This is a genomic window from Bordetella sputigena, from assembly GCF_965137885.1.
Classification (GTDB): domain Bacteria; phylum Pseudomonadota; class Gammaproteobacteria; order Burkholderiales; family Burkholderiaceae_B; genus Bordetella_C; species Bordetella_C sputigena.
The window spans coordinates 1-56,476 of record NZ_CBCSCA010000008.1 but is presented as its reverse complement, the minus strand read 5'-3'; the positions used below and the strand labels follow the sequence as shown (position 1 = coordinate 56,476).

The 56,476-nt window shown below is 66.8% G+C and carries 49 protein-coding genes and 2 pseudogenes (1 of these 51 cut by a window edge); 26 read left to right on the top strand and 25 right to left on the bottom strand.

All coding sequences use genetic code 11. The features are described 5' to 3' along the window. The 7 genes from ACNA0R_RS16450 to ACNA0R_RS16420 form a co-directional block, all read right to left on the bottom strand. Positions 1–748, bottom strand: the 5' end (the start) of a protein-coding gene (locus ACNA0R_RS16450; protein ID WP_415827112.1) for an ABC transporter substrate-binding protein. 836 nt of this gene lie to the left of the window's left edge; 748 of the gene's 1,584 nt are visible here — the first part of the coding sequence; it begins with the start codon at positions 746–748; its stop codon lies beyond the left edge, outside the window. 74 nt (positions 749–822) lie between these two features. Continuing rightward, positions 823–2,478: a hydantoinase B/oxoprolinase family protein gene (locus ACNA0R_RS16445; protein WP_415827111.1), complete on the bottom strand. Its 1,656-nt coding sequence runs from the start codon at positions 2,476–2,478 to the stop codon at positions 823–825. Beyond that, complete coding sequence (locus ACNA0R_RS16440; RefSeq protein ID WP_415827110.1) at positions 2,478–4,544, bottom strand: hydantoinase/oxoprolinase family protein; 2,067 nt, start codon at positions 4,542–4,544, stop codon at positions 2,478–2,480. Before ACNA0R_RS16440 ends, ACNA0R_RS16445 begins: the two co-directional genes overlap by 1 nt. Positions 4,545–4,638: 94 nt before the next feature. Further along, positions 4,639–5,397 (bottom strand): amino acid ABC transporter ATP-binding protein, encoded by a 759-nt coding sequence (locus ACNA0R_RS16435; protein WP_415827109.1) that lies wholly within the window; start codon positions 5,395–5,397, stop codon positions 4,639–4,641. 8 nt (positions 5,398–5,405) lie between these two features. After that, entirely contained in the window at positions 5,406–6,062 is a 657-nt protein-coding gene (locus tag ACNA0R_RS16430; RefSeq protein ID WP_415827108.1) for an amino acid ABC transporter permease, read from the bottom strand. 109 nt (positions 6,063–6,171) lie between these two features. Continuing rightward, complete coding sequence (locus tag ACNA0R_RS16425) at positions 6,172–6,975, bottom strand: ABC transporter substrate-binding protein (protein ID WP_415827107.1); 804 nt, start codon at positions 6,973–6,975, stop codon at positions 6,172–6,174. 73 nt (positions 6,976–7,048) lie between these two features. Then, complete coding sequence (locus tag ACNA0R_RS16420; protein ID WP_415827325.1) at positions 7,049–7,852, bottom strand: GNAT family N-acetyltransferase; 804 nt, start codon at positions 7,850–7,852, stop codon at positions 7,049–7,051. A 647-nt stretch (positions 7,853–8,499) separates the two neighbouring features. Here ACNA0R_RS16420 and ACNA0R_RS16415 point away from each other — a divergent pair. The 3 genes from ACNA0R_RS16415 to ACNA0R_RS16405 are packed head-to-tail and all read left to right on the top strand — an operon-like array spanning position 8,500 to position 12,991. After that, positions 8,500–8,943 carry a GNAT family N-acetyltransferase gene (locus tag ACNA0R_RS16415; protein WP_415827106.1) on the top strand — a complete coding sequence of 148 codons (444 nt, stop codon included), beginning with the start codon at positions 8,500–8,502 and terminating at the stop codon, positions 8,941–8,943. Positions 8,944–8,947: 4 nt separating this feature from the next. Then, positions 8,948–10,993: a hydantoinase/oxoprolinase family protein gene (locus ACNA0R_RS16410; RefSeq protein WP_415827105.1), complete on the top strand. Its 2,046-nt coding sequence runs from the start codon at positions 8,948–8,950 to the stop codon at positions 10,991–10,993. 9 nt (positions 10,994–11,002) lie between these two features. Continuing rightward, positions 11,003–12,991, top strand: coding sequence for a hydantoinase B/oxoprolinase family protein (locus tag ACNA0R_RS16405; protein WP_415827104.1), 1,989 nt, complete (start codon positions 11,003–11,005; stop codon positions 12,989–12,991). A 79-nt stretch (positions 12,992–13,070) separates the two neighbouring features. Here ACNA0R_RS16405 and ACNA0R_RS16400 read toward each other — a convergent pair whose 3' ends face one another. Next, positions 13,071–13,655, bottom strand: coding sequence for a cupin domain-containing protein (locus ACNA0R_RS16400; RefSeq protein ID WP_415827103.1), 585 nt, complete (start codon positions 13,653–13,655; stop codon positions 13,071–13,073). 371 nt (positions 13,656–14,026) lie between these two features. Here ACNA0R_RS16400 and ACNA0R_RS16395 point away from each other — a divergent pair, with 371 nt between their 5' ends. The 10 genes from ACNA0R_RS16395 to ACNA0R_RS16350 all read left to right on the top strand — a co-directional run bounded on the left by ACNA0R_RS16395 (position 14,027) and on the right by ACNA0R_RS16350 (position 27,158). Beyond that, the gene (locus ACNA0R_RS16395; RefSeq protein WP_415827102.1) at positions 14,027–14,380 is read left to right on the top strand and encodes a cupin domain-containing protein; all 354 of its coding nucleotides are present in this window, start codon (positions 14,027–14,029) and stop codon (positions 14,378–14,380) included. A 5-nt stretch (positions 14,381–14,385) separates the two neighbouring features. Beyond that, positions 14,386–15,882, top strand: a complete 1,497-nt coding sequence (locus tag ACNA0R_RS16390) for an aldehyde dehydrogenase family protein (RefSeq protein WP_415827101.1) — start codon at positions 14,386–14,388, stop codon at positions 15,880–15,882. 49 nt (positions 15,883–15,931) lie between these two features. Beyond that, the gene (locus ACNA0R_RS16385) at positions 15,932–17,266 is read left to right on the top strand and encodes an NAD(P)/FAD-dependent oxidoreductase (protein ID WP_415827100.1); all 1,335 of its coding nucleotides are present in this window, start codon (positions 15,932–15,934) and stop codon (positions 17,264–17,266) included. A gap of 200 nt (positions 17,267–17,466) precedes the next feature. Continuing rightward, positions 17,467–19,044 (top strand): ABC transporter substrate-binding protein, encoded by a 1,578-nt coding sequence (locus ACNA0R_RS16380; protein ID WP_415827099.1) that lies wholly within the window; start codon positions 17,467–17,469, stop codon positions 19,042–19,044. Between the two features lie 15 nt (positions 19,045–19,059). Beyond that, positions 19,060–20,040: an ABC transporter permease gene (locus ACNA0R_RS16375; protein WP_415827098.1), complete on the top strand. Its 981-nt coding sequence runs from the start codon at positions 19,060–19,062 to the stop codon at positions 20,038–20,040. Then, complete coding sequence (locus ACNA0R_RS16370) at positions 20,037–20,933, top strand: ABC transporter permease (protein WP_415827097.1); 897 nt, start codon at positions 20,037–20,039, stop codon at positions 20,931–20,933. Before ACNA0R_RS16375 ends, ACNA0R_RS16370 begins: the two co-directional genes overlap by 4 nt. Before the next feature lie 23 nt (positions 20,934–20,956). Further along, the gene (locus tag ACNA0R_RS16365; protein ID WP_415827096.1) at positions 20,957–21,943 is read left to right on the top strand and encodes an ABC transporter ATP-binding protein; all 987 of its coding nucleotides are present in this window, start codon (positions 20,957–20,959) and stop codon (positions 21,941–21,943) included. 1 nt (position 21,944) lies between these two features. Beyond that, positions 21,945–22,889 (top strand): ABC transporter ATP-binding protein, encoded by a 945-nt coding sequence (locus tag ACNA0R_RS16360; RefSeq protein ID WP_415827095.1) that lies wholly within the window; start codon positions 21,945–21,947, stop codon positions 22,887–22,889. Further along, positions 22,876–24,306: an NAD(P)/FAD-dependent oxidoreductase gene (locus ACNA0R_RS16355; RefSeq protein WP_415827094.1), complete on the top strand. Its 1,431-nt coding sequence runs from the start codon at positions 22,876–22,878 to the stop codon at positions 24,304–24,306. Before ACNA0R_RS16360 ends, ACNA0R_RS16355 begins: the two co-directional genes overlap by 14 nt. Positions 24,307–24,425: 119 nt before the next feature. Continuing rightward, on the top strand, positions 24,426–27,158 hold the full coding sequence (locus ACNA0R_RS16350) for an excinuclease ABC subunit UvrA (protein WP_415827093.1): 2,733 nt from the start codon (positions 24,426–24,428) through the stop codon (positions 27,156–27,158). On the opposite strand, the gene ACNA0R_RS16345 is transcribed toward ACNA0R_RS16350, so the two are convergent. From ACNA0R_RS16345 to ACNA0R_RS16310, 8 genes are read right to left on the bottom strand one after another with little or no spacing between them, the layout of a single operon-like run. Further along, the gene (locus ACNA0R_RS16345) at positions 27,120–27,638 is read right to left on the bottom strand and encodes a MarR family winged helix-turn-helix transcriptional regulator (protein ID WP_415827092.1); all 519 of its coding nucleotides are present in this window, start codon (positions 27,636–27,638) and stop codon (positions 27,120–27,122) included. The genes ACNA0R_RS16350 and ACNA0R_RS16345 overlap by 39 nt on opposite strands. Positions 27,639–27,681: 43 nt before the next feature. Continuing rightward, the gene (locus ACNA0R_RS16340; protein WP_415827091.1) at positions 27,682–28,692 is read right to left on the bottom strand and encodes a hydroxymethylglutaryl-CoA lyase; all 1,011 of its coding nucleotides are present in this window, start codon (positions 28,690–28,692) and stop codon (positions 27,682–27,684) included. After that, complete coding sequence (locus tag ACNA0R_RS16335) at positions 28,689–30,395, bottom strand: AMP-binding protein (protein WP_415827090.1); 1,707 nt, start codon at positions 30,393–30,395, stop codon at positions 28,689–28,691. Before ACNA0R_RS16335 ends, ACNA0R_RS16340 begins: the two co-directional genes overlap by 4 nt. Further along, positions 30,382–31,182 carry an enoyl-CoA hydratase/isomerase family protein gene (locus ACNA0R_RS16330; RefSeq protein ID WP_415827089.1) on the bottom strand — a complete coding sequence of 267 codons (801 nt, stop codon included), beginning with the start codon at positions 31,180–31,182 and terminating at the stop codon, positions 30,382–30,384. Before ACNA0R_RS16330 ends, ACNA0R_RS16335 begins: the two co-directional genes overlap by 14 nt. 9 nt (positions 31,183–31,191) lie before the next feature. Further along, the gene (locus ACNA0R_RS16325) at positions 31,192–32,274 is read right to left on the bottom strand and encodes a Bug family tripartite tricarboxylate transporter substrate binding protein (RefSeq protein ID WP_415827088.1); all 1,083 of its coding nucleotides are present in this window, start codon (positions 32,272–32,274) and stop codon (positions 31,192–31,194) included. A 58-nt stretch (positions 32,275–32,332) separates the two neighbouring features. Beyond that, on the bottom strand, positions 32,333–33,529 hold the full coding sequence (locus ACNA0R_RS16320) for a CaiB/BaiF CoA transferase family protein (protein WP_415827087.1): 1,197 nt from the start codon (positions 33,527–33,529) through the stop codon (positions 32,333–32,335). After that, positions 33,526–34,257 carry an enoyl-CoA hydratase/isomerase family protein gene (locus ACNA0R_RS16315; protein ID WP_415827086.1) on the bottom strand — a complete coding sequence of 244 codons (732 nt, stop codon included), beginning with the start codon at positions 34,255–34,257 and terminating at the stop codon, positions 33,526–33,528. The genes ACNA0R_RS16320 and ACNA0R_RS16315 overlap by 4 nt, the downstream gene beginning before the upstream one ends. A 20-nt stretch (positions 34,258–34,277) precedes the next feature. Further along, positions 34,278–35,249, bottom strand: a complete 972-nt coding sequence (locus tag ACNA0R_RS16310) for an NAD(P)H-dependent flavin oxidoreductase (protein WP_415827085.1) — start codon at positions 35,247–35,249, stop codon at positions 34,278–34,280. Between the two features lie 76 nt (positions 35,250–35,325). Between ACNA0R_RS16310 and ACNA0R_RS16305 the strand changes: the two genes are divergently transcribed. Together ACNA0R_RS16305 and ACNA0R_RS16300 are read left to right on the top strand one after the other, a co-directional pair. After that, complete coding sequence (locus ACNA0R_RS16305; RefSeq protein WP_415827084.1) at positions 35,326–36,576, top strand: CaiB/BaiF CoA transferase family protein; 1,251 nt, start codon at positions 35,326–35,328, stop codon at positions 36,574–36,576. Positions 36,577–36,589: 13 nt separating this feature from the next. Further along, positions 36,590–37,567 carry a Bug family tripartite tricarboxylate transporter substrate binding protein gene (locus tag ACNA0R_RS16300; protein ID WP_415827083.1) on the top strand — a complete coding sequence of 326 codons (978 nt, stop codon included), beginning with the start codon at positions 36,590–36,592 and terminating at the stop codon, positions 37,565–37,567. 72 nt (positions 37,568–37,639) lie between these two features. Here ACNA0R_RS16300 and ACNA0R_RS16295 read toward each other — a convergent pair whose 3' ends face one another. Both ACNA0R_RS16295 and ACNA0R_RS16290 read right to left on the bottom strand, forming a co-directional pair. Next, entirely contained in the window at positions 37,640–38,317 is a 678-nt protein-coding gene (locus ACNA0R_RS16295; protein WP_415827082.1) for a DUF3313 domain-containing protein, read from the bottom strand. 136 nt (positions 38,318–38,453) lie between these two features. Beyond that, positions 38,454–38,708, bottom strand: a complete 255-nt coding sequence (locus ACNA0R_RS16290) for a hypothetical protein (RefSeq protein ID WP_415827081.1) — start codon at positions 38,706–38,708, stop codon at positions 38,454–38,456. A 244-nt stretch (positions 38,709–38,952) separates the two neighbouring features. Here ACNA0R_RS16290 and ACNA0R_RS16285 point away from each other — a divergent pair, with 244 nt between their 5' ends. Continuing rightward, on the top strand, positions 38,953–39,660 hold the full coding sequence (locus ACNA0R_RS16285; protein ID WP_415827080.1) for an HAD family hydrolase: 708 nt from the start codon (positions 38,953–38,955) through the stop codon (positions 39,658–39,660). Between the two features lie 111 nt (positions 39,661–39,771). Next, positions 39,772–39,984 carry a hypothetical protein gene (locus ACNA0R_RS16280; protein ID WP_415827079.1) on the top strand — a complete coding sequence of 71 codons (213 nt, stop codon included), beginning with the start codon at positions 39,772–39,774 and terminating at the stop codon, positions 39,982–39,984. Here ACNA0R_RS16280 and ACNA0R_RS16275 read toward each other — a convergent pair. Next, a complete protein-coding gene (locus tag ACNA0R_RS16275; RefSeq protein WP_415827078.1) occupies positions 39,971–42,709 on the bottom strand; it encodes a cation-translocating P-type ATPase in 2,739 nt (912 codons plus the stop codon). The two genes, ACNA0R_RS16280 and ACNA0R_RS16275, sit on opposite strands and share 14 nt — an antisense overlap. Positions 42,710–43,067: 358 nt before the next feature. Between ACNA0R_RS16275 and ACNA0R_RS16270 the strand changes: the two genes are divergently transcribed. After that, positions 43,068–43,808: a hypothetical protein gene (locus tag ACNA0R_RS16270; protein WP_415827077.1), complete on the top strand. Its 741-nt coding sequence runs from the start codon at positions 43,068–43,070 to the stop codon at positions 43,806–43,808. On the opposite strand, the pseudogene ACNA0R_RS16265 reads toward ACNA0R_RS16270, so the two are convergent. Continuing rightward, positions 43,760–44,176 (bottom strand): annotated as a pseudogene (locus ACNA0R_RS16265) (SDR family oxidoreductase); the annotation flags it as partial. The gene ACNA0R_RS16270 and the pseudogene ACNA0R_RS16265 overlap by 49 nt on opposite strands. Positions 44,177–44,270: 94 nt before the next feature. Between ACNA0R_RS16265 and ACNA0R_RS16260 the strand changes: the two are divergent. From ACNA0R_RS16260 to ACNA0R_RS16245, 4 genes are all read left to right on the top strand, one after another. Beyond that, positions 44,271–46,085, top strand: coding sequence for a PHA/PHB synthase family protein (locus ACNA0R_RS16260; protein ID WP_415827076.1), 1,815 nt, complete (start codon positions 44,271–44,273; stop codon positions 46,083–46,085). 98 nt (positions 46,086–46,183) lie between these two features. After that, entirely contained in the window at positions 46,184–46,372 is a 189-nt protein-coding gene (locus ACNA0R_RS16255; RefSeq protein ID WP_415827075.1) for a hypothetical protein, read from the top strand. 52 nt (positions 46,373–46,424) lie between these two features. Next, a complete protein-coding gene (locus tag ACNA0R_RS16250) occupies positions 46,425–46,850 on the top strand; it encodes a universal stress protein (protein ID WP_415827074.1) in 426 nt (141 codons plus the stop codon). 23 nt (positions 46,851–46,873) lie between these two features. After that, a complete protein-coding gene (locus ACNA0R_RS16245; RefSeq protein WP_415827073.1) occupies positions 46,874–47,866 on the top strand; it encodes a zinc-dependent alcohol dehydrogenase family protein in 993 nt (330 codons plus the stop codon). A gap of 2 nt (positions 47,867–47,868) precedes the next feature. On the opposite strand, the gene ACNA0R_RS16240 is transcribed toward ACNA0R_RS16245, so the two are convergent. Both ACNA0R_RS16240 and ACNA0R_RS16235 read right to left on the bottom strand, forming a co-directional pair. Next, complete coding sequence (locus tag ACNA0R_RS16240; RefSeq protein WP_415827072.1) at positions 47,869–48,342, bottom strand: universal stress protein; 474 nt, start codon at positions 48,340–48,342, stop codon at positions 47,869–47,871. A 75-nt stretch (positions 48,343–48,417) separates the two neighbouring features. Continuing rightward, entirely contained in the window at positions 48,418–49,368 is a 951-nt protein-coding gene (locus ACNA0R_RS16235) for a LysR family transcriptional regulator (RefSeq protein ID WP_415827071.1), read from the bottom strand. A gap of 188 nt (positions 49,369–49,556) precedes the next feature. Between ACNA0R_RS16235 and cuyA the strand changes: the two genes are divergently transcribed. Continuing rightward, positions 49,557–50,570: a D-cysteate sulfo-lyase gene (gene cuyA / locus ACNA0R_RS16230; protein WP_462935917.1), complete on the top strand. Its 1,014-nt coding sequence runs from the start codon at positions 49,557–49,559 to the stop codon at positions 50,568–50,570. A gap of 103 nt (positions 50,571–50,673) precedes the next feature. Here cuyA and ACNA0R_RS16225 read toward each other — a convergent pair whose 3' ends face one another. Continuing rightward, positions 50,674–51,147: a universal stress protein gene (locus ACNA0R_RS16225; RefSeq protein ID WP_415827069.1), complete on the bottom strand. Its 474-nt coding sequence runs from the start codon at positions 51,145–51,147 to the stop codon at positions 50,674–50,676. Positions 51,148–51,385: 238 nt separating this feature from the next. Between ACNA0R_RS16225 and ACNA0R_RS16220 the strand changes: the two genes are divergently transcribed. The 3 genes from ACNA0R_RS16220 (at position 51,386) to ACNA0R_RS16210 (ending at position 55,275) form a co-directional block, all read left to right on the top strand. Beyond that, positions 51,386–52,285, top strand: coding sequence for a LysR family transcriptional regulator (locus ACNA0R_RS16220; RefSeq protein WP_415827068.1), 900 nt, complete (start codon positions 51,386–51,388; stop codon positions 52,283–52,285). A 197-nt stretch (positions 52,286–52,482) separates the two neighbouring features. Continuing rightward, positions 52,483–53,094, top strand: coding sequence for a glutathione S-transferase family protein (locus tag ACNA0R_RS16215; RefSeq protein WP_415827067.1), 612 nt, complete (start codon positions 52,483–52,485; stop codon positions 53,092–53,094). A 105-nt stretch (positions 53,095–53,199) separates the two neighbouring features. Further along, entirely contained in the window at positions 53,200–55,275 is a 2,076-nt protein-coding gene (locus ACNA0R_RS16210) for a 2Fe-2S iron-sulfur cluster-binding protein (protein ID WP_415827066.1), read from the top strand. Positions 55,276–55,378: 103 nt separating this feature from the next. Here the strand turns inward: ACNA0R_RS16210 and ACNA0R_RS16205 are convergent, their stop codons facing one another. Continuing rightward, entirely contained in the window at positions 55,379–56,209 is an 831-nt protein-coding gene (locus ACNA0R_RS16205; protein WP_415827065.1) for an alpha/beta fold hydrolase, read from the bottom strand. A gap of 144 nt (positions 56,210–56,353) precedes the next feature. After that, a pseudogene (locus ACNA0R_RS16200) lies at positions 56,354–56,476 on the bottom strand (electron transfer flavoprotein subunit alpha/FixB family protein); the annotation flags it as partial.

Genomic DNA, 56,476 nt, shown 5'->3' with positions numbered 1-56,476 from the left:
CTTTCTTGATGCGTTCCACGTCGCCGGTGGGTATGCCGTCGGCCACATCGACATCGCCGGCGAGCAGCGCCGCGACACGCGCGGCATCGTCGGTGATGAAGCGGAAAGTCACCTTGTCCCAGCGCGCCTTCGGCCCGTAGTACTGGTCGTTGCGCGTTACCACGAGGCTTTCGCCGGGCTTGTAGCTGGCGAACTTGTATTGCGCGGCGCCGATATCCGCCTTGCCGGAGATGAAATCCGCCTGCGTCGCGGATTCCGCGACGGACTTGGGCAGCACGGCGATCTGCGTCATGGCGACGGGCAGCGTGGGATACGGCTTTTCCGTGACGAGCTGGACGGTGAGATCGTCCGGCGCCTTCATCTCCGTCACGCCGGAAAACAGTCCCGCATAGCTGCCTATCGCATTGGGCAGCGTGCGTGCCCGCTGGTACGACGCGATCACGTCGGCGGCCGTAACGGGCTTGCCGTCGTCGAAATGCATCCCCGGGCGCAGCTTGAATTCCCACACCGTATCCGATACGGGCGCGAACGACGCCGCCAGGCCGGGCAAGGCTTCGTTATGCGGCCCCTGCTTGACGAGGTAGCCCAGGTACTGCCAATAGAACTGCAGGTTGGAGGCCGACCATGCGTAATGCGGGTCCATGACGACTTCGTTCCTGGAGCCTATTTTCAGGTCGGCGCTATTGGCGGCGCCCATGCCGAGCGCCATGGCAAGCGCGAAGCCGCCGAGGGCGAATTTACGTAACATCCTGCTCTCCTTTCCGTCGAATACGGTGGGATTGATAGCTCGCGGCTTCGCCGTGGCGGCGAAGAAACCCGCCTTCAGATATAGCCTTGCTCGGCGTCCCGCGCCCGGTCATCCTCGCCGCGCCTGGCCGGATCGCCATAACCGCCCCCGCCCGCGCTGCGGATGACGATCACGTCGCCGCGCTTGTAAATCTGCGGCTTGGACCGCGCGGCGGTCGTCATCTGTTCGTCGGCCTTGCCCGGGTTATAGACAATCTCGCCTGCCGCCCCCGGCGCGCCGCCTTCGGCCCCCCAGGGCGCCGTCTCGACGCTCGACTGCTGCAACTTGGCGCTGCCCACCGCGCTGGTGCACAGGATTTCGTAGACGCGCTCGATGCCCAGGCCGCCGCGCCGCATACCGTCGCCGCCCGAGCCGGGAATCAGCGCCGATTTCAGCACGCGCACCGGACTGAAGGTTTCCATGACCTCGGCGGACAGGATGCTGCAATTGCCGCCATGCGTATCGACCGCGTTCAAGCCGTCCGCGACGCGGGAACCGCCCATGCCGCCGCCGATGATGTCCAGGATCGCGAAGGGCTTGGGCGTCGTCAGCTGCGGCCGGTCGTCCATGCCGCCGGCGCGGAAGATCGGGAAGGAAATATGGGCGCCCGCGGCGCTATGGGCCGGCACGACGGGCGCCAGCGCTTTCAGGACGGCATCCGCGACCGCCTGCGCGATGTAGTGGCGGCTGCCCACCGCGGCGGCCCGGCGGGGGTTCAGGATGCAGCCTTCCGGGGCGCTGATCGAAACCGGACGATTGCATCCGCCGTTCTGCGGGATGTCCGGCGTCAACAGGCATTTCAGCGCATAGGTGGTCAGCGACACGGTCGACGACCACGGGACGTTCAACGCGCAGCCGACCTGGTCGCTGGAACCGGCGAAATCCACGGAAATCGTGTCGCCCTGGATGGTGATCCCGGCGCGGACACGTATCAGCTCGTCCGACGAGATATTGTTTTCCACCCGCGTTTCGGCTTCGTACCTGCCGTCGGGCAGTTCGGCGATGACGGCCCGGGTGTAGCGTTCGCCGTAGTCCAGGGTGGCCGCCGCGAGCCGCCTGAATCCGGCGTTGCCATGCTGCTGGGCCAGCTCGGCCAGGCGGCGCTCCGCGGTGCGGCAGCCGGCGACCTGGGCGCGCAGGTCGCCAAAGCACGCTTTGGGATAGCGCACGTTGGATTCGATGAAGGCGGTGACGATGGGATTCTGCCGCCCTTCTTCGATGAAACGGACCTGGGGAAAAATCAGGCCTTCCGCGAACACCTCGACGTTATCGACCACCGTCGTGCCTGGGAAGCGGCCGCCGATGTCGATGTGGTGGGCGATGGTGGACGCCACGGCGATCAGCTCGCCGTCGTTGAACACCGGGCTGAACAGCGTGATATCCGGCGTATGGGTACAGCCCTTGTAGGGATCGTTGCAGATCAGGACGTCGCCGGGCTTCCAGGTCTCCAGCGGAATGGCCTGGCGCAAGTGGCTGAGCGCCGTCGCCATGGTGCCGAGCTGCGCCGTGACGGTCTCCGACTGCGCCAGCATCTCCCCTTCCGGGGTGAACATGGCGGTCGCGTAGTCGTACATGTCCCAGATGATGGAGGAATAGGCGCTGCGCCGCAGGGCGCGCGACATTTCCTCCGCGATGCCGACCAGTTGGTGTTGGAAGATGTCGCGGTCTATGGTGGCGGATTCCTGGCTCATTACGCGTTTCCTCCGGACGTGATGTGGATCACGCCGTAATCATCGATATGCGCGGACTGTTCCGGCAGCAGCAGAATGGTCGTATCGCTTTGCGTCACGATGGCCGGTCCGCGCAAGCGATGGCCCGGCCACAGATCCGCCCGTCGAAAAACGGGGCACGAACGACGCTGTCCGCCTTTCTCGACCACGATGTTCCTGGTCGACCAGGGCCGCGGTTCGCCGGAGGCCCGGGTGGCGACGGGCCGGAACGAAGGCTTGTCCACGCTGCCCACGGCCTCCAGCCGCAGGTTGACGATTTCTATCGCGCTGTCCGGGTCGCTATGGCCGTATGCCTGCTGGTGCCTGGCATGGAAGCGCTCGGCCACCGCGGCCAGGTCCCAGGCACCGTTATCCGGCGCGTCCAGCGCGATGGTAATGACGTGGAACTGGCCTTGATAGCGCAGGTCGGCGTGATAGTTGAAGGCACGACGTGGTGGCTCGACGCCGTCGCGCGCCAGCGCCGCATCCAGCCGGCCGCGCATCTCCGCATAGCGGTCCGACATGGCTTGCGGATCGAGATCCCGCAGCCCGGCGGAAAACGGCATCTGGGTGTTGTGGCGTATATCCGCGAGCAGGATGCCCAGGGCGGCGAAGACGCCCGGCGTGGGGGGAATGAGGACCTGCCTGACGCCCAGGTCCCGCTCCATGAACGACGCAAAGATGGAGCCCGCCCCGCCGAATGCCAACAGCGAGAACGTCCGCAGGTCGTGGCCGCGTTCGATACTCAAGGCGCGGATGGCCTGGCGCATCTGCGAACAGGCGACGGCGATCATGCCCGACGCCGCATCCTCGACGGACAGACCCAGCGGAACAGCGATGTTCGACTGCACGACGTCGTAGGCCGCCTTGGGATCCAGTGCGATGTCGCCGCTGGCGAAGTCGCTGGGATCCAGGATGCCCAGCACTACCGCCGCATCCGTCAGCGTCGCCTGCTTGCCGCCCTTGCCATAGCAGGCGGGCCCGGGCCTTGAGCCCGCCGATAGCGGTCCGACGTGCAAGGCACCGGCGTGATCCACCGTGGCGATGGAGCCGCCGCCCGAGGAAATGGTTTCTATGTCCAGCATGGGCAGGCGCAGCACCTGGTCCTTGATGACGCGCTCGCTGGACAGGCGCGGCTCGCCGCCCACAATGAGGGAGAAGTCCGCGGACGTGCCGCCCATATCGAAGGTGACCAGATCGGGCACGCCTATCGCCTTGCCCAGGGCCGCCGCGGCGATGACTCCGCCCGACGGCCCCGACAGCAGCATGGTCGCGGGATTTTCGGCGATCGCTTCGGGCGTGGCCACGCCGCCGTCGCTGCGCATCAGCATCAGCGGCGACGCGAAGCCGACGTCCTTCAGCTTGATGGCCAGGGATTCGATGTAGGTATCGAGCTCCGGACCGACATAGGCCGCGGCCGCCGTGGTGTTGGCGCGCAGGTATTCGCCCAGTTCCGGATTGATGCTTACCGAGGTGTAGATCCTTGTCCTGGTGAGCCGCTGCCGCAGCGCCGCGGCCAGCCGTTTCTCGTGATTGTCGTTCTTAAAGCTGAACAACAGCGATATCGCGATTGCTTCCGGCCGGAGTTCGGCCAGCAGGTCGACCACCCGATCGATCTCCGCGTCCGTCAACGATTCGACGACCTCGCCGAATGCACCGATGCGCTCGGCGACTTCGATGACGCGCGAACGCGGGATCAGGGCGGGGGCGCGCTGGGCGGTGAGCGCGTAATTGTGCTCGCGGCGCTGGGTGCCGATCTCCAGTACGTCGCGAAAGCCTTTCGTGACCAACAGGACCGCGTTCGCGCCCTGCCGGGTCAGCCACGCATTAGTGGCAATGGTTGAACCGTGTATGAAGCCCGCCAGATCGCCGATCGGGCGGGCGGTCCGTTCAAGCAGCCGTTGAATGCCTTGAATGATGGCATCGGCACTCCCGCCGCTGGAAGGTACTTTGTCGATAACCGTCTGCCCGGCCGCGACATCCACCATCACCAGATCCGTGAATGTTCCACCGACATCGGAAGATAAATACAACGTTGGGAGATTCATCGCGGTGAACGCCTGCCATAAGGGTGTGAATCGTGTACTGCGGGCCAATAGCCATTTCGTTTCGCGCGCGCGGGCACGGCTATCGCCGCGCCGGTCATGCGGCGCACGGCTTTACAGCTTCGCCAGTGCGTGACAGCACATGGCGCAGAAACGTTCGAGTGCGCTCCTGGCGCGGCGATCCCAGCACGTCCTCGGGGGTACCTTCCTCGATGATGCGACCTTCATGCAGGAAACACACGCGATCGGCGACTTCCCGCGCAAAACCCATCTCGTGCGTGACGACCAGCATCGTCATGCCTTCGTCAGCGAGCGTGCGCATCACGCTCAATACTTCGCCGACCAGTTCCGGATCGAGCGCCGATGTCGGCTCGTCGAATAAGATGGCTCTCGGCTTCATCGCCAGCGACCGCGCGATCGCGACACGCTGTTGTTGGCCACCCGATAGTTGATGAGGGTAAGTGTCGATCTTCTGACCGAGACCGACCTTGTGGAGCAAGGCAATCGCTTCGCGGCGGGCCTGCGCGATCGGCTGGCGCTTGACATGTACCGGCCCTTCCATCACGTTTTCCACCGCGGTGCGATGTGGAAATAGATTGAAGCGCTGGAATACCATGCCGACGTGCGTGCGGAGCTGATTGATGTTGGCCGACCGTTGCTCAACGGTCTGATCGAGAAGTTTTATCTCGCCGCTGTCGTATGTCTCCAGCGCATTGATGCATCGAAGCAGCGTCGATTTTCCGGAGCCCGACGCGCCGATCAGGCATACGACTTCGCCTTGGCGGACATTCAAGCTGATTCCCTTCAGAACCGGAACTTCGCCGAAACTTTTATGAACGCTCTTGATTTCGATCATGGGGAACCTCACTTCGCCTTGTGTTTTCCGAAACGTCTTTCCAGCTGTCTCGTCAACTCCATCAATGGCAGGCTCATGAGCAGGTAGCCGACTCCCACGAGCGTGTAGACCGTCATGTTCTGGAAGCTGGTCGCGGCGATCAAAGAGCCCTGGCGGGTCATTTCGGTTACCGTGATTGTCGACGCCAGCGAGGAATCCTTCAGCATCGAAACCAGCGTATTGCTATACGGTGGCAGCGCAACCTTGATGGCCTGCGGCAGCACCACGCGGGTCATCGTCTTGATCTTTCCCATTCCCAGGGAGTGCGCCGCCTCGAATTGCCCTTCGTCGACCGACTCGATGCCGGATCGGATGATTTCCGCGACGTACGTGGAGTAGCCAAACGCAAGCCCGACGATGCTGGCTTGCAAGGCGCTCATCTGTAGATGAATATCGGGGAAAGCAAAATAGACGTAGAAAAGCAGCACAATCATCGGTATGCCGCGCACGACATTGATCAGTATGGTGACCGTGCGCCGGACCGGTGCATATCGCGATCGCTTCAATAGCGCCCAGACCAGACCTAGAGCGGTGCTGAGCAGCAGGCAACTGATAGTGATGACGACTGTCATCCAGGCCCCTTGAAGCAGTATCGGGACAAATTCGACTATGTCGCTCCAGCGCATGAATTACCTTTGATAGCTGTTATGCCGCAGGCCAGGCTGGATTCCGGGGACGCCAGGATCCGTCCAGCCCGCGATCAGTCCTGGCAGGACGCGCATGACGGTCCGCGCACTAGTTGAAGTTCCATTTCTTCAGTATCTTGTCCAGTGTTCCATCCGCTTTGACCTTGGCCAGGCCATCGTTAACCTTCGAGAGCAGCTCGGGGTTGTCTTTGCTGACTCCAAAAGCGATCGGCACTTTTTTCAAGGGCATGAAACCATCGACGACGCGACAACCCTGCAGCGTGCCCGCCGCTTCCTGCGCTTTCCAGATCGGGTAGTCGTTGAACGCGGCGGCAATGCGGCCCAGCCCGACATCGCGCGCCATGTCCGCCCCGGTGTTGTAAGACTTGACTTCCTTGAAGATCCCAAGCTTGATCAGCTCCGCCGTTGTGTCTTCGCCAGCGCCGGATCCGACGACAGTGCCCTTCAGGTCTTGAATCGTTTCGTACTTGCGTTTGTCGGAAGCCGGGACAATGATCCCTTTTCCAAGTTCCGCCACGGGCTGTGAAAAGTCTATGACTTCCGCGCGCTTCGGCGTCGGCGTCATGCCCGCGACGATCAAATCTATTTTTTTGGAGACAACGGACTGGATCAATGCCGGGAAGGGGATGATGTCGAATGAGACGTCGAAGCCCTCGCGTTGCGCGATCGCGCGTATCACGTCCGGCATGACGCCTTTGATCTCGTTCGTCTTCACGTCCAGGAAGGCGTTGGGGATGCTGGACGGCGTGGTTCCCGCCGATACAGTCATTGAAGCCGCGCAGGCATTGCCCGCGGCGACCGCCATTGAAACCGTGAGCGAGGCAGTGAGGAGAGCGCGCCGGAATAGACCGACATGCGCACGAGAAAGACCTTGAGCAGTATCCGAGTACATGAAAAATCCTCTAGCAAAGAATCGCTGAATGGAAAACTTGCTTAAAGCACGGACTTCGCCGCGGCCGCACGGCTTACAACATGGCCTGGCTAATGAGCGCATACAGGCGATACGCTGGATCCGACGGGCCGCCGCTTGCGTCGGCGGACGCATTGCGTACCATCTTCGCGCAGACGTCGACCAGCTTCAGCCCCTGCCGGGGCAGCCAGTCCGTCAATGTGGTTCCCACGGGGATGTCGACGCGGACGAACTCGCCCTGCCGGGAAGCCAGCCAATAGCCGATCAGAGTCCTCGCGTACCTGTCGTCCGGCGAACCGGGCGCAATCACCGGGCCGATCACGTATCCCCAGCCAAAGGGACGCAACACCGAAAAACCGATAATCCGGCCGTCACGTTCCAGTACCAGGCCTTGCCCGCGTCGCAGCAATGCGGACAAAAGCGCCGGACGTTCAAGTCTGGAGGCGCGCGCATCCATTTCAATCAGGAAGGGAAAATCCTCGGGTGTCGCGATACGCAGCTTCTCGCCGTCGGGCAAAGCCATCGGGAGGGTCTCGCCGACAGTTCCCTGGTATTGCTCCAACGACCCGCACACGACGAATCCGAGCTTCTCGTAAAGCGGCCGCCCTGCCGGCGTCGCGTGCAGGAACGTAATCCGGGAGCTCACCTCCTGGAGCAGTAACTCCATCAGTCCGCGGCCTAAGCCTCGGCCCTGGTGCGCGGGCGAAACGATGAGGTGGCCGATAGACGCGCGGTCCGCGCCGAACTTCCAGCACATCGCCGTGCCGATGACCACGCCATCCTCCTCGACCACGAAGGCCATGGCGGTGTCGGCGGAAAACCGCCAGTCTTCCGGCGTATACGCCCAGCCAAGCGCCATCGAGAGTCCATGCGCCGCCGCGATATCGGCTGCGCCGAACGATCGGTATCGAATACCTGTCGTTGCGGCGGGAACATTCACAGGATGACTCTCGGCACCTTCATAACTGGATGGTTTTGAGCTCGCGGTTTTACCGCGCTCGGCTTGGCGGCGGCTTTCTTCACGGAATCCGGGGGTGGCCTTCACTTCCTTGCGCTCTTCCATTCCTTCCACCCCGTACTCCCGGCCATGACAGGATTGCTTGCGCCCACCGAACGGCGCTCCGGCTCTCAAGCCGGATGGTTCCGATGTACCTGGCCCGACCGCAGTCCATCGGTACGGAGCCCGTTATCGGCCTGAACAAATAAAATATTGAACACTATCCAGCTGCCACCTCACGATTGACACTCTATCAATATATTGAAGAAAGCGGCAGTAGGTGTTTTTACTGATGGCCCACAGGGACACAGCGGGCCGGCCCGGGCGTATCGTGGCACGTGGCGGCGCTGTCGCAAGTTTGCGCTTTCCCGCGCCATTCATTCAATATATTATTCATCCGCGCCGTCGTGCCGGGTGATGTCCGGCCAGGCTTACGCAACTTTCAGGATGCCCGCCTCATGCTCCCAAACGAAACTCGCATAGTCCAATGGCGACGTGGGTCCTACGTCATGAGCACGGATCGCCGGCTGCTGGATATGGATCGGGTCCATCATTTCCTCGCCGAACAGGCGTACTGGGCGCGTGGCCTGCCGCGCGCCTCCATCGAACGTTCCGTCGAAGGTTCGATAGCGATAGGCGTCTATGCGGACGGCGAGCAAGTAGGTTTCGCCAGGGTGGTCACCGACTGCGTGCGCCTGGCGTACCTGATGGATGTATTCATAGACGACGAACATCGCGGCCATGGCCTGGGCACATGGATCGCCGAAGCGATACGCAGCCATCCCGACCTGGCGGATGTTTCGCGCTGGCTCTTGTCCACGCGCGACGCGCACGCCGTCTACCAGCGCGCGGGGTGGGCGCCGGTGGCCCAGCCGGAATGGATGATGGAAGTCGTGCGACCGCGAGCCGAGGTGGTCGGCGGCGCGGACACGCAGTCTGGCAACAAGGAATAGAGAAATGGTCTTTCGTGTTGGTGTCGATATTGGCGGTTCATTTACCGACTTCGCGGTTCTGGACGAACGGGACAACTCCATACGGACGCTCAAGGTACTGTCCCGGCCGGACAAACCGGGCAGCGAGATCCGCACCGGCCTGGCGGCGCTGAAGGAACGCTACGATATCGCGCCGGATCAGGTCGGCTACTTCACGCACGGCACGACGGTCGGCATCAACGCGGTCATCCAGCGCAAGGGGGTCAAGCTCGCGTTGTTCACCACGCGCAACTTCGAGGACGTGCTCGAACTGGCCAGGCTGAAGATTCCCCACATCCACGACCTGTACTCCCGGCGCCCTGCTCCGCTGATCTCCCGCGATATGGTGTTTCCCATCAGCGAACGCATCGACAAGAACGGCAAGGTCCTGCAGGAAGTCGACCGCGCCAGCGTCGTCGCCGCCGTCGAAGGCGCGATCGCGGCGGGCGCCGAAGGGATCGTGGTGTCCTTGCTGCACAGCTATCGCAACGACGACCACGAGCAGCGCGTGCGGGACATCGTCAAGGAGATCGCCCCGCATCTGCTGACCTCCTGCTCGGCGCGGATCTGGCCGATCATCCGCGAGTACGAGCGCACGATTACCGCCATCATCAATGCCTATGTGCAACCCAAGGTCATCCATTACCTGGAGTCCTTCGAAACAGCCCTGACCGAAATCGGCGTACCGGTGCCCCCGCGGATCACCAAATCCAACGGCGGCGTCATGGGCGTCGAACAGGCCAAGGCCGAATGCGTGCAGATGATCCTGTCAGGCACGGCGTCCGGCGTCATCGGCGCGGGCTTCATCGCGCAGTCCTGCGGTTTCCCCAAGCTGCTGAGCCTGGACATAGGCGGTACGTCGGCCGACGTGGCCGTGATCGAGAACGGACGCGCCGAATACGGCACCGGCGAAATCATCGGCGATTTCCAGATCTTCATCCCGTCGGTCTCGGTCACTTCCGTCGGGCAAGGCGGCGGATCCATAGCCTGGATCGACGACCTTGGCGTGCTGCGGGTGGGACCGGAGAGCGCGGGATCGCTGCCGGGGCCGGTGTGCTACCAGCGCGGCGGCACGCGCCCCACCGTGACCGACGCCTTCGTCGCCTGCGGCATGATCGGCCATGACGAGCTGGGCTACAACGCGGTGAAGGTCGACGTCGAGGCATCGCGCAAGGCGATCGGCGAACTGGCGGCGCGCCTGGACATCTCGATCGAGGAAACCGCCGAGACGATCATCCAGATCGCGATCTCGTCGATGTATACCGATGTCTCCGGGCTGATATCGCGTTTCGGCATCGATCCGCGCGAGTTCTATTTCCTGGCCTTCGGCGGCGCGGGCCCCATGATGGCATGCTTCCTGGCCAGGGAGCTGAATATGAAGGGCGTCGTCGTCCCCCCTACCCCCGGCGTGCTGTCGGCGCTGGGCGGCCTGGTGGCCGACCTGAAGAACGACTTCATCAAGACGCTGTACCAGGAAGTCTCGCCGGCCATCGAGCACGAGGTCAAAAGCGCCGCGCGGCAGCTGTCCGAGGAGGCGCTAGACTGGTTGACGCGCGAACACGGCGACGGCCTGCGCTACGAGCTGAACGTGTCCAGCGATATGCGCTACCGCGGGCAAAGCTTCGAGATCGAAGTCCCCCTGCAGATGTCCTGGGTGGAGAACTTCGATCCGTCGGCCATACGCAGCGCCTTCGACGCGCATCACGAGCGGCTCTTCGGGCATTCCGACAGGACGGCGCCCGTCCAGATGATCAACCTGCGGCTGGTCATCTCGTCGCCGACCGTCAAGCCCAGGCTCGTGCCCCTGGCCGCGGGCAGCGGGCATCCGGCGGCGCAACGCAGCGCAAGCTGCTACATGGACGGCGGCATCAAGGACGTGCCGCTGTATCGGCGCGCCGATTTCCGGGCCGGCCAATCACTGAACGGCCCGGCCATCATCACCCAGGACGATACAACCACATGCGTGCCGCCACGGATGCGCGTGGATGTGGACGGTTTCGGCAATCTCGTTATCACCCCCGCCTTGAACTGAGTTTCGACCATGGCTATCGACGGACGCAATCTACAGATCCTTGCCAACTACTGCGCCGCCGCCGCGGACGCGATGGCATTCACCCTGATGCGCACCGCGCATTCGACTTTCGTCAAGGAAACGGAGGACTTTTCCTGCCAGATCGTCACGCCCGGCGGCCTGTGCTTCGCGTCGCCACGCAGCTTCGGCGCGCCGTGGTACAGCGGCATCGACTACAAGCCCGTGCTCGACCTGATCGACGACTATCAGGAAGGCGATATCTGCATCACCAATGACAGCTACGCGGGCAATGTGGCGACGCATTCCCCGGACATCCACATCTGGAAACCGGTGTTCCACGAAGGGCGCATCGCCTGCTTCGTCGTGGGCCATATCCATAACACGGACGTCGGCGGCGCCGTGCCGGCCTCCCTGTCGCGGTCGCTGACGGAAATCGTGCAGGAAGGGATACGCATTCCGCCCTTGAAGATCGTGTCCCAGGGCAAAATGGACGAGAACGTCGCCCGCATCATGCGCCTGAACGTGCGCTCGCCGGAACAGAACTGGGGCGACTTCAATGCCCAGCTGGCTTCCGTTTCGATCGGCGAACGCAAGATCCAGGAGATCATCGCGCGCTTCGGCTTCGACGATTTTTCCGCCGGTATCGAGGGCATACTCGACTACGCCGAAGCGCAGGCGCGCCGCATCATCCGCACCATTCCCGACGGCGAGTACTTCTATGCCGACTATGCGGACGAAGACGGCGATGGCGGATATCCCTGCCGGATCGCCATCACCATGCGTGTCCGGGGCGATACGCTGGAACTGGACTACACCGGCTCGGATCCGCAGCTGACCTCGTCCCTTAACATGCCCACCGGCGGCCGCGAACGGCATCCGCTGGGCCTGGTCGGTGTTACGTACGCGCTTTCCACGCTGGACCCGACGCTCTTGCTCAACGCCGGCACGCTGCGCCCGACACGCGCGATCATGCCCAGCGGCACCGTGATGAATTGCGAGGCGCCGGCCGCCGTAGGCATGCGCTCGCTGACCTGCGCCGTGTCGCAGATCGCAACCCTGGGCTGCTTCTCCCTGGCGGTGCCGGACCGCATGCCGGCCAACTCGCCGGGCGGCAACGCGATCATGAACGTCAAGACCTTCGACGAAAAGAACCGGCTGGTGGTCGCCTCCATCGGCCCCGTGGGCGGCGGCGGCGGCGCCACGCCGCGGCAGGACGGCTCGGAAGGCTCGGGCGGACTGTCCGCCTTCCTGAAGAACACACCCGTGGAGATCAATGAAGTCGAGGTTCCCATCCTCATCAGCCGCTACGGCCTGCAGCCGGATACGGGCGGCCCCGGCCGCTACCGGGGCGGACTGGCGACGGTGATGGAATTTTCCGTGTCCTCGCCCAACACCGTCGTGACGGCGCGCAATCGCAACCGCTCCAATTTCGCATCGGCCGGCGTCCTGGGTGGACGCGCCGGCGCCACGTCGACGTTCACGACCAATCCGGACACGCCGCGGGCGATCGAGCACGGCAACAAGGACGTCATTGCCTGCGGGCCGGGCGATGTGGTACGCGTGATCGGCCCGGGCGCCGGCGGATATGGCCCCGCCGCGGAGCGCGACCCCGAGGCCGTGCTGCGCGATTGGCGCTGCGGTTTCGTCAGTATCGAGGCCGCGCGCCGCGACTATGGCGTCGCCATCGAGGGCGGCGCGGTGGACCCGCGGGAGACGGCGCGCCTGCGCGCCGCGATGGCGGCCGCGCCGGCCGATCACTTCGACCACGGAACGGCGCGCGCCGCGTTTGAAGCCTTATGGTCGGTGGAGCGCTATCAGTGCCTGACGGCGTTTCTCGCGGACAGCCCTGTCATCTGGCGGCATTTCCTGAAAGGCCGGGTCTTCGACGCCGTCGCCGCGGGGAAACATGGCGACAAGCCGGTCGCGGGCCAGATGGAGGCGATCTTCGCGGACGTCCGCGCGGAATATCCGGCCATCGGCGAAGCATCGGCGGCGTGACGCATGGCCTGGCGGCCGCGCAAAGCGGCCCGCCGGGGCCACGCCACGGCGCGTTGGCAATGAAGGCGCGCGGCGGCGCCTACAAATGCGTGTCCAGCCCGCTGATGATCCAGAGTACCCTCGCCTCGACATCGGAAGGGTTGGCCAGCGCATGCTCGACATTGCTGTTGAACTGGAAGCTGTCGCCTACGTCCAGCGTGGCGGTGACGTCGCCGACGGTCAATTGGACGCTACCGGCAATCACGTAGCCGGCCTTTTGGCCGCCGCCCACGAATACGTCTTCCGTCGCGCTGCCGGGCGACATCTCGATGAACATGAAACGCAGATCGTCCGCCGATTGCGGCGACAGCAGTTCCTTGACGAGGCCGGATTCCTTCAGCTCCATCATCGGCCGCTGGCCCCGGCGCAGCACGAAAGGCGGCGTGGCGGGCGCGTCGGCCTTGGGTTCGTCGAAAAACTGCCAGACACTGATGCCCAGGGCGCTGCGCAGCCGCTGCAGCGTCTTGATGGACGGATTCGAATTGCCGCGCTCGATCTGGCTGATCATGCCCGCGGACACGCCGGACCGGGCGGCGAGCTCCAGCGTGGAGAAACCGCGGTCGCCGCGCAAGGTCCGCAGCCGGTCGCCGAGCCGCTTGGCGTTTTCGTCTTCTGTCCGGGTCATTTCCTTTGCCAATGAAGCACGAGCGTTGATTTGGCGCGCCATCTTTAGTTTTTCCGGTTCCCGATACTGCTCCGTAAGCCGGATCGGCGGGGCCGGCGGCCTGGAGCGGAGTTCATTATATTAGTACATCGGTGCGGATCGCACGCCGAATCCGCCGCGGCGATATGCACGGCACGAACCCGCCCCGCCGCCCTATACGGACCAAGGAGTAGTGCCATCATCAAGTTAGGGTAAACGCCAGCGCGTCACGCGTCTCCGGTCGTTGTATTCAACATAGTGCCAGGCCTATACTTCAATTTACTGAATAGACTTGGGTCTGCCGCCTTGTGCGATCCCCGCACCGGCGCGTCGCATGCCCGCCCGGAGAAGAAATGTCGCTGCTCAAAACGATACGTACGACGGACCTTGGCGAAGGCACGCTATCCACGGCGGCGGCGGAGATACTGCTGGAAGGATCGCCCGTCTTCACCACCTGGAACCAGGACGACGCCAAGGATGGCAAGATCCGCACCGGCGTGTGGCAGGCGACCCCCGGCACCACCAAATCCATCAAGGGCTCCAAGTTCGAGTTCTGCCTGCTCCTGGAGGGCGCTGTCGAGCTCACCGAACAGGGCGGCGCCACGGTCACGTATCGCGCCGGCGACAGCTTCGTCATGAAGCCCGGGTTCGTCGGCACGTGGAAGACCATCGAAACGCTGCGCAAGATCTACGTCATCGTGGAATGAGCGCAATGACTCAGGCTGGCGGTTTCGATCCCGACTCCGTGCCGTTCGAGCGCGGCCATTACATTGACGGCAAGGTCGTCGACGATGCCGGCGAGCATTTGACCGTTGCCCGCCCCTCCGACCTGACGCCCTACGCCGATCTGCCGCTGGGTAGCGCCGATACGGTGGATCGCGCCGTCGCCAGCGCCAGGCGCGCCCTGGACAGCAGCGGTTGGGGCACGCAAGCGCCGCGCGAGCGTGTGCGGGCCATGCGCCGATGGGCGGATCTGGTCGAAAAGCACCAGGAAGAACTGGGCCGGCTGGAAGCCTTGGGCTCGACGCGCCCCATATCCCAGGTCGTCGCCGGCGATGTCGCCAGCGTGGCTGAAGGCATCCGTTTCTTCTCGGAATGGGCCGACAAACTGGGCGGCGACGTCGCGGCGACGCGTTCGAGCGACCTGGGCATGATCCTGTCCGAGCCTTACGGCGTGGTCGGTGCCATCACACCATGGAACTTCCCGCTCAGCATGGCGAGCTGGAAGGCCGGGCCGGCGCTCGCGGCGGGCAACGCGATCGTGCTCAAGCCATCCGAACTTACGCCATTTTCCACCGTGCGGCTGGCGCAGCTCGCGGTGGAGGCCGGCATACCCGCCGGCATTTTCAATGTGGTGCACGGCAGCGGCGCGGTCACCGGCGAGGCCATCAGCCGGCATCCCGGCATCGCCAAGGTGTCTTTCACGGGCTCCACCCGCACCGGGGTGGCCGTGATGAAGGCCGCCGCCGAAAGCGGCGTGAAGCCGGTCACCCTGGAATTGGGCGGCAAGAGCCCGCAGCTGGTTTTCGCCGACGCCGACCTGGAGCGGACAGCCGGCTGCATCGCGGGTTCTCTGCTGGCCAATGCGGGACAAGCGTGCGTGGCCGGATCGCGCCTGATCGTCGAAAGATCCGTCGCCGAAGCGCTGGTGGACCTGCTGCGGCGGAAACTCGCGGGCGCTGTCGCCGGCCACACCTGGAAGGCGGCGACCAACTTCGCGCCTATCGTCTCCGAGACCCAGGCGCGGCGCATCGACCGGATCCTGCAAGATAGCGTCAGCCAGGGCGCCGAGTGCGTCTTGGGCGGGCAGCGGATCGACGGGTACGGCGGCGCCTACTACCAGCCCACCCTGCTGACCAATGTCGACGCCGCCACGGCGGCCGTGCGGGAAGAAATCTTCGGCCCCGTGCTGACGGTACAAACCTTCGACACCGAAGAAGAAGGCCTGGCGCTGGCCGACCATCCGGAATACGGCCTGGCCGCCGGCGTCTACACGCGTGACCTGGGACGGGCGATGCGAGCGATGCGCGCATTGCAGGCCGGCACGGTATGGATCAACCGCTATTCGCGCACCATGGACTTCATCCTGCCTACCGGAGGCTATAAAAGCTCCGGCATCGGCAAGGACCTTGGCCGGGCGGCGGTCGAACAGAACCTGCGGCACAAGACCGTACTGGTGAACATCGGCGCGGACGTGGCGGCGCGTTGACGTAGCCGCCCTCGCCGCACTCAAACAAATTTGCAACGGGCCATAGACCATGCCGATACAGGTCGATAGCGTCACAGACAGTCCCATGTTTCCGGAGCGGGTCGACGTTGTCGTCATCGGCGCCGGCATCATCGGGTCATGCACCGCCTATGAACTCGCCCGCAAGGGCGTCTCCGTGGCCCTGATCGAAAAAGGCGTCGTCGCGGGCGAACAATCCGGCCGCAACTGGGGCTGGGTGCGGCAGCAGAACCGCGACCTGCATGAACTCGGCCTGGCGATGTACAGCCTGAAACGCTGGGGCGAGCTTGCCGAAGAAATCGGCCGCGACCTGGGTTTCCGGCGCACCGGCATCCTGCTCTGCGCACGCGAGCAGGCCGAGCTGGACAAGTGGGAAAACTGGAGCAAGGCCGCGCGCGAACAGGGGTTCCACAATGAGCTGCTGACCGCGGCGCAGGCGCGCGCGCGCCTGCCGGGCAGCGTTTCGGAATGGAAAGGCGCCATCTGGTCGCCCACCGACGGCCGTGCCGAACCCGGCATGGCGGCGCCCGCGATCGTCGAGGGCGCCAAGGCGGCGGGCGCGCTGGTGCACCAGCAATGCGCGGTGCGCGGGCTGGAAATCGCCGGCGGCCGCGTGCAAGGCGTCTGGACCGAGCGCGGGCTGATCAGGGCGTCCCGCGTCGTGGCGGCCGGGGGCGCCTGGAATTCCCGCTTCTGCCATCATCACAAAATCGATCTGCCTGTCGCCAACATCGGCGGCACGGCTTTCCGCACCCACGCGGCGCCCGACGTGCTTAGCGCGGGCAATGTCAGCGGTCCCGGCTTCTCGATGCGGCGGCGCCTGGACGGCGGCTACACCGTGGCGCTGCCCGGACACGGCACCCTCAACATCACGCCGCAGGGCCTGAGGCACGCCGCCAAGTTCTACCAGATGTACCGGGCGAAACTCGCCAAGAAATTGAAGTACCGGTTGAACAGCAGCTTCTGGAACGGCCCGGAAGCCGCCGGTAAATGGCGCAATGACGGCCCTTCCCCCTTCGAAGCAATCCGGGTCCTGGACCCGGCGCCGGACCGCGACATCGTGAACACCGCGTTGCGCAATATCGCCCGCGAGTTTCCCGCCTTGCGCGGCGTCACGGTGGCGGCGGCCTGGGGATCCATGATCGATACCGCGCCGGACCTGGTGCCCATCATCTCGAAGGTGGACCAGTTGCCCGGACTGGTGATCGCCTCCGGGTTCAGCGGACACGGCTTCGGCATAGGCCCCGGCGCGGGCCGGCTGGCCAGCGAGCTGGCCACCGATACGGCGCCGTTCGTCGACCCGCATCCCTATCGGCTCGACCGCTTCAGCGACGGTTCGGCCATCAGGCGGCCGGAGATGATGTAGTGCCACGCACGGTCGTGGGCGCGCGGCCGCGGCGTCGGCGGTCTTGATCGCGGTCTAGGTAGTTTCACTAAAGTAGTACGAAAAAGCCCTACGGTACCCGTCGTTTCGCCTATATTTTTCAACATACTGAATCACTCGCTGTTTCGCTGCATCAATGAATGATCGCGACCGGACATGCGAAGACACAAGGGGATGATCACATGAAGCATTTATTCCGATGCTGGATGGCCGCTTTCCTCATCGCGTTCGCGCTGCCCGCCGCCGCGGATGATCTGCGCATCGGCACGCGCACGCCGGACCCCGCGCTGGACCCGCACTTCATGTGGACGGACGCCAACGTCGGCTACTACGTGCAGATCTATGGCGGCCTGACGGCCCAAGCCAACGATGGCAAGGTACTGCCCTATCTGGCGGAATCATGGAGCACGCCGGACGGCGGCAAGACCTGGCGCTTCAAGCTGCGCCATGACGTGAAGTTCAGCGACGGCACGCCGGTCACGGCCGATGACGTTGTGGCCAGCTACAAGCGCATGCAGACCATCAAGGCCAGCGCTCCGTTCACCGGCGCGATCGCCGGGCTGCAGGAAGCCCGCAAGGTCGACGACCACACCGTGGATATCGTCACCTCGAAATCCAATCCGATCCTGCCCCAGCGCGTTTCGCTGATCCAGATCATCCCCGCCAGGATCGCCGCCAGCGCGACGACCGCCGACTTCTCCGATGGCAAGGCGGCCGTGGGCTTCGGCCCCTACAAGTTCGTGTCCTTCAAGGCCGGCGACAGCCTTGTCCTGGAGCGCAATCCGGGATTCTTCGGCCCGCCCGCCAAGTGGGATAAGGTCACGTACCGCTTCATCCCCGACGGCGGCGCCCGCGTCGCCGCGCTGCTGGGCAAGGACGTCGACATGATCGATGCGGTGCCGCCCGCGCTGGCGGCGCGCCTGAAGGCCGACCCCACGGTGTCGGTGATCATGGGGCCGTCCAGCCGCTTGCTGTTCCTCACCATCGACACGAATCGCCCGCAGACGCCCTACGCCTTCGACGCCCAGGGCAAGCCGCTGCCCAAGAACCCCTATGCGGACCCGCGGGTGCGCCAGGCCCTGTCCCTGGCGGTGGATCGCAAGGCCCTCGTGGATCGCGTGCTGGGCGGCATGGCGTATCCGGCCAGCCAGATCACCACCAAGGGGTTCGGCGGCTTCGACGACACGCTGGCGCTTGCCGCCCCTGACGTGGCCAAGGCGAAGCAGTTGCTCGCCCAGGCCGGCTATCCGCAGGGCTTCGCCATGACCATCCATTGCACCAACGATCGCTTCATCGAGGACGCGCGGGTATGCCAGGCGATCGGCCAGATGTTCTCGCGCATCGGCCTGAAGGTGGATGTCCAGACCATGCCCTACGCGGTGCTGACACCGCGAGCCATGGACCCGAACGGCGAACGATTCAGCATCGCCATGATGGGCTGGGCCGACTCGTCGGGCGAAGCGCTGGTGCTGAACAATGTGGTTCACACGCCCGACACCAAGAATGGCTTCGGCTCCTGGAACTGGGGGCGGTATTCCAATCCCCAGGTCGACAGGCTCATCGAGCAGGCCGCCAACGAAATGGATACGCCGCGGCGCCATGACCTGATGAAGCAGGCGATGCGCGTGGCTATGGACGACTACGGCTTTATTCCCCTGTACGCGCAAAGCGTCGTCGTGGGCGTGCGCAAGGGGCTGACGTACCAGACCTGGGTGACGGAGCAGACGATCGCCGACTCGGTATCCAAGGCGCAGCCGTAAGCGGCGCGGGCACGGATGACGGCATTTCTCTTCAAGCGCATCGGGCAGGGAGCGGGCCTGCTCGCCGCGATGTCCCTGATCGCATTCCTGGGCATTTTTGCGCTGGGCAATCCCTTGGCCACGCTGGTCAATCCGGATTCATCGCCCGAGGTGCTGGCCCGCACCGCCGCCCAGCTGGGCCTGGACCAGCCCATGTATCGCCAGTATCTGCGCTTCATGGGCCACCTGCTGCAAGGGGATCTGGGCAGTTCCTACATCAACGGGCAACCCGCCCTGGGCCTGATACTGGAGCGCTTCCCCGCCACCCTGGAACTGGCGCTTGCCGCGATGCTGATCGCCACGGTGATCGGCATTCCGCTGGGCATGTACGCCGGCTGCCGGCCGGCTTCCGTGGTGGGCCGGGGCGTGGGCGGACTGGCGGTGCTGATGGTCAGCGTGCCCACGTTCTGGCTGGGCCTGGCCCTGATCATTGTTTTCAGCATCGAACAGCAATGGCTGCCCACCGGCGGGCGCGGCCAGGTCGGATCGCTGCTGGGCCTGCACACCAGCCTGGCCACGATCGACGGCTGGCGCCATTTGCTGCTGCCCGCCCTGAACCTGTCGCTCTTTCCCATGGCGCTGCTGATACGGCTGACGCGGGCCGGCGTGATCGAGTCGCTGGACGCGCCATTCACGCGCTTTGCCCGCGCCAAGGGGCTGGACCGGCGGCGGATCGTGGGCGTCTACGTGCTGCGCAATATCCTGACGCCCATCGTCACGGTGATGGGGATGGTGTTCGGCATGCTGCTGGCGTTTTCCGTGGTGACGGAAAGCATCTTCGCCTGGCCGGGCACCGGCAAGCTGATCATCGAGGCGATCCGTACGTCGGATCGTCCCGTGGTGATCGCATATCTGCTGTTCACGGTATCGATATTCGTGCTGGTCAACATCGTGGCGGATATTCTGTGCGCCTGGCTGGATCCACGCGTCGCCGCGGCGCATGGGGTGCGGGCATGACGCGCCGCGCATCGCGTTTCTTCCGCGGCAAGCTGGCTTGCGTTGCCGCCGCGGTGTTGACCGTCCTGGTGGCGGCGGCGTGCCTGGCGCCCTGGCTGGCGCACCAGAATCCTTACGACCTGTCCCAGCTGGATATCCTGAGCTCCCTGATGCCGCCGGGCTCGGTTTCCGATCACGGCTACACCTATTGGCTGGGCACGGACGACCAGGGACGGGACCTGTACAGCGCCGTCTTGTACGGTTTGCGGGTCAGCCTGGCCGTGGCGGCCCTGGGCACGGGTATCGCACTGGTGGTGGGCGTGACGATCGGGCTGGTCTGCGCCTATGCCGGCGGCCGCATCGATGCGCTGTTCATGCGACTGGCCGATCTGCAGCTGGCCCTGCCCAGCGTGCTGACCGCCCTGGTGCTGATGGCGCTGCTGGGACCGGGGCTGGGCAAGGTCGTCATCGCGATCGCGGCGTCGCAGTGGGCCTATTTCGCCCGCACCTTGCGCAGTTCCGCTCAGGTGGAGAGCGCCAAGGAATACATCATGGCGGCGCGCACCCTGCGGTACAGGGCCGGGCGCATTATGTTCCGCCACCTGTTGCCCAATTCCGTCGGGCCGCTCGGCGTGCTGGTCGTCGTGGAACTGGCCGGCGCCGTCGCGCTGGAGGCGACGCTGTCCTTTCTCGGCGTGGGCCTGCCCATCACCGAACCCTCCCTGGGGCTCCTGATCGCGAATGGCTATACCTACATGCTGGCCCGGCAGTACTGGATCAGCGTCATGCCGGGCCTCGTGCTGCTGGTCCTGCTGCTGTCGATCAACGTGATCGGCGAACGCCTGCGCCAGGTCAACGACCCGCGCGCGGTGGCGCTGGAGGCCGCGCGCGGCGACAGGAGGATAGTCCAGTGAACCCGGCACGGTCTCAAGCGAGCATGGAGATACTGCGGGTCGAGGACCTGCACACGGAGTTTCGCGGCGCCAATGGCGTGGTCCATGCGGTCAATGGCGTGGATCTGACGCTGCGCCGCGGCGAAATCCTGGGCCTGGTGGGCGAGTCGGGCAGCGGCAAGTCCGTGACCGGTTATTCCATCCTGGGACTGGTCGACCCGCCGGGCCGCGTCACCGCCGGACGCGTCCTGTTCGCCGGCATCGACCTGCGCACCGCCAACGCCCAGACCATCCGGTCGATACGTGGGCGGCGCATTGCGATGGTCTTCCAGGATCCGATGTCCACCCTGCACCCCATGCTTCGTATCGGCACCCAGATGACCGACACCCTGCATGCCCATCAATCGCTGACGCGCCGGGCCGCCTGGACCCGGGCCGTCCAGGCCCTGGAGCGCGTCGGCATCCCCTCTCCCGCCGAGCGCATGCAGGCTTACCCGCACCAGCTGTCCGGCGGCATGCGGCAACGGGTGGCCATCGCCATCGCCTTGCTGAACGACCCCGACATCATCATCGCCGACGAGCCGACCACCGGCCTGGACGTCACCATCCAGGCGCAGATCCTGGCCGAGGTCCAGAAGGTGGTTGCGCAGTCCGGAACCGCGCTGATCTGGATCACGCACGACCTGGGCGTCGTGGCGAACCTGGCCGACAACATCGCGGTGATGTACGCGGGCGGAATCGTGGAGTACGGCGGCGCGGCCGATGTGCTGGCGAATCCGGCCCATCCCTATACGCGCGGCCTGCTCGCCTCGGTGCCGGCGCGCAATCGCGACGAGCGCCGGCTGCCGCAGATACCGGGCAGCATCGCGTCGGCGGCCACCGCGGCCGGTTGCCGCTTCCAGCCGCGCTGCGACCGCGCCACCTCGGCCTGCGCGGCCCTGCCGGCGATGCGCCCTGTCGCGCCCCGGCAGACCGTGCGCTGCGTGCATCCGGTGTCGGGAGCCACGCAAACGATCGTGGCGGAGGGATAGGATGGATCCGAATCGCGCGCCCCTGTTGCGACTTCGCGAGGTCAGCAAAACCTATGGCGCGGGTCGACGCGGACCGCTGGGCCTGGGGCCCCGGCGTACGGTACGGGCGCTGGACAGCGTGTCCCTGCATATGGCCGCCGGCGAAGTGCTGGGCCTGGTCGGCGAGTCCGGCAGCGGCAAGTCGACGCTGGGACGGCTGATCGTGGGCCTGGAGCGACCCACCGGCGGCGCCATCGAGTTCATGCCGGGAATGCGCGCCGACGGCGTGCAGATGGTCTTCCAGAATCCGGCGGGTTCGCTGAATCCGCGCCAGCGGGTCCTGGACATCGTGGCCGAGCCCTTGCGCTGCGCCGGGAAGGAAGACGCCGATGGCGCCGCCCGCCGGCTGCTGGAAAGCGCCGGCGTGCCCGCCCATCTGCTGGAACGCTATCCGCACGAATTGTCCGGTGGCCAATGCCAACGCATCGGTATCGCGCGCGCCCTGGCGCTGGGGCCGTCGCTGATCATCTGCGACGAGCCCGTATCCGCGCTCGATGTTTCCATCCAGGCGCAGATCCTTAATCTGTTCGCCGATCTGCGGGAACAGACGGGCTGCGCCTATCTGTTCATCAGCCACGATTTGCCCGTGGTCGAGCGCATGAGCGATCGCGTCGCCATCATGTACCTGGGCCGCATCGTGGAGGTCCTGCCGGCCCGGTCGCTCGCGACCGCGGCGGCGCATCCCTATACGCAAGCGCTGATGGCCGCGGTGCCGGTACTGGATGGCACGCGGCGGCCCTTCCAGGCCATACGCGGCGAGATACCGTCGCCGCTGAATCCGCCCGCGGGTTGCCATTTCCATCCCAGGTGCCCCCACGCCATGCCGCGCTGCCGGACAGAGACGCCGGCGGTGCGCCTGCTTGCGCCCGATCACCCCGTAGCCTGCCATCTCCATGATCCCGACTGACCCATCCCCGCACAGCGAAGTGTCCTGGTGGTACCGCGATGCCATCGCGTACGAGGGCAACCTGCCCGATGCCGCGCCACTGACGGGCCGGCACACGTTCGACGTCGTTATCGTGGGCGGCGGCTTTGCCGGCCTGTGGACGGCGCTCACGCTGCACGAACGGCGGCCCGGATTGTCCATTGCCCTGATCGAGGCCCGCACCTGCGGCTCCGGGGCCAGCGGCAAGAACGGCGGGATGACCTCCGGCTACTGGTCCCGCCTGGCGAAAATGGAAGACCTGTTCGGCAAGGAGCAATCGCTGGCGGTGGCGCGGGCGGCGTCGAAAGCCCAGCAGCGCATCCGCGACTATGTGCACGCCTGCGGCGAGGATTTGTGGTGGCAGGAAAGCGGCACCCTGCTTGTTTCCGTTCATCCGGAACACGATGCGCGCGCCGGCACCTGGGTGCGCAACGCGGCGCGCTTCGGTGTACCCGAAACGGTCAGCGAACTGAGTCGCGAAGATGTCGCCAAACTGTGCGTATCGCCGCTGTTCCGGGGCGGCGCATTGTTCCCCGACTCGGCGCTGGTGCACCCTGCCCGCCTGGCGCGCTCGCTGCGGCGCAGCGCCCTGGCCAAGGGCATCGCGATCTATGAGCATTCGCCGATGACGGGTCTGGACCGCGGCACCCCGAATCGCGTCCGCTGCGCGAAGGGCGAGGCCATCGCGCCCGAGGTCGTGCTGGCGACCAATATCGCGCTGACGGAAATTCCCGAGATCCGCCGGCATATCTCGATGTTTTCCAGCTACGTCGCCATGAGCGAGCCGGCCGGCGACTTCCTGGACCGCGTCGGCTGGACAGGCACGGAAGGCATCGTCGATTCGCGCCAGTTCATCCGCTACGCGCGCAAGACGCCTGACCGGCGCATACTCGCCGGCTGGGGCGGCGGCCCGCTGGCGGCCGGTAGCGACCATCGCGCTTCACGGCTTTATGACCATCGCTCGTCCAGCGACCGCGTGCGCGGTGTCCTGCGGGAATGGTTTCCCCAGGCCTTGCCCACGCCGCGGGTGGCCGCCAGTTGGGGCGGCGGCATCGACGTATCCGCCGACCAGATCCCCTTCTTCAAGACGCTGCCGGGCACGCGGGTCCACTATGCGGGCGGGTTCAGCGGCCATGGGGTGAATGCGACCTGCCTGGCGGGGCAATGCATGGCGTCGCTGGTGCTGCGGGAAACGGATGAGTGGTCCTCCCTGGCGCTGTGCACGCGCGACGTGCCGTCGCTGCCGCCCGAGCCCTTCCGCTATCTGGGCGCCAGCGCCATCCGCTGGGGCATCCTGACGCGGGAAGACGCGCTGGAGGCGGGACGCCGGCCCCCGATGGTGGCGAACATGCTGGCAGCCCTGCCGGCCAGGCTGGGATTGCGCATCGGCCGGCGCTAGCGGCGCCGCGCTGATCGCCGGGCGCTGGCGGCGGCACGCCGATTGCACCCTGTGGCAAGCTAGCACCTGGGCGCGGCGCCTGGCCGTCGCGCCCACGGCAACTTGACATAGGAGTACGCATGCCCGATGCCCAACCTTCCGCCGCGGCGCCCGACGCGCAGCGCGGCGGATTCGTCGAAGTGCGCGGCGCGCGCGAACATAATCTCCAGGACGTCGATGTCGCCATCCCGCGCAACGCGCTGGTGGTGTTTTCCGGCGTGTCCGGCTCGGGCAAATCCTCCTTGGCCTTCAGCACCATCTATGCGGAAGCCCAGCGGCGCTATTTCGAATCGGTGGCCCCCTATGCGCGGCGCCTGATCGACCAGGTCGGCGTGCCGGACGTCGATGCCATCGACGGACTGCCGCCGGCCGTGGCCTTGCAGCAGCAGCGCGGCGCGAGCAATGCCCGGTCCTCCGTGGGCAGCCTGACCACGCTATCCAGCCTGGTGCGCATGATGTACTCGCGGGCCGGCGCCTACCCGGCCGGCCAGCCCATGCTGTATGCCGAGGATTTCTCTCCCAACACGCCGCAGGGCGCCTGCCCGTCCTGCCATGGCCTGGGCTATGTCTACGAAGTCACCGAGGCCACCATGGTCCCGGACCCGTCGCTGAGCATCCGCGAACGCGCGATCGCCGCATGGCCGCCGGCCTGGCACGGACAGAATCTGCGCGACATCCTGGTGACCTTGGGCTATGACGTGGACCGGCCCTGGAAGGACCTGCCCAAGAAGGACCGCGACTGGATCCTGTACACCGAGGAAACGCCGACCGTGCCGGTGTATGCGGGGTTCACGCCCGCGGAGACCCGGGCCGCGCTCAAGCGCAAGCTGGAGCCCAGCTACATGGGCACCTTCACCGGCGCGCGCCGCTACGTGCTGCATACCTTCGCCAACACCCAGAGCGCCCTGATGCGCAAACGTGTGTCCCGCTTCATGGAGGGCAGGCCCTGCCCCGCCTGCCAGGGCAAGCGGCTCAAGCCCCAAGCGCTGGCGGTGACATTCGCCGGCGTGGACATCGGCGAATTCATGCGGATGCCGCTGGACCAGGCGGCCGCGCTGCTGGAGCCCATTGCAAGGGGCGACTTCGGCGCCCATGGCGCCGGCGCGGACATCGACAAAGAGGCCACGCGCCGCGATCGCGCGCAGCGGGCGCGGTCGGGCCGGGCCATCCATGCGGCCTCTCCCGACGTGCGGCGGACGTCGGCGCTGTCACCGGAGAAACGCCTGGCCGCCCAGCGCCTGGCCGAGGGCGTGATGGCGCGCCTGCGTTCGCTGCAACAGCTCGGCCTGGGCTATCTGACACTGGACCGCGCGACGCCGACCCTGTCCAGCGGCGAGCTGCAGCGGCTGCGCCTGGCCACGCAATTGAGCTCCATGCTGTTCGGCGTGGTTTACGTGCTGGACGAACCGTCGGCGGGCCTGCATCCATCCGATAGCCAGTCGCTGTACGACGCACTGGACCGCCTGCGCGATGCCGGCAACTCGGTGTTCGTCGTCGAGCACGACCTGGGGCTGATGCGGCGCGCGCAATGGCTGGTCGATGTCGGCCCGGAGGCCGGCGAACGCGGCGGCCGCGTGCTGTACAGCGGCGCGCCGCAAGGCCTGAGGGATGTGCCAGAGTCCCGTACCGGGCGTTATCTGTTCGACCGGGTACCGCTGCCGGCAAGCGTGGGGCGATTGCCCGCGGCCTGGCTGGAGCTGAAGGATATCCATCGCCACAATCTGCATGGCGTCAGCGCGCGGATCCCGCTGGGCGTGCTGACGGCGGTCACCGGCATCTCGGGCTCCGGCAAATCCAGCCTGATCGCGCAGGCCTTGCCGGAACTGGTATCGCTGCATCTGGGGCACGAACCGGAGGACGATGCCGCGGACGGCGCGCCGGAGGAGCCGACGGTGGTCGAGACCACGCGCGGCCAGCTGGCGGGAGATGTGGACATCGTCAGGCGGCTGGTGCAGGTGGACCAGAAACCCATCGGCCGCACCCCGCGTTCGAACCTGGCCACCTACACGGGCCTGTTCGACCACGTGCGCAAGCTGTTCGCGGCGACGCCGGACGCGCGGCGGCGGCGGTATGACGCGGGGAGGTTTTCTTTCAACGTGGCCAAGGGCCGCTGCGAAACCTGCGAAGGCGAAGGCTTCGTCAGCGTCGAATTGCTGTTCATGCCCAGCGTTTACGCGCCCTGCCCGACCTGCCACGGCGCCCGCTATAACGAAGCGACGCTCAAGGTGCGCTGGAACGGACGCAATATCGCCGAAGTCCTGCGGATGACGGTGGAGGAAGCCTGCGACTTCTTCGCCGATCAGGAGGCGGTATTGCGCCCGCTGCGCCTGCTGCGCGAGATCGGCCTGGGCTATCTGCGCCTGGGCCAGCCCGCCACGGAGCTGTCGGGCGGCGAGGCGCAGCGCATCAAACTGGCGACCGAGCTGCAACGCAGCCAGCGCGGCCATAGCCTGTACGTGCTGGACGAGCCCACGACGGGCCTGCATGCCCTGGATGTGGACCGGCTGATGGCGCAGCTGCAGCGCCTGGTGGACCTGGGCAATACCGTGGTGACCGTGGAGCACGACATGCGGGTGGTGGCGCAGGCGGACTGGGTAATAGACGTCGGCCCGGGCGCGGGCGACCAGGGCGGCCGCATCGTGGCGGAAGGGCCGCCCGCGGTCGTGGCGGGCAGCCAGGCAAGCGCCACGGCGCCGTTTATCGCGGCATTCCTGGCGCCTTCGGGCGATTCCCTTGCGTCGAATGCCGCGGGGGCTTCGGATGCCGGGCCCGCGTCAGGCGCCGCCGCGTCCTCGTCCCGGCGTCTCGCGTGATTTCGCCAGCGTTTTCTGCGCGTGTTCGGTCAGTACGTCGAGCGCCCGGTCCAGGACGGCGCGCTCTTCCTCGCTCAGGACAGAGAGCAGTTCCTCATTGCGCTTGACCGCCCGCGGGAAGACCTTCCGATACAGCGCTTTGCCCCGCGGGGTCAGGCTCAGTTGCACGCCGCGGCCGTCGCTTTCGTCCGACTCGCGTTGCAGCAGGCCGCGTTCGATCATGTCGGACACGGTGCGGCTGGCCTGGCTTTTGTCCAGGTTGACCTCTCGCGCCAGGCCCTGCAAGGACATGGGCGCATAGGCGCCCAGCATGCCGACGATGCGCCACTCTCGTGGATCCAGGCCGAAATCGCGTTGATTGGACTCGGCGGCCAGCCGGCTCCAGGTGCTGGCCAGGATGTTCAGGCGGAAGGAGATCAGCTCCTTGAAATGACGCGCCTGCGCTTTCCCAGCCGGGGATGACGGGGCTTCGGATGGCATTTTCGTTCGGATAGGCGATGCAGTACTCATGATGGAAGGAAGTCTAATGGATGCCGCGCGAGCGCGCCGGCACAGAGGCGGCATGGGCCGCCGCGCGCAAGGGGTTCAGGCCGCTGCGCGCCACCCTGCCCTGCAACGGCCGGCCCAGCGCCTCTTCGCAGGCTTGCACGGTGGACAGCAGGCTGTCCAGGTCGATGCCCGTCCTCACCCCCATGTTTTCGAACAGATCGACCAGGTCTTCCGTGCATACGTTGCCCGTATGGCCGCCGCCGTAGCGGACCTTGGCCGGATGCCCGCCGACGCCGCCGAAGGCGCAATCGAAGTGGCGCACGCCCGCCTCCAGCGCGGCGACGTAGTTGGCCAGGCCGGTGCCGCGCGTGTCATGGAAATGCGCGATGGGGATGACGTCCGGGTACGCGGCCATCATGCGGCGAAACAGCGCGCGCGTGGTCGCCGGGGTGGCCGTTCCGGTCGTATCCCCGAGCGTGACGTGGCGCACGCCGGCGTCGCGCATGCGGCCCACGTCTTCGATGACGGTTTCCGGGTCGACATGGCCTTCGAAAGAACAGCCGAAGGCCATGGAGATCGTACCGATCAGGCGGAAACGCCCGCCGGCGGCCAGGGCCATCTGGCGGATGTTCGCCCACTGGTCCGCGCGGCCGCGCGCCAGGTTCTTCATCGAATGCGTTTCGGTGGCGGATACCAGCAGGCTGATTTCGTTGGCGCCTATGCCGGCATCCGCGTCGGCGACGGCGCGCTCCACCGCGCGGACATTGGCGCAGGTGGCCTTGTAGAAGACGCCCGGGCGGCGCGGCAGCGCGCGCAGCATGTCGGTGGCATCGGCGAACTGCGGCACCACCTTGGGATTGCTGTATGAGGTCGCTTCCACGCGGGCAAAGCCGATGTCGGCGAAGCGGCGCACCAGCGCCACCTTGGTGGCGGTAGGCAGGAAATCCGGCTCATGCTGCAGGCCGTCGCGGGCGTAGCACTCGCACAGCACCACGTCGCGGCCGTCGTCTTCCAGCGAGGGGCCCGCGCTTTGGTCGAGGTTCATGAGGCTACCGTGTCCTTTCCGATGTTCCAGAGCTTGATCGCGTACTCGCGCAGTTTGTTCTTCTGCACCTTGCTGCTGCCCGTCATGCCGATGTGTTCGAAGCTATCCACCAGCGCCATGTAGCGCGGCACCTTGAAGTTGGCGCAGCGCGCCTTGCACCAGGCGAGCAGTTCTTCGCAGCTGCTTTGCTGTCCGGGCTTGAGCAGGATGAAGGCGCCGGCCACCTCGCCCAGGCGGGCATCCGGCACGCCTATCACCTGTGCCATCTGCACCGCGGGATGTCCGTGCAGGACTTCTTCCACTTCCGCGGGCGCGACGTTTTCGCCGCCGACACGGAACAGGTCCTTGAGCCGTCCGACCATGCGCATGCGGCCGTCGGCGCGCTGCTCTCCCATGTCGCCGGTGCGCAGCCAGCCGTCCCCGGTGAAGGCGCGCGCGGTCGCGTCCGGCAGTTTGTAGTAGCCGCGCATGACGTTCCAGCCACGCACCTGGATCTCGCCGCGGGCTGGATGGTCCCGGACTGGATGGTCCCGGGCGGGATCGCCTTGCTCCGTACCGGAAGGAATGACCGCGCCGGTATCCGGATCGGCCAGGCGCACCTGCACGCCCGGATGCGGCAGCATGTAGCCGTCGCGGCGCAGTTCGAATGCATCGTCGCGATCACTGACCAGGACATTGGGCGACGCTTCGGATTGTCCGTAGGCGTTGCAGACGTACGGTATCCGCATCACGTCGCGGATTTTCTGCATCACTTCGGGTCCCGCCGCGGCCCAGCCGCCCTTCAAGTGAAGGCGCCCGGGATCAAAGTCGGCATGTCCCATCATCATCAGAAAGATCGTATCGTTGCCCGACGTCAGGGTGCAGCGCTCGGCTTCCAGTACATCCAGGGTCTGCTTGACGTCGAACCTGGGCAGGCTCAGCAGGCAGCAGCCGGTCACCAGGGTCACCAGCACCGACAGCGTGCTGCCGGCGACGTGATAGAACGGCCGGATGCTGAAATAACGGTCTTCCGGCGTAACACCCAGCCTGCGCGCGACGGACGCCGCGTCGCCCAGCATGTTGTGGTGGCTGAGCATGACGCCCTTGGGAAAAGACGTAGTGCCGGATGTGTACTGCATCAGCAATACGTCCTGCGGCGCGACGGCCTCGGCCAGGCTATCCAGCTGCCGGTCGGAGACGTCCGCGCCGGCGGCCAGGAAATCGGCCAGGGTTTGCAGGCCGGCCGGGCACCGCCCCTCGCCCACCATGACGGCGCGGCGCAACTCGGGCAAGCCCTGGCCGGGCAGGCCTCGATCGATCGCCGGTTCGACCTGGCGCAGCAGGCCGGTGAAATCTATGCCCAGGAACTGATCGGCATACAGCAGCAGTTTGACGTCCGCCTGCTTCAGGCAGAACTGCAGTTCCTCTATCCTGAAGCGCGTGTTCACCGGCACGGTGACCGCGCCTATGGAGGCGCAGGCGAAGAACGCCGCTATCCATAGGCCCGAATTGCCCAGCATCAGGCCGACGTGATCGCCCTTGCCTATGCCGGCCTTGTGCAAGGCGGCGGCCAGGCGCCGGCTTTCCTGGCGCAGCGCCGTCCACGTCAGGCGCTCGCCCGGCCCGACATAAGCCTCGTGATGGGATCGCTCGCGCTCGGTGGCCTGCAGCACCCGCGGCAAGGTCACCGGCAACGGCACGCCTTGATCGTCAAGCAGCCGCATCGCCCTTCTCCCCGGTCGCGTCCGGCTTCTTGCCGAAGCCGGCGATCGCATTCCGCCAATCGCTGTGCCGCAGGTTGCGCTGGATGGCCACCAGCTCGATCGCCATGGCGCCTTCGCGCGTCGTGTCCAGGCCGTCGTCGATGCACTGCTTGGTCAGTTGCACGGTCAGGGGATTGGCGGCGGCGATGCGCTCGGCCATGCCGGAGATCGCCGCCTCGAATTCCCCGGCGTCATAGACGTGGTTGACCAGGCCCAGGCGCAGCGCCTCCTCCGCGTCCACCGTTCTTCCGGTGAACAGCAGCTCCTTCGCCATGCGGCGGCCGACGATGCGCGGCAGGCGTTGGGTGGCGCCCACCGTTCCCCAACCCACTTCCGGGTACCTGAAAGCGGCCTGCGCGGTCGCCAGGACGAAGTCGCAGGCGGCCGCGATCTCGCAACCGGAGCCGAAGGCCGCGCCGTGCACGGCGGCGATCAGGGGCTTGGACAGCGCTTCCAAGGCGGCGTAGGCGGTGAAGCCATCGACCCGGCGCGCCACCATTTCAGCCGGGCTCATGCCCTGCCGCTCCTTCAAGTCGGCCCCGGCGCAGAACGCGACGCCGCGCGCGCGCAGGACGATGACGCGGACGGCTTCGTCGGCCTCCAGGGCCTCGCAGGCCGCGGTGAGCTCATGGCACATGCGCAGGTTGAGCGCATTGCGGCTGTCCGGACGGTTCAGCCAGAGCGTGGCGATGCCTGTGCCGCCGTCCAGATCGAGCTGCAGGGTTTCGAATACGGGTAGCGTACTCATTGCGGTCCTTCAGTCCTGTAGTTTCATGCCGGTGGCCTTTACGAGTTCGGCCAGCTGCTTGCCGTCGGCGCGGATGTAGTCGGTGGCCTGTTGCTCCCGCTGGGGCATGGGGATGGCGTTCTGCGCGGCGAGGATCTTCTTGAACCCGGGGCGCTCCTGCACCGTCTTCAGGGCGTTCGCCAGCTTATCGACCACCGGAGCCGGCGTGCCGGCGGGGACGGCCAGGCTGTACCAGCTGCCGGAGACCATGTCGGGCAGCCCGGCTTCCGTGAAGGTGGGCACATCCGGCAGATCCGGCGAACGCTCCTTGTTCGCATAGGCCAGTGCGCGCAGCTTGCCGGACTTGATGAAGGGCAACACGGCCGAGATGTTCAGCAGCCCGACCGGCACGGTGCCCGCCACCATGTCGTTGACCGCGGGCGCCGCGCCTTTGTAGGGCACATGAACCAGGTCCACCTTGGCGTAGTACTTGAACATTTCGGCCGCGATGTGCGGGGAACTGCCCATGCCGGCCGACGCGTAGTTCAGTTTCCCCGGCTGCGATCTGGCCAGGGCGATGAACTCTTTCAGGTTCTGCGCGGGGACCGAGGGGTAGACCGTCAGGATGTTCGGCACGTTGGCGACCATGCCGACAAAGGTGAAGTCCTCGATGCCCTTATAGGGGACCTTGGTGGCCGTCGGCGTTACCGTATGCGCGGCCGCGGTGCCCAGCAGCAAGGTATAGCCGTCGGGCGCGGCCTTGGCGACGTAGGCGGCGCCTATGCTGGCCCCGCCGCCCGGCTTGTTTTCGACGATGACGGATTGCCCCAGGGTTTCGCCCAGCTCCTTGGCCAGGGCGCGGCCCAGCAGATCGGCCGGGCCGCCGACGGCGTAGGGATTGACCAGGACGATGGGATGCGAGGGATAGGCATCGGCGGCCATGGCCGCCGGCGCCGTCACGCCGAGCGCCGCTGCCAGCAGCAGCGCCCGCGCCGGCGCCAGCAGGGCCGTGCGCCACGCCGGCGGCATTCGCGTCCGTTGCGGCGTGCGCGGCGGACGCGGCAGGGATGGGCGCGGCGGTGGTGTCGGCAAAGCACGGTGTAGCGTCTTCATGTCTGGTCTCCTCTATGGTTATCGGCCCGCGGTCTGCCGCGTGCTCGGGTTCGTATGTCTACACCGCGCCGGCGGCGCGCAGACGGGCGATCTGGTCGTCGCCCAGCCCCAGCTTGCCGCGCAGCACTTCATCCGTATGCTCGCCCAGCAACGGCGGCCGGCCGACCCGCGGATCGTCCATGCCGTCGAAGCGCAGCGGCACGCGCAGCCCGGGAAAGCGGCCGATCAGCGGATGGTCGAAATCCACCACCATGCCGCGCGCGGCGACGTGTTCGTTGGCCAGCACTTCATCCACCTGCAGGATGGGACCGGCGGGCACGCCCGCGGCATCGCAGCGGCGGCACAGCTCATCCCGATCCAGGCGGCGTATTGCCTGCTGCAGGCCGGCCATGATTTCCTCGCGCCGCGCCAGGCGATCGGCATTGCGGGCCAGCGTCGCATCGGCGGCCCAGGCCTCCAGCCCCAGCAGGTTGCACAGGGGCGCCCAGTGCTGGTCGCTGCCCGTGATCTGCACCCACCGGCCGTCCGCGCACATGAAGGCCGCCGACGGGATGCGGCCGGGATGTTCGGTGCCCAGGCGTTCCGGCACTTCCCCCAGCGTGAACCAGCGGGCGGCCGCCAGCGACAGCAGGCCGACCTGTCCGTCGAACATGGAAAAGTCCACGTGACAGCCGCGGCCGGTTTTCTCGCGCCCCGCCAGCGCCGAAAGGATGGCGATGCACACCCAGAGGCCGGAACTCAAATCCGCCACCGGCAAGCCCGGCTTGACCGGGCCGCCACCGCGTTCGCCGGTCAGGCTCATGATGCCGCACATCGCCTGGAACACCGTGTCGTAGCCCTTGCGTTTCGCATAGGGACCGGTCTCGCCGAAGCCGGTGCAGCTGACGTGCACCAGGCGCTCGTTCAGCTGGGCAAGCGCGCCATAGTCCAGGCCGTATTTCTTCATCGTGCCGACCGGAAAATTTTCCAGCAGCACGTCGGCCTGGGTGGCCAGGCGGCGCACCACGTCCTGGCCCTCCGGCGTGCGCAGGTTGACGGTGATCGAGCGCTTGCTGCGATTGAAGGCCATGTAATAGGCCGAGACCTGGCCCTTGCCGCCCCGCACCACCGGCTCGAAATCCCGCGTTTCATCGCCGCCGCCGGGCTGCTCCACCTTGATCACTTCCGCGCCCAGCTCGGCCAGGATCATGGATGCGAACGGGCACGCCAGCACGCGCGACAGATCCAGGATGGTGATGCCTTCCAGCGGTCTCATGCCTTGTCCTTGCGAAAGCCGCGCATCATCACGTTGGCGTCGCGCCCCACTTCCAGGGCCTGGGCCAGGCCCAGGTCCGCCGCGCGGTGGAAGGCGCGCTTGGTCGTGGCCATGGCGATGGGGCTCCAGCCCGCCACCTTGCGCGCCAGTTCCAGGGCCATGTCCAGCACCTGTTCGTCGGGGACCACGCGATTGCACAAGCCCCAGGCCTTGGCCGCATGCCCGTCCAGGGGGTCGGCCAGGGATACCAGCTCGAAGGCCTGCTTGCGGCCCAGCTGGCGCACCAGATTGGCCATGACCACCGCGGCGACGATGCCATGCTTGAGTTCCGGGTAGCCGAAGCGCACCGTCTCCGACATCACGCACATGTCGCAGGCAATCGCCAGGCCGGCGCCGCCGCCCAGGGCATTGCCGCGCACGGCGGAAATCACCGGCTTGTTCATTTGCGAGAACACCAGGTGCAGGCTGGTGGTCAGGTCGGCGCGGGCGCTGACTGCCTGCGGGTCTTGCGGCGTCAGCGCGGAAAACTCGGTGGTATCGGCGCCCGCGCAGAACGATTTGCCCGCGCCGGTCAGCACCACGGCGTTGACGCCTTCGGCGCGATCGGCTGCGCGCAGGCTGTCGAGCAGTTCCTGGGTCAGGCGGGTGTTGAGCGCGTTGTGCTTCTCCGGCCGGTTCAGCGTCAGGATGCGCACGGCGTCGTGGTCTTCGATCAGCAGGTGTTCCATTTGGATTCGTCCCTTGTCTCTTAGGTTGATGCCGCCATGGCGCGCAGCCGACCGGTGGCTTCGGCGAGCTCGCGCACCAGCCGCTCCATGACGGCGGCGGCGGGTTCGATGCGCGAAATCAGGCCCGCCGATTGTCCGACTTCGACCTTGCCCCATTCGACGTCGCCGTCCAGGGCCGCCTGCTTGAGCGTGCTTTTCTTGAACATTGCCAGGTACGCCTCCTGGTCAAGCTGATCGCGCTCGGCATCGAAGATCGCCTGCGCGAAGGCATTGCGCAGGCCTCGTATCGGGAGGTCGCGACGCCCCACCAGGGCGGTATCGTGCACGTCGGCGGCCAGCACCGCGGCCTTGTAGTTCGCATGCACCGCCGCCTCTTCGGTCAGGAGAAAACGCGTGCCCAGCTGCACGGCATCGGCGCCCAGCGCCAGCATCGCGGCGATGCCCCAGCCGTCCGCCACGCCGCCGCTGGCGATCACCGGAATGGACACTTCCTGCAGGACTCGCCGTACCGCGACCAGCGTAGTGACTTCGCTGGCCGGCGGGTGGCCCCCGGCTTCGGTGCCGACGACCACCAGCGCATCGACGCCCGCCGCCGCGGCCTTGCGCGCGTGTTCCACCGAGGCCACGACATGTATCCATTTGGCGCCGATGTCGCGAAACCGCGCCAGGTGGGCCTTGGGACTGCCTTGCGAGGCGATCACCACCGGTACGCGGCCGTTGTGCATTGCATCAAGAATGTCGGCGGCGCCCTGTCGGTACAGCGGAATATTGACCGCGTACGGCCGGTCGGTAGCCGCGGCCAGCTCCCCCAACACCCGCACGAAGTCGTCCTGCCTGAGCGGCCCCGCCGCCAGTACGCCCAGGCCGCCCGCGTTGGAGACGGCCGCCGGCAGGGCCGCGCTGGAGGAAGCCCAGCTCATACCCGCCTGCACGATGGGATGCTCGATGCCGAGCATGTCGGTGATACGTGTCCGGGTGATGCGTGTGTACATGGCCCTGGATATCAGTCAAAGTAGTTGATAAACTAAACTAATTAGTGGACGAAATCAACTATCCAAGAAGCGCGGCATGAATAATACGGAGACAGCGGCGGTCAACGCCGATGCGGCGATGCCCTTGGCCGGCATACGCGTGGTGGACCTGACGTCGGCCGTGGTCGGGCCTTATTGCACGCAGGTCCTGGCGGATTACGGCGCCGACGTCATCAAGCTGGAAGAAAAGTCGGGCGATGTGATCCGATGGATATCGGGCAAGTCCCGCACGCCGGGCATGTCCGGCAAGTTCATGCATATGAACCGCAACAAGCGCAGCATTTCGCTGGACCTGAAGCAGCAGGCCGGACGCGATGCCTTGCTGAAGCTGGTCGACACCGCCGACGTCTTCCTGCACAACATGCGCAATGCCGCGGTGGCGCGCCTGGGCCTGGACGCCGATACATTGATGGCGCGCCGGCCCGGCCTGCTCTATTGCGGCATCGTCGGCTTCGGCAGCGATGGCCGCTATGCCGGCCGTCCGGCCTACGATTCCATCCTGCAAGGCGGCACCGCGCTGGCCAGCCTGCTGACGGGCGCGGATGGCCAGCCGCGCTATGTGCCTTATGTGGTGATCGACCGCACCGCCGGCCTGATGGTCGCCCACGCCTTGCTCGCGGCCCTGTTCGCGCGGCAGCGCGATGGCCGCGGCCGCGTGATCGAGGTCCCGATGTTCGAGAGCTATGCCGGATTGCTGCTCAGCGAGCATCTGTACGGCCACAGCTTCGAGCCGCCCACCGACCGTTTGGGCGACCGCCGCCTGCTGGACCCCAACGCGCGGCCGGTGCGCACCCGCGATGGCCATGTCTGCATCACGACCAATACCGATGCGCAGGTGCACAAGCTGTTCGTCGCGCTGGGGCGCGCGGACCTGGCGCAGGACGCGCGCTTTTCCACTTCGCTGGCGCGCATCGAGCATATCTCCGACTTTTTCGCCATCCGCGCCGAGCTGCTGGCGCAACGCGGCACGGAGGAAGTCGTCGAACTGCTGCTGGAACACGATATTCCCTGCATGCCTTGCCACACGCTGGAATCGCTGCTGGCCGATCCGCACCTGGGCGACGTCGGGCTGGTGCAACCCGGCCAGCATCCGACCCAGGGCCGGATACGGCAGATCCGGCCAGCCATACGCATGACGGGCTTCGAACCGTCGGTGCGGCTGCCGGCGCCCCATATCGGCGAACACACCCGCGCCGTCCTGGCCGAAGTGGGCTACACGCCGGAAGGCATCGACGGACTGTTCGACAGCGGCGCGGCCTATACCGCGGCGGATGCGCCATCACATTGACAGGAGACAAAAAATGATAGACCTACCGCGCCGCAGGCTGCTGGCCGCCGCCGCCCTGGCCGCGGCCGTACCGGTCGCACGAGCCCAGGGCGGTTTTCCCGATCGCCCTCCCCGCCTGATCGTCGGTTTCGCGCCCGGTGGCGGCAGCGACTTCATCGCTCGCGCCCTGGCATCCGAGATCGCCGGCCCCCTGGGCCAGCCGTTCATCGTCGAGAATCGCCCTGGCGCCGGCGGCGCCATCGCGGCCCGCGCCGCGGCGTCGAGCCCCCCGAACGGCTACACCCTGTTCCTGGGCAGCGCGGCGACTTTCGTGATCAACCCCGTGTTGATGACCGACCTGCCCTACGACGCGGAAAAGGATTTCGTCCCGGTCGGATCGGTGGCGCGCTTCGACTACGTGCTGATGACACGCCCCGGCCTGCCCTACAAGACGCTGGCGGACCTGATTGCCCACGCGAAGCAAAAGCCGGGGGAATTGACCATAGGCTCCGCCGGCAACGGGTCGAATACGCATCTGGCCGCGGCGGCATTCCAGCAGGCCGCGGGCATCCAGCTGCGCCATATCCCCTACAAAGGCACGACGCCCGCCCTGACCGACCTGGCGGGCGGCAATATCGACCTGCTGTTCGATTCGGTGCCCACGGTGCTGAGCCTGGTGAAGGCCGGCAAGGTAAAGGGCCTGGCGACTACAGGCAGCGCGCGCGAAGCCTTGTTGCCCGAGCTGCCCACCGTGATCGAGGCCGGTGTGCCGGGCTTCACCGCAAGCAACTGGTTCGCGGTGTTCGCGCCGGCGCGAACACCGCCCGAACTGGTTGCCCGGCTCAATGCGGCGATGCAAAAGGCGTTGACCGGAGAGTCGCTGCGTGCGCAGCTGACGTCCACCGGCAACGTCCCGCTCCCGGGCAGCCCGGGGGATCTGCAGGCGCTGGTGAACCAGGAGCGGGCTTCCTATACGAAGCTGATCAAGGCCTCGGGCATCAAGATCGAATGATCGTGATCTTCGCCCGCGGCGAACCGGGGAGCCATGCGGCGCCGCGCGCCGGCGCCGGCCCCGTCCGGAACGCTATCGCGGGGCGACGTACTTGACGATTTCCTGCGATGCGCCGGTGGTCCAGGTGTCGATCAGCGTCTTCAGGCTGTCCAGGCGGACGCCGCCCTGCGCCTCGCGGGAATTGCCGATCTCCTTGCCGGTGCCGCCGCGCACCGCGGCGTAGAGAACCTCGTTCGTGACGCTGTCGGACACTTCGGTCTCTATGGCGATCTTCGCGTCCTGCGGACGCCCGCCTTCTATGGCGGCCTTGGCGCCCGTGATTACCAGGCTGATCGGAATGTACTGATACGGCGCGAGCGGCTGGGTCTCGCTGCCCACCGCCGTGATCGCCACACGGATGCGCGCGACGCCGGGCCCCGGCCGGTCCACCAGTCGGACCTGCTGGCCGATCTTCTGTCGCAACGACGTATCGGTATAGACGCGGATCTGGTCCAGCGTGTCCCGGGAAACGTTATCGGTGGGCTGCGGCTCGGGATAGTAGGTCACCCCCTCCAGGAATACGGCCTGGTAATTGGCCGGCTGGAATTTCGGATTCAGATAGGAAAGCCGCGTGCCGCCGCCCGGTGCGCGGGTCTCATGCATCCTGGAATATTCGTTGCCAAGGAAACCGGACTCCTTGGGCGGCGATGCCGCGCAACCCGCCAGAACGACCAGTACCGCGCCTATGCTGCCTGCCTTGAGTTTGTTCATCGCCGTTCCTCCCTTGGTGGACGGGCCATATTGAACCACTGAACACTCGGCTTGGGCGCATTCGCTGTCCGCATGGCAGCCCAGGGTTGCCCCCGGATGCCGTAGCCGGCCGGAAACGGCCAGGCCGAGGCCGGCGTCAAGGCGCCGTTTCGGCATCCGGCGTGGTCTTGCGAACGCCGCGGATATTGGTCGCCGCCAGGCCGAGTTGGAGCGCGATCAGCGCATAGGCATCGTCGTGCCAGCCCCAGGCGATCCACAGCACATTGCTTAACAGGAAGACCCAGAAGCCGGCATTGCGGCGATGCTTGCGTGATGATGCGACCAGCCAGGCGGCGGCCAGCGATGCCGCCATGGCGGGCCATTGCAGCAGATCGATAATTTCCAACTCCATGCCTGTTTTTCCCTCGATGATCCGGACGTGGAAGCCCGTGCCCGCATCCCCAGGCAAGCGGCGGGCCAGCGCAGGCCGGATGAGCCTGGAGGATGAGCCTGGAGCGAGAAACCGCGCCGGCCTGAGCGGCATGTCCGCTATCGCGGCGTATCCTGGCCCGCCGGCCGGTTACGATACGGTGCCGCGCGCCGCGGCCAATCCCGTGCTTGCGGATCCGACGCTACGTTTCATGGTTGAAGAACAGATGTCTACCCTGCTCCCGACGCGACCACGATGTTTCCAGGGCGTCATCTTCGACATGGACGGCCTGCTGCTGAATACGGAAACGCTGGCCGTGCGGGCGCTGGTGTCGGCCGGCGAGGAATTCGGGATCGACACGCCCCGCGATTTCTGCGAGTCGCTGATCGGCATGCCCGCCGACGATTGCCGGCGCCTGCTGCTGGACCGCTATGGGGCCGACGCGCCCGCGGACGCGCTCTTCGCCAGCGCGACGCGCCATCTGCACATCATGATCGACGCGGGCCTGCTGGAATTGCGGCCGGGCGCGGAGGCCCTGCTGCGGCATCTGGATCAGCGCGGCCTGCCGCGCGCCGTGGCCACGTCATCGTCGCGCGAAAAGACCATGCATCATCTGACGGCCGCCAGGGTCCTGGACCGCTTCGATGCGGTCGTCACGCGCGACGACGTGGCGCGCGGCAAGCCGCATCCCGATCTGTATCTGCGCGCGGCCGACACGCTGGGCCTCGCGCCCGCGCGCTGCCTGGCCCTGGAAGACTCCTACAACGGCGTGCGAGCCGCCCATGCGGCTGAAGTGGCTGTGGTCATGGTGCCCGACGTGCTGGCGCCCACGGATGAGATGCGTGCGTTGTGCATGCATATCCTGCCGGACCTGCGGCAGGTCATTCCGCTGCTGCGGCACCGGGGCGCGCGGGACAGCACCGGGCCGCGCTGAAACGCACGGCGGAGCACCGCCAAACGCGAGAAACGCCGCGGCACAGGGAAGCGCCAACGCGGGCATGTCCCATGCTGCGCTTTTTGCTCACGCAACATCCAGGAGCAAACGATGACGCATCCCCAAAACGTGAACACCGACGACACGACCGCCCAGGCGGACGACCTGTCGCGCGAGAACCAGCGCAGCCATGGCGACGGCCAGCACCGTACCAAGAAAGACGGCCACGCTGATCAGCTCGGCACGGGCCAGGACCAGACCAGCAGCCGGCAACACGGTCCTGGAGCGCGCCGCCCGGGGCAGGAAAACATCATCCGGCCCTGAACCCGTTCGTTCGGCTGCTGCTCTTGCATTCCGCAGTGCTCTTGCATTCCGCAGGCGTGCAGGAGCGGCCGAACGAGCGGCTCAACCACAGGCCGGCTTGCCCCAGGACCAAGGGCAAGATGCTGAATCCCAGAACGATGGTCCACATGCCGGCGCCCAAAGGCGCGAGATGCAGCAGCGCGGCGACGGCCGGCACATAGGGCGGCACCGCCAGCAGCACGGTGCACAGCGCCAAGGCACCCCACAGCCAGGCATTGCGGGTTACCTCATTGACCAACAGCCGGGACCGCGCCGCCCGCATGTTGAACGCATGCCACAGCTGCGCGAACGCCAGCGTCAGGAAGCTGACGGTGACCGACCGCGCCGCGTCCAGCCCCATCGCCTGCCCGACGGCCATCGCGCCGAACACGCAGCCTGTCAGAGCCGCCGCATACAGCACGATAACGGTCCATTGGCGACGCCCGAGTATCGGCTCCTTCGGACTGCGCGGAGGACGTCGCAGGATGCCCGGCTCGCCCTCGCCCATCGCCAGCGCGAAAGCGGGAAATACGTCGGTGACGAGATTCAGGTAAAGGATTTGCAAAGGCAGCAAAGGCAGCGGCAAGGCCCACAGCACGGCGAATCCGACCGCCATGACCTCGCTGAGATTGCACGACAGCAGGTAGACGATGAAGCGGCGTATGTTGCCGAAGATCACACGGCCTTCGCGTATCGCCCTGACGATGCTGGGGAAGGCATCATCGAGCAGTACCATGTCCGCCGCCTCGCGCGCGACGTCGGTGCCCCGCAAGCCCATCGCCACGCCGATGTCGGCCTGCCGCAGGGCCGGAGCGTCATTGACGCCGTCGCCGGTCATGGCGACGATCTGGCCGGAGGCCTGATAGGCCTTGACCAGCAGCAGTTTTTCCTCCGGACTCACGCGGGCGTAGATCTCGATGTCGCTCAGCGCGGGATGGCCGGTGGCGATCGTCCGTGCCACGTCCCTGCCTTCGACGACAACGGCATGCTCCCCTACCATGCCTATCGCCTGCCCTATGCTGCGCGCGGTCACCGCGTGGTCCCCTGTCACCATCACCACGCGTATGCCGGCTTGCCGGCAATCGCGGATCGCCGGCGGCACATCGGCGCGCGCGGGATCCTCCAGCGCGATAAGGCCGAGCAGCGATAGCGCCGCATAGGGATCGCGATCCTGCGTCGTATCGACCTTCGTCGCGCATGCCAGCACCCGCAGCCCCTGCCCCGCGAGGCGATCGGCGCGGGCCAGCCATTCGGCCCGCGCCCGATTATCCATGCGCAGCGTAACGTCGCCGTCCATGACCTGTGCGCAGGCCGCCAGCACAGCCTCGGGCGCGCCCTTTATCGCGTACACAAAGCCGCCGTCCGTCGCATGCACGGTCGCCATCATCTTCTTCGATGAGTCGAACGCATGCTTCATCGCCAGCGGGCGTCCCTGCAGCAGCGCCGCGCGATTCATGCCGGCCCGCAGCCCGGCGCGCAGCAGCGCGACTTCCATCGGATCGCCGCTGGCGCGGTCCCCGCCGTCCAGGCTGGCGTCGTTGCACAGGACGGCGATCCGCAGCAGCGCGCCGGCCCGCGGGTCCCGGATCCACGCGGCGGCCTGCTCGACCGCGGCCGCGCCGGCGGCGTCCGAGTCCAAGGCGATGTCCGACGCCGCCGTGCACAGGCGGCGCACCGTCATCCGGTTCTCGGTCAGGGTGCCGGTCTTGTCGGTCAGGATGATCGTGGTCGCGCCCAGGGTCTCGACCGCCGACAGGCGTTCGATCAGTGCATGCCGGCGCGCCATGCGCCACATGCCGCGCGCAAGCGCCAGCGTCGCCACGATGGGCAGGCCTTCCGGGATGGCGGCAACGGCCAGGGCGATGGCTGCCTCCACCATCAGCAAAGGATCGCCGCCCCGCGCCAGACCGATTGCCGCGATCATGGCCGCGACGGCCAGGGTTGCCCAGCCCAGTTGCGCCGACAGCCGCGCCAGATGGCGTTCCAGCGGCGATATGCCCGGGTCCGCGTCAAGCACCAGGCGGGTAACCCGGCCCAGCTCCGTGGCCAGGCCGGTGGCGACAACGACGCCGCTGCCGCTGCCGCGCGTCACACCGGTGCCCTTGTACAGCATGGATGCACGCTCGCCCAGGCGCGCCTCGGCATTGACCGGGTGGGACTGCTTTTCGACGGCGACCGATTCGCCGGTCAAGGTCGATTCATCCGCGGCCAGGCCGGTCGCCTCGATCAAGCGCAGGTCCGCCGGTATCGCGTCGCCCGCGTCGAAGAGGACGATGTCGCCGGGCACGAGATCCTGCGCCGGAATGACGCGGATACGGCCATCCCGGCGTACGCGCGCCGTGCGCGCGCCCAGGGAACGCAAGGCGTGTATCGAGCGCGCCGCCTTCAGCTCCGTCAGGAAGCCGATGAGGGCGTTGATGACCAGGACGGCGGCTATGACGCTGCCTTCCTCCGTTTCGCCGAAATAGAAGGCCAGGCTGGCGGCGCCGGCCAGGATGTACACGACCGCGCCCTTGAACTGATGCACCAGCAGGCGCATGGGACTGGCGTCGCGCCTGGCGGCCACCGTATTCGGTCCATACCGCTCCCGGCGCGGCGCGACTTCGCTCTCGGCCAGTCCGGTAGCGCCCGACACGCGCAGGCTGGCCAGAAGCTCATCGGCTCGCGCGGCGTGGGCGTAAGCATTGACGTTGCGCGGCGCATCCATCGGTTCGGCCGTTCAGTACCCGCCCAGCCCGCCGTTGGTCGCGCTACCGCCGGTGCGCGACGCGCCTTCCTGCGCCATGGTCTCTCCTTGCATGGGTGTCGATACCGGACGACCTTCGTCCGCGTCGGTTCCAGGCTAGGCCCTCGTGGCTGCGAAGGTGTTGCGCTATATCAATCGCCGCCGTACACGCACGGCTGGCATCCGACCCGGATTAGAGCCGTTGGAGGGTGGCAGTGCGGGCGGCAATAACGCTATGCTCGCGCGACGATCCGGATAGTGTCGCGCGTTGCATCCCGCAAGGCGGTACGGGCACGTTTGTCGGGAGCCACGCTCGCACCTCCAACGACGGAGGCTGCCCATGGAATCCATATTGACGGTATCGCTGCGGCCCAGCCTGGACGCCATACCCGGGATAGCGCTGACTTTGATCGTGTGCCTGGTCGTGCTGTACCGATTCGGCGCGGTCGTCCTGGCCGGCGGGCTGGCGGCGGGAATGCTGGCGCTCCTTGCCTGCGCGTCCTGTCCGGCGGCAACGATATACGCGGCCCAGGATGCGGCACGGCTGCATGGGGCGGCACGGCTCGCGGTATACGCGGGGCTCGCCTTCCTGCTGGCGATGTCGATGCCGCGTGCCGAACGCCCCCGTCCTTCCGCTGCCCGCCACGGCGCGGGCGGCAAAGCACTATCGCTCGTGGCGGGCGCACTGGTCGGATGGGTCGTCCTCACCGAGGGCGTCCGCGGCTATCTGCACTGGAACGACACGACCGTGCTGCATGGCGCGCGCGCTGCCGGCATCGCCGTCGTCGGCAGTGCGATTGCCATCGCGCTGGCATCTTTGGTGCTGGTGAACACCGGTGTATTGGAGGCAGATGCGGGCCGTTCGGCACGACGCTGCAAATGCGCGGCAGCGATCGCCGGCGTGCTGGCTTGCTATTCGGCAATCTCGCTGTTCGTGCCGGCACCGGAGGCCGCGCGTCATGCGCCGGCCGCGCGGCACACCGCCCTCGCCGCGGCTTGCCTATGTGAGGGCGCGAGCGTCGCGGCCGCTCGATGCATGAACAGGCCGCCATTGGCGGCCAGATTGGTGCCGGTAATGTAGGCGGCGTCTTCCGATACCAGGAAGTTCACCAGGGCGGCGATCTCCTCGGGCTGCCCCAGTCTGCCCACCGGTATGAGTGGCAGTATCCGGGTATCGAGCACTTCCTTGGGCATGCTGGTGACCATGCGCGTGGCCAGGTATCCCGGGGACACCGTATTGACGGTGACGCCGTGGCGCGCCATTTCCTGCGCGAGCGACATGGTGAAGCCGTGCATGCCGGCCTTGGCGGCGGCATAGTTGGCCTGGCCGAACTGGCCGCGCTGGCCGTTGATCGACGCGATGTTCACGATGCGCCCCCACTCGGCCCGCACCATCCCGTCCAGCACCGGCTGGGTCATGTTGAAGACCGAGGTCAGTCCCAGCCTAAGCCGCGGTTCGCGGCAAGGTATTGCGCTATGTCAATCCGTTCGCCCGCGCGCGGACCTACGATGGGCCTATCTCCCCTACCTGCGAGGTGGCGCGATGGGAAGGCAGTTATCAAGCACGAACGGCGCCGTCATCGCCGGCGCGGCGACCGCGGCCCTCGTACCGGCGAAGGTCGCGACGAAGGGCGCATCCGCCCCGGCCCAATGTCCGGCGCCGCCGGAGCCGCCATGGCGCGGCCTGGACCGGCTGGGCCATGCGGCGATGGCGCGCGCTGTCGGCGGCGTGTCGCCGCTGGGCATCTGCCTGGATTGGCTGGACTGGGCCATGCACCTGGCCATGGCCCCCGGCAAACAACTATCGATCGCCCTGGCGTCCTTGCAGTCGCCGGAGGAAGCCGCCCGCCAGTTCGAACGCTATCACCATCGTCCCGATCCGCGTTTTCGCCATCCCGACTGGAAGACCTGGCCTTTTTCGCAATGGCAGTCGGCATTCCAGCGGCTCGAAGGCAGCTGGGACGCGGCCACGCACGGCGTCAGCGGCGCGACGCCGCATGACCAGCAGGCGGTCAATTTCATCGGCCGCCAGGTACTCGACATGTTCTCGCCCAGCAACTTCTGGTTCGCCAATCCCGAGGTACTGGAGGCCATCGGCGATACGGGCGGATTGAATCTGCTGAAAGGCGCCAGGCGCTGGTGGATGGATGCCTGCGCCATGGCGGCGGGACACGCGCCGGGCGCCTCGGCCGAAAACATGGAAGTATTCCGCGTCGGCAAGGACATCGCGGCGACGCCCGGCACGGTCATCTACCGCAATGACATGCTGGAACTGATCCGCTACGCGCCGGCCACGAGCGAGACCTGGCGCGAGCCCGTGCTTATCATCCCCTCCTGGCTGCTCAAGTACTACATCCTGGACCTGTCGCCCCACAATTCGCTGATCCGCTACCTGGTGCAGCACGGCCATACCGTCTACGCGATATCGTGGAAGAACCCCGGCGAAGAAGCCCGTGAATGGGGCATGGATGAGTACGTCCATGACGGCCTGCTGGCCGCCCTGCAGGAGGCGGCGCAGGACAGCGGCGGACGGCGGATCCATGGCGTCGGCTATTGCCTGGGTGGCACGCTGCTCGCCATCACGGCGGCGGCGTTGGCGCGGCGGCATGAGCGGCGTCCGCTCCTGCGCAGCATTACGCTGCTGGCCGCCCAGACGGACTTCGCCGAGCCCGGCGAACTCGGACTGTTCATCAGCCACAGCGGCCTCACTTTCCTGGACGCATTGATGTGGCAGCAGGGTTACCTGGACGGCAGGCAGCTGGCCGGCGTGTTCCAGCTGCTGAACTCGCGCGACCTCATCTGGTCGCGGCTGGTGCGCGATTACCTGCTGGGCCGCGAGCTGCGTCTGACCGACCTGATGGCCTGGAACGCCGACATCACGCGCCTGCCCTACCGCATGCATAGCGAAACGCTGAACCGCCTATACCTGAACAACGATCTGGCGGCGGGACGCCTGTGCGTGCGCGGGCAGCCCGTGGCGCTGGCGGACATCCGCATACCGATGTATGCCGTCGCCACGGAGCGCGACCATATTTCCCCCTGGGAGTCCGTCTACAAGCTGCACCTTCTGTATCACCGCGACCTTACGTTCGTGCTGTGCTCCGGTGGACACAACGTGGGCATTGTCAGCGAACCCGGGCTGCCGAACCGCGATTTCCGCTGGGGGCTGCGGCATCAGGGCGCGGCTTATGTCGGTCCCGCGGACTGGGCCGAACAGGCGGAAAGAGTCGAAGGATCGTGGTGGCCGCACTGGGAGGCCTGGCTGGTGCGCCATTCCGCGCCGAAGGGGCCGGCCCCCGCCTATCCACCGGAAGGCGCAATCTGCGACGCCCCCGGCGAGTACGTGCATGGCCGCTAGCACGCCGCCGGCCGCGGCGCCGGATGTTGCTTGATGCAGGTCAACGACAACCGGTGGCGGGCAACCGACACTGCGGGAAGGTCGAGAGGAGATCGCAAATGAACACCGATTCGTACGACGTCAACCGTATGGCGTGCCTCATCGTTCATTACGTGCTTGGCTTCGGCGCCGATACCGGCGACGTGCTGAGCGCGCTGCGGCTTGCGGAAACCATGCTGCGCGACGCCGCCGACGAAGAAAGGCGCCGAGCGCAGGACCCCGGCCATCCCATGATCGCGGCCGGCTGAGCCGCGAATATCCGCCCATCGCTTACGCGGCGCCCGCCGCCAAGGAGACTCCATGAGTTGCATACTCGTTCCCATCGACGGCTCGGACAATGCGCTGCGCGCGCTGAATTATGTCGTCCGGCACATAAAGATGTACGAGCCGCTTACGCTGCATCTGCTCAACGTCCAGATCCCGGTCATTTCCGGTTCCGTCCGCCTGTTCGTAGACCAGGACACGATACGCCGCTACCACCAGGAAGAAGGCGAATCCATGCTGGCGAAGGCCAAGGCCTTGCTGGATGAAGCACACGTGCCTTATGAGGCCCATATCAAAGTAGGCCACATTGCCGAGACCATCGCGGCGGCCGCCGAACAGCACAAATGCGACCAGATCGTCATGGGCTCGCGCGGCCTGGGCACGACCGCCGGGCTGTGGCTGGGCTCGGTGACCACCAAAACGCTGCATCTGGCGCAGGTGCCCGTCACCATCGTCAAATAGCTGTCGCCATGGGAGGCACGCGTATGGAAGCGATGGTCCTGCGATCGCCCGGCGCACCCCTGGTGCGCGAATCGCGTCCGCTGCCGCAACCCGGCGCCGGCCAGGTGCGCATCCGCATAGAGGCCTGCGGCGTTTGCCGCACCGACCTGCATGTCGTCGACGGCGAGCTGCCCCATCCCAATCTGCCCATCGTGCCCGGCCACGAGATCGTCGGCATCGTCGACGCGCTGGGCGCCGGCGTGACCGCCCCCGCGCCAGGCACGCGCGTGGGCGTCGCCTGGCTTGCGCATACCTGCGGGCATTGTCCCTATTGCGGCCAGGGCCAGGAAAACCTGTGCGACACGCCGCTGTTCACCGGCTACACCGTCGACGGCGGCTTCGCCACCCATACCCTGGCCGACGCGAACTTCGTGTTTCCCTTCCCGGCCAATCTGGATCCGGTGGCTGCCGCGCCGCTGATGTGCGCCGGATTGATAGGCTGGCGCTCGCTCAGGGCAGCAGGTAATGCGCAACACATCGGCCTGTATGGCTTCGGCGCGGCGGCCCATATCCTGGCGCAGGTGTGCCGGCGCCAGGGCCGGACTGTCTATGCATTCACGCGTCCGGGAGACGATGCCGCGCAAGCGCTGGCCCTGGCGCTGGGGGCGGCCTGGGCCGGCGGGTCCGATCAGCGGCCTCCGCGCGAGCTCGACGCGGCGATCCTGTTCGCGCCGGTGGGCGCGCTGGTACCCGCGGCGCTGGCCGCCGTGCGCAAGGGCGGCCGCGTGGTCTGCGGCGGTATCCATATGAGCGATATTCCTTCCTTTCCCTATCGCCTGCTGTGGGAAGAAAGGCAGATCGTGTCGGTCGCCAACCTGACCCGCCAGGACGGCGAGGAGTTCCTGCGGGTCGCCGGCGCGGCGTCGATAAAGATGCATACGACGACTTACGCCCTGGCCGACGCCAACCGTGCCCTGGCCGATCTGCGCGAGGGCCGGCTGGTGGGCGCGGCGGTACTGGTGCCGCCGGCGACCTGATGTCAATCCGCGGCGAGCGCGCCGCGCGAGGCCTTATCCGGATATAGCAACACGGGGCGATCGGAGATGCGGATAAATGCCTCCGCCACGCTGCCCAACAGCACCCGCCTCACGCCGCGCCGGCCATGTGTGCCCAGCACCACCAGGTCCGCGTTGATGTCGCGCGCGGCCTGCAGCAGGCGTTCGGCGACGGTGTCGTCGACTTCGCTGCCGTCGATCAAATGCGATTCCACGACCACGCCGGTCTTGGCGACGGCGGCGGTCACATCATCCAGGACCTTGCGGGCATCCGCTTCGACGGCGTCCGACACTGCCGACGGATCATAGACCAGCGAGGTGTAGTAGGCGGTCGGATACTCGGCGACGCAGATGGCGTACAGCGTGGCGCGTTCCGATGCCGCCAGACGGGCCGCGTGTTCGACGGCGGCGCGCGCGATCTTGCTGCCGTCCACGGCAACCATGATTTTCCGGTACATAAGGGGCTCCTTGGATTTTCCTGTCGCGGTAGTCCTTATGCTGCGCGCTCAGCCCGTGGTTCACCGTGATCTGGGTCAAGGGTTTCCGGCGTGCGCCGCGCCGGGGCTTTCCGGCCCGGCGTCCTGCAAACGATGATGTGCCTTCAGCAGCGCCCAGATCTCGTCCACCACCGTGTGGCCGCCGGCGCGCGCCGCGCGGTACAGGGATACCGGGACATCGACCGTGGGCAGATCGGCGCTGGCGGCCACCAGCGCGCCGGTGGCCAGTTCGCGGGCGATCAGGCGCTCGGGCAGCCAGGCCATGCCCGTGCCGGCGAGCACCATTTCCTTGATGCCGGCGACGAAGCCGGATTCCTGCACGATGCGCACCTCGTACCGGTCCATCAGCGGCGGCAGGCAATGCTTGTACAGGATGGCGCCCATGAAGCTGGGCGCGGGATAGCCCAGTAGCCGCACCGCGCGTCCCGGGCGCGGCCGGTGCGCGGGCGTGCCCGCAGGCGTGGCGGCACTGACGGCGATCAGCCTGTCATGGCCCAGCGGCAGGCGCTCCGTGTGCGGCATGGAGGCCTGCAACGGCGTATCGGCTTCCAGGCACAGCAGCAGTTGCGCTTCGCCGGAGGAGAACCGGGCGATGCTGTCGGGGCGGTCCTCGGCATCCACGCCCAGCTCGACGGCCGGCGCTTCGCGCTGCACCAGCCGCAGCAGCGCGGGCAACCAGGTAATGGTCAGGGTGTGCTGCGCCGCCACGCGCACGCGCCGGACGCCTTGCTCCTCGGCCTGTATGCGGTTGCGCAGTTCCGTGGCCTGCATCAACAGGGCGCGGAACTCGTGGGTATAGCGCTCGCCCACCGGTGTCAGGCGCAGGCCGGGACTGGTGCGGTCGATCAACCGCACGCCCAGCCAGTCCTCCAGCATTTGTATGCGGCGGGAGAACGCCGGCTGGGTGATGTTGCGCATCGCCGCGGCGCGCGAGAACGTACCGGCGTGCAGCAACGCGAGGAAATCTTCGAGCCAGATCAGCTTCATGTGCGAGGGTCGGCCAGCTGCGCCGGACGGCAGCACGGCCGGCTGGCATGGAAAGCCGCACGGCGCGTCGGCCGGTGCGTGCCCTTATGCAAAAAAAACATGGGCGGCGGAAAATATAGCATTGGGCGCACGGCGCGGCTGTCCGGTACTCTCGCCCTTCGCCAATCTATTCCGGGATTCCAACCATGATGCATCTTGCCGCCTATCCCCGTGTACGCCTGGGCCATTTTCCGACGCCGCTGGAGCCGCTACCCAACCTGTCCCGTCACCTGGGCGGCCCCAACCTGTACATCAAGCGCGACGATTGCACCGGGCTGGCCACCGGCGGCAACAAGACCCGCAAGCTGGAATTCCTGGTGGCCGAAGCGCTGGCGCAAGGCGCGGACACGCTGATCACGCAGGGCGCGGTGCAATCCAATCATGCGCGCCAGACGGTGGCCGCGGCCGCCCGCTTCGGCCTGGACTGCAAGATCCTGCTGGAACAGCGCGTCAGCGACGGCGGCGAGGACTACGAGGAATCGGGCAATGTCATGCTGGACCGGCTGCTGGGCGGCGAAATCGCCGCGCGCCTGCCCGCCGGCACCAATATGCAGCACGCCATGGAAGAACTGGCGGCGCAGTTGCGCGAACGTGGCAAGAAGCCTTACGTCATTCCCGGCGGCGGATCGAACCCGGTCGGCGCGCTGGGCTATGTCGGTTGCGCCCAGGAACTGCTGACGCAGTCCTTCGAGATGGGCCTGCGCATCGACAGCGTCGTGCACGCCACCGGCAGCGCCGGCACGCAGGCCGGCCTGGTGGCCGGCCTGGCCGCCATGAACAGCGGCATCCCCGTCATGGGCATCAGCGTGCGCGCGGCGCGGGAACAGCAGATCGAGAACGTCTGGAAGCTGACCCAGGCAACGCGCGACTACATGGGCCTGCCCACCGATTCCGTGCGGCGCGAGGACGTGCTGGTGGACGCGGGGCATGTCGGCGCCGGCTACGGCGTGCCGACCGAAGGCATGATAGAAGCCGTGCGCCTGACCGCGGAACTTGAAGGCATCCTGCTGGATCCGGTGTACTCCGGCAAAGGCATGGCCGGCCTGATCGCGCAGATCCGCGCCGGCAAATACAGCGACGACCAGAACCTGGTCTTCGTCCATACGGGCGGGTCGGCGGCGCTGTTCGCCTATCGTTCCACGTTCGACGGCCGCAAGGGCTGAGCGATCGCGGCGGCGGTCCCGCTGTCGGCGGCGATCATTCCGCGCCGCGGCGCGCCGCCGGCTGGCGCCACGGCCCTGCCTGTCCGCGCCGGCTCGCCGCCGCTCAAGCGGGCAGCCCCTCGCCTTCCCGCTCCGGCGGCCGTACCAGGAGCACCGGGACGGGCGCGGTGCGTACCACCAGCTCGGCGTCGCTGCCCATCATCAGGCGGTTGATGCCGCGGCGGCCATGGGTGCCCATCACGATCACGTCGGCCTTCCAATCCCTGGCATGGTCGACGATGATTTCGGAAACGCGGCGGCCATCGCACTCCTCCAGATGGCAATCGCAGGCCACGCCGTGCTTTTCCAGGACATGCCGTGCATCCGCCAGGACGCGATGGCCGGCGCGCAGCATGGAAGGCAGCAGCTGGTGCACGTAGATTTCCGGCCGCTCGAAACCATTGGCGTACAGCAGCGTATCCAGGATGTGGATCAGCCGGATATGGCCATGGCTCAGCTGGGCCAGCTTGACGGCCTGCTCCAGGGCCCTGCCGCTGGTCTCGCTGCCGTCGACCGGTACGAGGATTTTCTTGTACATCGTCGCTTTCCTTATCGTCTGGCCTGGATTGCCCGTGCGCGCATCGCGGCTGGGAACACCGCCTCGGGTGACACTGTATCGGCCGCGCGTTCAGCGCGTGTTGACTTGCGTCAACAGACGCCATGGCGGCCTGCCCGGCGCCCGCCGCCCTCAGTGCGCGCCCGCCGGCGATCCCGCGGGATGCGTCGCTGGATATACTGCCGCCTACACCAATAACCTCAATAACCGGAGTCGCCGCGTGGACCGCCTGCACGCCATGAAGACCTTCGTCACCGTGGTCGAAAGCGGTGGCTTTACCGCGGCCGCGCGCAAGCTCGACGTCTCGCTGTCGGTGGTCAGCCGCGTCATTACCGAACTGGAAGCCCATCTGGGCGTGCGCCTGCTGACGCGCACCACCCGCGTGGTGCGGCCCACCGAAACCGGGGCGGCCTATCTGGACAACTGCAAGCGCATCCTGAGCGATATAGAAGAAGCCGAACTGTCGGCGGCGGGCGCCCATGCGGCGCCGCGCGGCAACCTGGTGGTGACCGCGCCGGTCCTGTTCGGCGCGCGGCACGTGACGCCCATCGTCGTCGAATACCTGCAGCGCTATCCCGAGGTGGACGTCAACTGCCTGCTGCTGGATCGGAACGTCAGCTTCATCGATGAAGGCGTGGACGTGGGCGTGCGCATCGGCGAGCTGCCGAGTTCTTCATTGCAAGCCATCCCGGTGGGACGCGTGCGGCGCGTGGTATGCGCCGCGCCGGCCTATCTGGCGCAGCACGGCGTGCCGCGCTCGCCCGACGATCTGCTGGCGCACACCCTGATCCAGACCACCGGCGTGAGCGCCTTGGCCGAGTGGCGCTTCATGGACCAGGACGAACTGAAGCCCCTGCGCTTCACGCCGCGCCTGGCCACGACGACCAATGATTCCGCCATCGCCGCGGCCGTGGCGGGCTTCGGCATGGCTCGCGTACTCTCCTACCAGGTGGCGGGCGAACTATGGGACGGCAAGCTGCGCGTGGTGCTGGCCGATTACGAGCCGCCGCCCATGCCCATCCATGTGATCCATCGCGAAGGCCGGCACGCGATGCAGAAGGTGCGCGCCTTCCTGGACCTGGCGATCGACCGGCTGCGCGCCGACAAGTCGCTGAACTGAGGCGCCGGCGCCGCTCGGCTGGCCGGCGGCCGCGGGCGGACCCGCGCGCCCGGCGCAGCCTGGTCTTGGCGCCGCTATTATTCCAGAATCAAGAAGAATCACTTCTCGGCGGGAGGGTTTTTCCCGAGGTGGAGCGTATCTATGATTCGTTTCAGCACGACATTACGTGCGAAACCCGCAACCATAGGACTGCCACCATGAAACTCTTCCACCATCCCCTGTCCGGCCATGCCCACCGCGCCCGCCTGTTCCTGTCCCTGATCGGCCAGCCGGCCGAACTCATCGAGGTGGACCTGGCCAACCGCGCCCACAAGCAGCCCGACTTCCTGAAGCTGAACCCCTTCGGCCAGGTGCCGGTCCTGATCGATGGCGACACTGTCATCGCCGACTCCAACGCCATCCTGGTCTACCTGGCCAAGAAAGCCGGCAAGACCGATTGGCTGCCGGAAGCGCCGGCGCAAGCCGCCGCCGTGCAACGCTGGCTGTCGGTGGCCGCCGGCGACATCGCCTTCGGCCCCGCCGCCGCACGCCTGGTGACGGTGTTCGCCGCCCCCCTGGATGCCGACGCCGCCATCGCCCGCGCCCACGTCGTGCTGAAGCGCATGGACGACGCCCTGGCCGACAGCCCGTGGATCGCCGCCGGTCATCCGACCATCGCCGACGTCGCGCTGTACAGCTACACCGCACGCGCGCCCGAAGGCTTCGTCGACCTGAAGGACTATGCCCACGTGCGCCGCTGGCTGGCCAGCATCGAAGCCCTGCCCGGTTTCGTGGAATTCCAGCGCACCCCTGTCGGCCTTGCCGCCTGAGCGGCCGGGCGCGACCACCACAGCCGATCCATCCATGCCCGGGCGGCCCGCCGCAGCCAGCGGCCGCGCACCGGACCTGTAAAGCGTCAGAATCGAGGAGTCATCATGTCGACACTACCGTGGCACGCCGGCGAGCTGGCCATGCAATCCCGCGTGGGCGTGCTGGCCCGGATGGACGACATCGGCCGTCGCTTCATACGCGACTACATGCCGGACCAGCACCGCGAATTCTTCGTACAGCTGCCTTTCGTGGTCCTGGGCGCGGTGGCGCCGGATGGCACCGTATGGGCGACCTTGCGGGCCAATCATCCGGGTTTCCTGGCGTCGCCGGATCCCAAGCGGCTGAACATCGACGTCGGGCGGGAAGCCGCCGATCCGGCCGATGCCGGCCTGGAAGATGGCAAGGGCATCGGCCTGCTGGGCATCGACCTGGCGACGCGCCGCCGCAATCGCATGAACGGCGTGCTGCGTCATGCCGGCGGCAGGCTGTCCCACATCGACGTGACCCACAGTTTCGGCAACTGTCCGCGCTACATCCAGCAGCGCGCGATCGTCTTTACCCGTGACCCGGCCGAGCAGACCACCATCGCGCCGCGGGTCATGGACGCGCTGGACGCCGACGCCCGCGCGCTGATCGCCAATGCGGACACCTTGTTTGTCGCCTCGTACGTGGACCTGCCCGAAGGGCGCCAGGTCGATGTCTCGCATCGCGGCGGCAAGCCGGGATTCGTGCGCCTGGACGACGACGGCGGCATGACGATTCCCGACTTCAACGGCAACCTGTTCTTCAACACCCTGGGCAACTTCATGGTCAATCCGGTCGCCGGTGTGACCTTCGCCGATTTCGAGACCGGTGAACTGCTGCAGATGACGGGCCGCGCCGAAGTCATCGTCGATTCGCCCGAGATCGCCGCCTTCCAGGGCGCGGAACGCCTGTGGCGCTTTTTCCCGCGGGTCATCGTGCGGCGCGCGCAGGCCCTGCCGCTGCGCTGGGCGCGCAAGGAGGACGGCGAGTCGCCCAGCTCCCTGCTGACGGGCGACTGGAATCAGGTTGCCGACCGCCTGCGCGCCGCCGCGTTGGCCAATAGCTGGCGGCCGTTCCGGGTGACGCGCATCGTCGAGGAAAGCAGCGCGGTGCGGTCCCTGCACCTGGAGCCGGCGGACGACGCCGGACCTCTCCCGCATCAAGCTGGCCAGTTCCTGCCGATCCGCGTTACGCCCCCTGGCGCCGAGAAGCCGCTGACGCGCACCTACACGCTGTCGGTGGCGCCTTCCGACGCCGGCTACCGGATCAGCGTGAAGCGCGACGGCGCGGCATCGCGGTATCTGCATGACCATGTGCGGGTGGGCGACATCATCGAGACACGCGCTCCCGCCGGGGCGTTCACGATAGACGCCGCGGAGAAAAGGCCGGTGGTGCTGCTGGCCGCGGGCATAGGCGTGACGCCGATGCTGGCGATGCTGCGACATATCGTTTATGAAGGCCAGCGCAAGCAGCGCATGCGGCCCACGTGGTTCTTCCACTCGGCCCGGTCGTTGGCGGAGCGGGCGTTCGCCGCCGAACTGGCCGCGCTGCAGGAAGACGGCCATGGCGCCGTGCACGTATTACGGCTGCTCAGCGATCCAACCGGTGCGCGGCTCGGCGACGATTATGACCAGTCCGGGCGCATCGACATCGATCTGCTGCGCGCGCGGCTGCCTTTCGACGATTACGACTTCTACCTGTGCGGCCCCGCCGCGTTCATGCAGTCGCTCTACGATGGACTGCGGGCGCTGAACGTGCCGGATGACCGCATCCACGCGGAGGCCTTCGGGACGTCGTCGCTGACCCGGCAGGGCAACCAGGCCGACGCGGCGCAGCCGGCGACTGCAGCCGCGCAGCCGGCGGCCACCCCGTCCGCGCCGCCGGCGACGGAATCCGTGCCGGTGATGTTCCTGCAATCCGCCAAGGAAGCGCGTTGGCAACCCGGCAGCGGCTCGCTGCTGGAACTGGCCGAAGCACGCGGACTGGAACCGGCCTTCGGTTGCCGTAGCGGCAGCTGCGGCAGCTGCCGCACGCGCATCGTGCAGGGCGCGGTCGCCTACGCCAAACAGCCGGAGTTCGATGTGCCGGATGGCGAGGCCCTGATCTGCTGTTCCGTGCCGGCAGCGGGCGGCAAGCCGCTGCAACTGGACCTTTGATCGCGGCGCCTGCGCCCAGGGCAATGCCAGCCGGCCGGATCGGCCGGGTCGGCGGAGCGGCCGGTCCCCGGGGCGGCGGATGGCCTTCGCCCTGCCCGCTTCGTCAGGCGGCGGATTTGCGCGCCGGCTGCCTGCCGGCCGCGCGCAGTATCAGGCCGGCGATGGTGTCGGGATGAGAGATCAGCGACAAATGGCTGGCCTTGACCTCGATGGTCGTGGCGCCCATGCGCTTGGCCATGAAACGCTCCAGGTCGGGATTGATGGTGCGATCCTCGGTGGAGACGGCGTAGAAGCTGGGCTTGGAACGCCAGGCCGCCTGCGTCGTCTTGCCGGTCAGCAAAGCCTTGCGGAACGGCTGCTGGACGGCGTAAAGCACCATGGCCTTCCTGCGCGGCAGGTCGCCGGCGAAATCCTTCAGGAAAGCTTCCTGGCCGAGGCGGCCTTCATCGCCATCGAAGACGATACCGGCGCTGGCGGGCGGCGTCGGATACTTGGCGGCAAGTTGCGCATAGTCCTCGTTGGCGTCCGGCGCGCGTGCCGCCACGTAGACCAGCGACGCCACATTGGGATGGACGCCGGTCTCGGTCACGAGCATGCCGGAAAAGGAATGGCCGACCAGCACGGTGGGGCCATCCTGCCTGTCCAGGACGCGGCGTACCGCGTCGACGGCCTCGGGAAACGTCGTCAGCGGATTCTGAACGGCCGTGGCGTTCATCCCGGCCGCCTGCAAACGGGCGATCACCTCGGTCCAGCAGGAACCGTCGGCGAACAGACCGTGCGCCAGCACGACGTTTTTGACGGTGCCGGAAGTCGCGGCGGGCATCGGGTTGGTGTGGGCTGGCGCAGCCTGCGCGGACATGCGCAGCCCGGGAAGGAGCGTGGTGGCCGCGGCGCCAGCCAGGGTCGCGGCGAAAGCGCGTCGGTTCATCGACATAATGTAGCCCTCGATTTGCAAAACCACGCCAGCATAGAGGCAACACCGCGGTCGACGTATCAATTTTCTGTTAGATATTTCCCGACACCGCCGGGCGCCGACGCAGGCCGCCCGCCCGGCGGGACCTTGTCGTGTCGACGTCGTTCAAAGCGCCTTGACCAGCTCCGGCACCACCGTGAACAGATCGCCGACCAGGCCATAGTCGGCCACGCCGAATATCGGCGCTTCGGCATCCTTGTTGATGGCGACGATGACCTTGGAGTCCTT

What these genes read in the sequence shown, in the direction of transcription:
- ACNA0R_RS16270 (WP_415827077.1), top strand. Translation starts at nt 43,068, where the DNA reads ATGGAATCCATATTGACGGTATCGCTGCGGCCCAGCCTGGACGCCATA.
- ACNA0R_RS16395 (WP_415827102.1), top strand. Translation starts at nt 14,027, where the DNA reads ATGTCGCTGCTCAAAACGATACGTACGACGGACCTTGGCGAAGGCACG.
- ACNA0R_RS16215 (WP_415827067.1), top strand. Translation starts at nt 52,483, where the DNA reads ATGAAACTCTTCCACCATCCCCTGTCCGGCCATGCCCACCGCGCCCGC.
- ACNA0R_RS16355 (WP_415827094.1), top strand. Translation starts at nt 22,876, where the DNA reads ATGATCCCGACTGACCCATCCCCGCACAGCGAAGTGTCCTGGTGGTAC.
- ACNA0R_RS16345 (WP_415827092.1), bottom strand. Translation starts at nt 27,638, where the DNA reads ATGCCATCCGAAGCCCCGTCATCCCCGGCTGGGAAAGCGCAGGCGCGT.
- ACNA0R_RS16370 (WP_415827097.1), top strand. Translation starts at nt 20,037, where the DNA reads ATGACGCGCCGCGCATCGCGTTTCTTCCGCGGCAAGCTGGCTTGCGTT.
- ACNA0R_RS16425 (WP_415827107.1), bottom strand. Translation starts at nt 6,975, where the DNA reads ATGTACTCGGATACTGCTCAAGGTCTTTCTCGTGCGCATGTCGGTCTA.
- ACNA0R_RS16235 (WP_415827071.1), bottom strand. Translation starts at nt 49,368, where the DNA reads ATGAAGCTGATCTGGCTCGAAGATTTCCTCGCGTTGCTGCACGCCGGT.
- ACNA0R_RS16275 (WP_415827078.1), bottom strand. Translation starts at nt 42,709, where the DNA reads ATGGATGCGCCGCGCAACGTCAATGCTTACGCCCACGCCGCGCGAGCC.
- ACNA0R_RS16430 (WP_415827108.1), bottom strand. Translation starts at nt 6,062, where the DNA reads ATGCGCTGGAGCGACATAGTCGAATTTGTCCCGATACTGCTTCAAGGG.
- ACNA0R_RS16435 (WP_415827109.1), bottom strand. Translation starts at nt 5,397, where the DNA reads ATGATCGAAATCAAGAGCGTTCATAAAAGTTTCGGCGAAGTTCCGGTT.
- ACNA0R_RS16285 (WP_415827080.1), top strand. Translation starts at nt 38,953, where the DNA reads ATGTCTACCCTGCTCCCGACGCGACCACGATGTTTCCAGGGCGTCATC.
- ACNA0R_RS16210 (WP_415827066.1), top strand. Translation starts at nt 53,200, where the DNA reads ATGTCGACACTACCGTGGCACGCCGGCGAGCTGGCCATGCAATCCCGC.
- ACNA0R_RS16325 (WP_415827088.1), bottom strand. Translation starts at nt 32,274, where the DNA reads ATGAAGACGCTACACCGTGCTTTGCCGACACCACCGCCGCGCCCATCC.
- ACNA0R_RS16330 (WP_415827089.1), bottom strand. Translation starts at nt 31,182, where the DNA reads ATGAGTACGCTACCCGTATTCGAAACCCTGCAGCTCGATCTGGACGGC.
- ACNA0R_RS16205 (WP_415827065.1), bottom strand. Translation starts at nt 56,209, where the DNA reads ATGTCGATGAACCGACGCGCTTTCGCCGCGACCCTGGCTGGCGCCGCG.
- ACNA0R_RS16380 (WP_415827099.1), top strand. Translation starts at nt 17,467, where the DNA reads ATGAAGCATTTATTCCGATGCTGGATGGCCGCTTTCCTCATCGCGTTC.
- ACNA0R_RS16385 (WP_415827100.1), top strand. Translation starts at nt 15,932, where the DNA reads ATGCCGATACAGGTCGATAGCGTCACAGACAGTCCCATGTTTCCGGAG.
- ACNA0R_RS16260 (WP_415827076.1), top strand. Translation starts at nt 44,271, where the DNA reads ATGGGAAGGCAGTTATCAAGCACGAACGGCGCCGTCATCGCCGGCGCG.
- ACNA0R_RS16305 (WP_415827084.1), top strand. Translation starts at nt 35,326, where the DNA reads ATGAATAATACGGAGACAGCGGCGGTCAACGCCGATGCGGCGATGCCC.
- ACNA0R_RS16390 (WP_415827101.1), top strand. Translation starts at nt 14,386, where the DNA reads ATGACTCAGGCTGGCGGTTTCGATCCCGACTCCGTGCCGTTCGAGCGC.
- ACNA0R_RS16360 (WP_415827095.1), top strand. Translation starts at nt 21,945, where the DNA reads ATGGATCCGAATCGCGCGCCCCTGTTGCGACTTCGCGAGGTCAGCAAA.
- ACNA0R_RS16280 (WP_415827079.1), top strand. Translation starts at nt 39,772, where the DNA reads ATGACGCATCCCCAAAACGTGAACACCGACGACACGACCGCCCAGGCG.
- ACNA0R_RS16335 (WP_415827090.1), bottom strand. Translation starts at nt 30,395, where the DNA reads ATGCGGCTGCTTGACGATCAAGGCGTGCCGTTGCCGGTGACCTTGCCG.
- ACNA0R_RS16350 (WP_415827093.1), top strand. Translation starts at nt 24,426, where the DNA reads ATGCCCGATGCCCAACCTTCCGCCGCGGCGCCCGACGCGCAGCGCGGC.
- ACNA0R_RS16410 (WP_415827105.1), top strand. Translation starts at nt 8,948, where the DNA reads ATGGTCTTTCGTGTTGGTGTCGATATTGGCGGTTCATTTACCGACTTC.
- cuyA (WP_462935917.1), top strand. Translation starts at nt 49,557, where the DNA reads ATGCATCTTGCCGCCTATCCCCGTGTACGCCTGGGCCATTTTCCGACG.
- ACNA0R_RS16240 (WP_415827072.1), bottom strand. Translation starts at nt 48,342, where the DNA reads ATGTACCGGAAAATCATGGTTGCCGTGGACGGCAGCAAGATCGCGCGC.
- ACNA0R_RS16250 (WP_415827074.1), top strand. Translation starts at nt 46,425, where the DNA reads ATGAGTTGCATACTCGTTCCCATCGACGGCTCGGACAATGCGCTGCGC.
- ACNA0R_RS16255 (WP_415827075.1), top strand. Translation starts at nt 46,184, where the DNA reads ATGAACACCGATTCGTACGACGTCAACCGTATGGCGTGCCTCATCGTT.
- ACNA0R_RS16405 (WP_415827104.1), top strand. Translation starts at nt 11,003, where the DNA reads ATGGCTATCGACGGACGCAATCTACAGATCCTTGCCAACTACTGCGCC.
- ACNA0R_RS16310 (WP_415827085.1), bottom strand. Translation starts at nt 35,249, where the DNA reads ATGTACACACGCATCACCCGGACACGTATCACCGACATGCTCGGCATC.
- ACNA0R_RS16420 (WP_415827325.1), bottom strand. Translation starts at nt 7,852, where the DNA reads ATGGCGCTTGGCTGGGCGTATACGCCGGAAGACTGGCGGTTTTCCGCC.
- ACNA0R_RS16225 (WP_415827069.1), bottom strand. Translation starts at nt 51,147, where the DNA reads ATGTACAAGAAAATCCTCGTACCGGTCGACGGCAGCGAGACCAGCGGC.
- ACNA0R_RS16365 (WP_415827096.1), top strand. Translation starts at nt 20,957, where the DNA reads ATGGAGATACTGCGGGTCGAGGACCTGCACACGGAGTTTCGCGGCGCC.
- ACNA0R_RS16400 (WP_415827103.1), bottom strand. Translation starts at nt 13,655, where the DNA reads ATGACCCGGACAGAAGACGAAAACGCCAAGCGGCTCGGCGACCGGCTG.
- ACNA0R_RS16415 (WP_415827106.1), top strand. Translation starts at nt 8,500, where the DNA reads ATGAGCACGGATCGCCGGCTGCTGGATATGGATCGGGTCCATCATTTC.
- ACNA0R_RS16445 (WP_415827111.1), bottom strand. Translation starts at nt 2,478, where the DNA reads ATGAGCCAGGAATCCGCCACCATAGACCGCGACATCTTCCAACACCAA.
- ACNA0R_RS16320 (WP_415827087.1), bottom strand. Translation starts at nt 33,529, where the DNA reads ATGAGACCGCTGGAAGGCATCACCATCCTGGATCTGTCGCGCGTGCTG.
- ACNA0R_RS16245 (WP_415827073.1), top strand. Translation starts at nt 46,874, where the DNA reads ATGGAAGCGATGGTCCTGCGATCGCCCGGCGCACCCCTGGTGCGCGAA.
- ACNA0R_RS16300 (WP_415827083.1), top strand. Translation starts at nt 36,590, where the DNA reads ATGATAGACCTACCGCGCCGCAGGCTGCTGGCCGCCGCCGCCCTGGCC.
- ACNA0R_RS16440 (WP_415827110.1), bottom strand. Translation starts at nt 4,544, where the DNA reads ATGAATCTCCCAACGTTGTATTTATCTTCCGATGTCGGTGGAACATTC.
- ACNA0R_RS16340 (WP_415827091.1), bottom strand. Translation starts at nt 28,692, where the DNA reads ATGAACCTCGACCAAAGCGCGGGCCCCTCGCTGGAAGACGACGGCCGC.
- ACNA0R_RS16295 (WP_415827082.1), bottom strand. Translation starts at nt 38,317, where the DNA reads ATGAACAAACTCAAGGCAGGCAGCATAGGCGCGGTACTGGTCGTTCTG.
- ACNA0R_RS16315 (WP_415827086.1), bottom strand. Translation starts at nt 34,257, where the DNA reads ATGGAACACCTGCTGATCGAAGACCACGACGCCGTGCGCATCCTGACG.
- ACNA0R_RS16375 (WP_415827098.1), top strand. Translation starts at nt 19,060, where the DNA reads ATGACGGCATTTCTCTTCAAGCGCATCGGGCAGGGAGCGGGCCTGCTC.
- ACNA0R_RS16290 (WP_415827081.1), bottom strand. Translation starts at nt 38,708, where the DNA reads ATGGAGTTGGAAATTATCGATCTGCTGCAATGGCCCGCCATGGCGGCA.